50 protein-coding genes, 2 tRNA genes and 1 other RNA gene (1 of these 53 running past the window's edge) are annotated in these 56,607 nt (G+C 69.9%); 23 read left to right on the plus strand and 30 right to left on the minus strand.

Annotated elements, in window-relative coordinates:
* The 6 genes from LQ757_RS09775 to LQ757_RS09800 form a co-directional block, all read left to right on the plus strand.
* A protein-coding gene (locus LQ757_RS09775) for a hypothetical protein (RefSeq protein WP_231047018.1) crosses the window boundary here: on the plus strand, positions 1-252 show its 3' portion. Its footprint begins 198 nt before the window's first position; the window shows 252 of its 450 coding nt (coding positions 199-450); its start codon lies beyond the left edge, outside the window; its stop codon occupies positions 250-252.
* Between the two features lie 119 nt (positions 253-371).
* The gene (locus LQ757_RS09780; RefSeq protein ID WP_231047019.1) at positions 372-1,037 is read left to right on the plus strand and encodes a biotin transporter BioY; all 666 of its coding nucleotides are present in this window, start codon (positions 372-374) and stop codon (positions 1,035-1,037) included.
* Positions 1,038-1,047: 10 nt separating this feature from the next.
* Positions 1,048-2,283, plus strand: a complete 1,236-nt coding sequence (locus LQ757_RS09785) for an AMP-binding enzyme (protein WP_231047020.1) — start codon at positions 1,048-1,050, stop codon at positions 2,281-2,283.
* Positions 2,280-3,437: a thiolase family protein gene (locus LQ757_RS09790; RefSeq protein ID WP_231047021.1), complete on the plus strand. Its 1,158-nt coding sequence runs from the start codon at positions 2,280-2,282 to the stop codon at positions 3,435-3,437. The genes LQ757_RS09785 and LQ757_RS09790 overlap by 4 nt, the downstream gene beginning before the upstream one ends.
* A gap of 2 nt (positions 3,438-3,439) precedes the next feature.
* Entirely contained in the window at positions 3,440-4,114 is a 675-nt protein-coding gene (locus tag LQ757_RS09795; protein WP_231047339.1) for an energy-coupling factor ABC transporter ATP-binding protein, read from the plus strand.
* Entirely contained in the window at positions 4,111-4,704 is a 594-nt protein-coding gene (locus tag LQ757_RS09800; protein ID WP_231047022.1) for an energy-coupling factor transporter transmembrane component T family protein, read from the plus strand. The genes LQ757_RS09795 and LQ757_RS09800 overlap by 4 nt, the downstream gene beginning before the upstream one ends.
* Positions 4,705-4,779: 75 nt before the next feature.
* On the opposite strand, the gene LQ757_RS09805 is transcribed toward LQ757_RS09800, so the two are convergent.
* Positions 4,780-10,599 carry a peroxidase family protein gene (locus tag LQ757_RS09805; protein WP_231047023.1) on the minus strand — a complete coding sequence of 1,940 codons (5,820 nt, stop codon included), beginning with the start codon at positions 10,597-10,599 and terminating at the stop codon, positions 4,780-4,782.
* Between the two features lie 331 nt (positions 10,600-10,930).
* Between LQ757_RS09805 and LQ757_RS09810 the strand changes: the two genes are divergently transcribed.
* Together LQ757_RS09810 and LQ757_RS09815 are read left to right on the plus strand one after the other, a co-directional pair.
* Positions 10,931-11,329 (plus strand): META domain-containing protein, encoded by a 399-nt coding sequence (locus LQ757_RS09810; protein ID WP_231047024.1) that lies wholly within the window; start codon positions 10,931-10,933, stop codon positions 11,327-11,329.
* Between the two features lie 156 nt (positions 11,330-11,485).
* A complete protein-coding gene (locus LQ757_RS09815; protein WP_231047025.1) occupies positions 11,486-12,271 on the plus strand; it encodes a metal-dependent hydrolase in 786 nt (261 codons plus the stop codon).
* 58 nt (positions 12,272-12,329) lie between these two features.
* On the opposite strand, the gene LQ757_RS09820 is transcribed toward LQ757_RS09815, so the two are convergent.
* The 3 genes from LQ757_RS09820 to LQ757_RS09830 all read right to left on the minus strand — a co-directional run bounded on the left by LQ757_RS09820 (position 12,330) and on the right by LQ757_RS09830 (position 20,449).
* Positions 12,330-12,402, minus strand: a tRNA-Lys gene (locus LQ757_RS09820).
* Between the two features lie 169 nt (positions 12,403-12,571).
* Positions 12,572-18,049, minus strand: coding sequence for a cell wall-binding repeat-containing protein (locus tag LQ757_RS09825; RefSeq protein ID WP_231047026.1), 5,478 nt, complete (start codon positions 18,047-18,049; stop codon positions 12,572-12,574).
* Between the two features lie 201 nt (positions 18,050-18,250).
* Positions 18,251-20,449: an MMPL family transporter gene (locus LQ757_RS09830; RefSeq protein ID WP_231047027.1), complete on the minus strand. Its 2,199-nt coding sequence runs from the start codon at positions 20,447-20,449 to the stop codon at positions 18,251-18,253.
* A 79-nt stretch (positions 20,450-20,528) separates the two neighbouring features.
* Here LQ757_RS09830 and LQ757_RS09835 point away from each other — a divergent pair, with 79 nt between their 5' ends.
* A complete protein-coding gene (locus LQ757_RS09835) occupies positions 20,529-21,380 on the plus strand; it encodes an inositol monophosphatase family protein (RefSeq protein WP_231047028.1) in 852 nt (283 codons plus the stop codon).
* Between the two features lie 88 nt (positions 21,381-21,468).
* Here the strand turns inward: LQ757_RS09835 and ssrA are convergent.
* Positions 21,469-21,838: a transfer-messenger RNA gene (gene ssrA / locus LQ757_RS09840) on the minus strand.
* 205 nt (positions 21,839-22,043) lie between these two features.
* On the opposite strand from ssrA, the gene LQ757_RS09845 reads away from it, so the two are divergent.
* Positions 22,044-22,715 (plus strand): SIMPL domain-containing protein, encoded by a 672-nt coding sequence (locus LQ757_RS09845; protein WP_231047029.1) that lies wholly within the window; start codon positions 22,044-22,046, stop codon positions 22,713-22,715.
* A gap of 22 nt (positions 22,716-22,737) precedes the next feature.
* On the opposite strand, the gene LQ757_RS09850 is transcribed toward LQ757_RS09845, so the two are convergent.
* The 4 genes from LQ757_RS09850 to ftsE all read right to left on the minus strand — a co-directional run bounded on the left by LQ757_RS09850 (position 22,738) and on the right by ftsE (position 26,133).
* Positions 22,738-23,475 (minus strand): tyrosine-protein phosphatase, encoded by a 738-nt coding sequence (locus tag LQ757_RS09850; protein ID WP_231047030.1) that lies wholly within the window; start codon positions 23,473-23,475, stop codon positions 22,738-22,740.
* A 64-nt stretch (positions 23,476-23,539) separates the two neighbouring features.
* Positions 23,540-24,016 (minus strand): SsrA-binding protein SmpB, encoded by a 477-nt coding sequence (gene smpB, locus LQ757_RS09855; RefSeq protein ID WP_231047031.1) that lies wholly within the window; start codon positions 24,014-24,016, stop codon positions 23,540-23,542.
* Positions 24,017-24,085: 69 nt separating this feature from the next.
* Positions 24,086-24,997, minus strand: coding sequence for a permease-like cell division protein FtsX (gene ftsX, locus LQ757_RS09860; protein WP_231047032.1), 912 nt, complete (start codon positions 24,995-24,997; stop codon positions 24,086-24,088).
* Complete coding sequence (ftsE, locus tag LQ757_RS09865) at positions 24,994-26,133, minus strand: cell division ATP-binding protein FtsE (RefSeq protein WP_231047033.1); 1,140 nt, start codon at positions 26,131-26,133, stop codon at positions 24,994-24,996. Before ftsE ends, ftsX begins: the two co-directional genes overlap by 4 nt.
* 191 nt (positions 26,134-26,324) lie before the next feature.
* Between ftsE and LQ757_RS09870 the strand changes: the two genes are divergently transcribed.
* Positions 26,325-27,074 carry a gamma-glutamyl-gamma-aminobutyrate hydrolase family protein gene (locus LQ757_RS09870; protein WP_231047034.1) on the plus strand — a complete coding sequence of 250 codons (750 nt, stop codon included), beginning with the start codon at positions 26,325-26,327 and terminating at the stop codon, positions 27,072-27,074.
* An 84-nt stretch (positions 27,075-27,158) separates the two neighbouring features.
* Here LQ757_RS09870 and LQ757_RS09875 read toward each other — a convergent pair whose 3' ends face one another.
* Positions 27,159-27,647, minus strand: coding sequence for an iron chaperone (locus LQ757_RS09875; protein WP_308195600.1), 489 nt, complete (start codon positions 27,645-27,647; stop codon positions 27,159-27,161).
* 97 nt (positions 27,648-27,744) lie between these two features.
* Between LQ757_RS09875 and LQ757_RS09880 the strand changes: the two genes are divergently transcribed.
* Entirely contained in the window at positions 27,745-28,173 is a 429-nt protein-coding gene (locus tag LQ757_RS09880) for a cupin domain-containing protein (RefSeq protein ID WP_231047035.1), read from the plus strand.
* A gap of 21 nt (positions 28,174-28,194) precedes the next feature.
* Here LQ757_RS09880 and LQ757_RS09885 read toward each other — a convergent pair whose 3' ends face one another.
* From LQ757_RS09885 to prfB, 3 genes are read right to left on the minus strand one after another with little or no spacing between them, the layout of a single operon-like run.
* The gene (locus LQ757_RS09885) at positions 28,195-28,551 is read right to left on the minus strand and encodes a DUF202 domain-containing protein (protein WP_231047036.1); all 357 of its coding nucleotides are present in this window, start codon (positions 28,549-28,551) and stop codon (positions 28,195-28,197) included.
* Complete coding sequence (locus LQ757_RS09890; protein ID WP_231047037.1) at positions 28,548-28,904, minus strand: YidH family protein; 357 nt, start codon at positions 28,902-28,904, stop codon at positions 28,548-28,550. The genes LQ757_RS09885 and LQ757_RS09890 overlap by 4 nt, the downstream gene beginning before the upstream one ends.
* Positions 28,905-28,948: 44 nt before the next feature.
* The gene (prfB, locus tag LQ757_RS09895; protein WP_231047038.1) at positions 28,949-30,058 is read right to left on the minus strand and encodes a peptide chain release factor 2; all 1,110 of its coding nucleotides are present in this window, start codon (positions 30,056-30,058) and stop codon (positions 28,949-28,951) included.
* 93 nt (positions 30,059-30,151) lie between these two features.
* On the opposite strand from prfB, the gene LQ757_RS09900 reads away from it, so the two are divergent.
* Together LQ757_RS09900 and LQ757_RS09905 are read left to right on the plus strand one after the other, a co-directional pair.
* On the plus strand, positions 30,152-31,435 hold the full coding sequence (locus LQ757_RS09900) for an MFS transporter (protein ID WP_231047039.1): 1,284 nt from the start codon (positions 30,152-30,154) through the stop codon (positions 31,433-31,435).
* A gap of 114 nt (positions 31,436-31,549) precedes the next feature.
* Positions 31,550-32,146: an NADPH-dependent FMN reductase gene (locus LQ757_RS09905; protein ID WP_231047040.1), complete on the plus strand. Its 597-nt coding sequence runs from the start codon at positions 31,550-31,552 to the stop codon at positions 32,144-32,146.
* Between the two features lie 10 nt (positions 32,147-32,156).
* Here the strand turns inward: LQ757_RS09905 and LQ757_RS09910 are convergent, their stop codons facing one another.
* The 7 genes from LQ757_RS09910 to LQ757_RS09940 are packed head-to-tail and all read right to left on the minus strand — an operon-like array spanning position 32,157 to position 36,746.
* A complete protein-coding gene (locus LQ757_RS09910; RefSeq protein WP_231047041.1) occupies positions 32,157-32,603 on the minus strand; it encodes a pilus assembly protein TadG-related protein in 447 nt (148 codons plus the stop codon).
* The gene (locus tag LQ757_RS09915) at positions 32,603-33,103 is read right to left on the minus strand and encodes a TadE family protein (protein ID WP_231047042.1); all 501 of its coding nucleotides are present in this window, start codon (positions 33,101-33,103) and stop codon (positions 32,603-32,605) included. Before LQ757_RS09915 ends, LQ757_RS09910 begins: the two co-directional genes overlap by 1 nt.
* Complete coding sequence (locus tag LQ757_RS09920) at positions 33,078-33,476, minus strand: TadE/TadG family type IV pilus assembly protein (protein WP_231047043.1); 399 nt, start codon at positions 33,474-33,476, stop codon at positions 33,078-33,080. Before LQ757_RS09920 ends, LQ757_RS09915 begins: the two co-directional genes overlap by 26 nt.
* Before the next feature lie 17 nt (positions 33,477-33,493).
* Positions 33,494-33,661: a hypothetical protein gene (locus LQ757_RS09925; RefSeq protein ID WP_231047044.1), complete on the minus strand. Its 168-nt coding sequence runs from the start codon at positions 33,659-33,661 to the stop codon at positions 33,494-33,496.
* 60 nt (positions 33,662-33,721) lie between these two features.
* Positions 33,722-34,669: a type II secretion system F family protein gene (locus LQ757_RS09930; protein ID WP_231047045.1), complete on the minus strand. Its 948-nt coding sequence runs from the start codon at positions 34,667-34,669 to the stop codon at positions 33,722-33,724.
* The gene (locus LQ757_RS09935; protein WP_231047046.1) at positions 34,657-35,517 is read right to left on the minus strand and encodes a type II secretion system F family protein; all 861 of its coding nucleotides are present in this window, start codon (positions 35,515-35,517) and stop codon (positions 34,657-34,659) included. Before LQ757_RS09935 ends, LQ757_RS09930 begins: the two co-directional genes overlap by 13 nt.
* Complete coding sequence (locus LQ757_RS09940; RefSeq protein WP_231047047.1) at positions 35,514-36,746, minus strand: TadA family conjugal transfer-associated ATPase; 1,233 nt, start codon at positions 36,744-36,746, stop codon at positions 35,514-35,516. The genes LQ757_RS09935 and LQ757_RS09940 overlap by 4 nt, the downstream gene beginning before the upstream one ends.
* 187 nt (positions 36,747-36,933) lie before the next feature.
* Between LQ757_RS09940 and LQ757_RS09945 the strand changes: the two genes are divergently transcribed.
* Positions 36,934-37,557, plus strand: a complete 624-nt coding sequence (locus LQ757_RS09945) for a hypothetical protein (protein WP_231047048.1) — start codon at positions 36,934-36,936, stop codon at positions 37,555-37,557.
* Positions 37,558-37,568: 11 nt separating this feature from the next.
* On the opposite strand, the gene zwf is transcribed toward LQ757_RS09945, so the two are convergent.
* Together zwf and LQ757_RS09955 are read right to left on the minus strand one after the other, a co-directional pair.
* Positions 37,569-38,966, minus strand: a complete 1,398-nt coding sequence (zwf, locus tag LQ757_RS09950; RefSeq protein WP_231047049.1) for a glucose-6-phosphate dehydrogenase — start codon at positions 38,964-38,966, stop codon at positions 37,569-37,571.
* Entirely contained in the window at positions 38,963-40,846 is a 1,884-nt protein-coding gene (locus LQ757_RS09955) for a glycoside hydrolase family 15 protein (protein WP_231047050.1), read from the minus strand. The genes zwf and LQ757_RS09955 overlap by 4 nt, the downstream gene beginning before the upstream one ends.
* A 122-nt stretch (positions 40,847-40,968) precedes the next feature.
* On the opposite strand from LQ757_RS09955, the gene LQ757_RS09960 reads away from it, so the two are divergent.
* A tRNA-Leu gene (locus tag LQ757_RS09960) sits at positions 40,969-41,050 on the plus strand.
* A gap of 133 nt (positions 41,051-41,183) precedes the next feature.
* Here the strand turns inward: LQ757_RS09960 and LQ757_RS09965 are convergent.
* The gene (locus LQ757_RS09965) at positions 41,184-42,611 is read right to left on the minus strand and encodes a cation:dicarboxylate symporter family transporter (protein ID WP_231047051.1); all 1,428 of its coding nucleotides are present in this window, start codon (positions 42,609-42,611) and stop codon (positions 41,184-41,186) included.
* A gap of 163 nt (positions 42,612-42,774) precedes the next feature.
* On the opposite strand from LQ757_RS09965, the gene LQ757_RS09970 reads away from it, so the two are divergent.
* Complete coding sequence (locus tag LQ757_RS09970) at positions 42,775-44,412, plus strand: ATP-binding protein (RefSeq protein ID WP_231047052.1); 1,638 nt, start codon at positions 42,775-42,777, stop codon at positions 44,410-44,412.
* On the plus strand, positions 44,405-45,115 hold the full coding sequence (locus LQ757_RS09975; RefSeq protein ID WP_231047053.1) for a response regulator: 711 nt from the start codon (positions 44,405-44,407) through the stop codon (positions 45,113-45,115). The genes LQ757_RS09970 and LQ757_RS09975 overlap by 8 nt, the downstream gene beginning before the upstream one ends.
* Here LQ757_RS09975 and LQ757_RS09980 read toward each other — a convergent pair.
* Both LQ757_RS09980 and LQ757_RS09985 read right to left on the minus strand, forming a co-directional pair.
* Positions 45,070-45,705, minus strand: coding sequence for a TMEM175 family protein (locus LQ757_RS09980; RefSeq protein WP_231047054.1), 636 nt, complete (start codon positions 45,703-45,705; stop codon positions 45,070-45,072). The genes LQ757_RS09975 and LQ757_RS09980 overlap by 46 nt on opposite strands.
* 19 nt (positions 45,706-45,724) lie before the next feature.
* A complete protein-coding gene (locus LQ757_RS09985; protein WP_231047055.1) occupies positions 45,725-46,597 on the minus strand; it encodes an LLM class flavin-dependent oxidoreductase in 873 nt (290 codons plus the stop codon).
* A gap of 124 nt (positions 46,598-46,721) precedes the next feature.
* On the opposite strand from LQ757_RS09985, the gene LQ757_RS09990 reads away from it, so the two are divergent.
* The 3 genes from LQ757_RS09990 to LQ757_RS10000 all read left to right on the plus strand — a co-directional run bounded on the left by LQ757_RS09990 (position 46,722) and on the right by LQ757_RS10000 (position 49,543).
* A complete protein-coding gene (locus LQ757_RS09990) occupies positions 46,722-47,378 on the plus strand; it encodes a biliverdin-producing heme oxygenase (RefSeq protein WP_231047056.1) in 657 nt (218 codons plus the stop codon).
* Positions 47,379-47,537: 159 nt separating this feature from the next.
* Complete coding sequence (locus LQ757_RS09995; RefSeq protein ID WP_231047057.1) at positions 47,538-48,296, plus strand: DedA family protein; 759 nt, start codon at positions 47,538-47,540, stop codon at positions 48,294-48,296.
* A gap of 95 nt (positions 48,297-48,391) precedes the next feature.
* Positions 48,392-49,543, plus strand: coding sequence for an epoxide hydrolase family protein (locus LQ757_RS10000; protein WP_231047058.1), 1,152 nt, complete (start codon positions 48,392-48,394; stop codon positions 49,541-49,543).
* Between the two features lie 24 nt (positions 49,544-49,567).
* Here the strand turns inward: LQ757_RS10000 and LQ757_RS10005 are convergent, their stop codons facing one another.
* Positions 49,568-50,497, minus strand: a complete 930-nt coding sequence (locus LQ757_RS10005) for a cation diffusion facilitator family transporter (protein ID WP_231047059.1) — start codon at positions 50,495-50,497, stop codon at positions 49,568-49,570.
* A 90-nt stretch (positions 50,498-50,587) separates the two neighbouring features.
* Complete coding sequence (locus tag LQ757_RS10010) at positions 50,588-51,523, minus strand: NAD-dependent epimerase/dehydratase family protein (protein WP_231047060.1); 936 nt, start codon at positions 51,521-51,523, stop codon at positions 50,588-50,590.
* Between the two features lie 107 nt (positions 51,524-51,630).
* Here LQ757_RS10010 and LQ757_RS10015 point away from each other — a divergent pair, with 107 nt between their 5' ends.
* Positions 51,631-52,584 carry an RNA polymerase sigma-70 factor gene (locus LQ757_RS10015; protein ID WP_231047061.1) on the plus strand — a complete coding sequence of 318 codons (954 nt, stop codon included), beginning with the start codon at positions 51,631-51,633 and terminating at the stop codon, positions 52,582-52,584.
* Here LQ757_RS10015 and LQ757_RS10020 read toward each other — a convergent pair.
* The 3 genes from LQ757_RS10020 to murI are packed head-to-tail and all read right to left on the minus strand — an operon-like array spanning position 52,581 to position 54,846.
* The gene (locus LQ757_RS10020) at positions 52,581-53,210 is read right to left on the minus strand and encodes a non-canonical purine NTP pyrophosphatase (protein ID WP_231047062.1); all 630 of its coding nucleotides are present in this window, start codon (positions 53,208-53,210) and stop codon (positions 52,581-52,583) included. The two genes, LQ757_RS10015 and LQ757_RS10020, sit on opposite strands and share 4 nt — an antisense overlap.
* A complete protein-coding gene (gene rph / locus LQ757_RS10025; protein ID WP_231047063.1) occupies positions 53,207-53,998 on the minus strand; it encodes a ribonuclease PH in 792 nt (263 codons plus the stop codon). The genes LQ757_RS10020 and rph overlap by 4 nt, the downstream gene beginning before the upstream one ends.
* Positions 53,995-54,846 (minus strand): glutamate racemase, encoded by an 852-nt coding sequence (gene murI / locus LQ757_RS10030; RefSeq protein ID WP_231047064.1) that lies wholly within the window; start codon positions 54,844-54,846, stop codon positions 53,995-53,997. The genes rph and murI overlap by 4 nt, the downstream gene beginning before the upstream one ends.
* A 110-nt stretch (positions 54,847-54,956) precedes the next feature.
* Between murI and LQ757_RS10035 the strand changes: the two genes are divergently transcribed.
* On the plus strand, positions 54,957-56,231 hold the full coding sequence (locus tag LQ757_RS10035) for a nicotinate phosphoribosyltransferase (protein WP_372459653.1): 1,275 nt from the start codon (positions 54,957-54,959) through the stop codon (positions 56,229-56,231).
* Positions 56,232-56,607: the final 376 nt, after the last annotated feature.

Raw genomic sequence — 56,607 nt, forward strand, 5'->3', positions numbered from 1 at the left:
TTCCACGCGATGCTGACCCATCAGATCGCCGCAGACCTCACCCGCAGCGTCCTCGACGAGCGCGACGCCGTGGCCGTGGTCGTGCCCGCCGAGGACGAACCGCTCGCCCTGAGCTGGCAACCGGCACCGCTCATCGTCTGGGCCGAGCCGGTGCCGTCGGTCGACGCGTCGACCGACGAGACCCCCGACGAGGTCGAGGTCCCGCTTCCCACCATCGGTGCGGCCCCGACCCTCGACGCGCGCGCCGCCTGAGCCTCGTCCAAAATCCGGGCTCCATTCTTGTAACGCTGCGGCGACGCGGCACTCCCCCACCCTCATAGCGTGAAACGCGAGGCACATCCGCCCGCCACCCACCACCGAGGGGATCGAACATGACCGCCCAGACCTCCGAACGCGGAATCGCACGCTCGTCGGCGCGCGACCTCGCGCAGATCGCCGTCTTCGCCGCACTCATCGCCGCCCTCGGCCTGCCCGGCGCCCTGCAGATCGGAACGACGGGGGTGCCGATCACCTTCCAGACCCTCGGGGTCATGCTCGCCGGCGCCATCCTCGGTGCACGCAAGGGCTTCCTCGCCGTGCTCCTGCTCGAGGCGCTCGTGGCCGCAGGCCTTCCGCTGCTCTCGGGCGGGCGCGGCGGACTCGGGGTGTTCGTCGGTCCGTCCGCCGGCTACCTGCTCGGGTGGCTGCTCGGCGTGGTCGTGATCGGCTGGTTCACGGCACGCCTCCTCCCCCGCTATCGCGTGCTGCCCGCGCTCGGGGCCACCGCGCTCGGCGGCATCGTCGCCGTGTATGCGATCGGCGTGCCCTGGGTCGCGGTCGCGACCGGCATCCCGTTCTGGGCGTCGCTCACCGGATCGCTCGTGTTCCTTCCCGGGGACATCCTGAAGGTCGTCGTCACCGTGCTCGTCGCCAAGCAGGTGCACCGCGCCTGGCCGGGTCTCATCGCACCGCAGCCCTGGCCGTGGGCGCGCGACACGGCGCACACCGCCGCCGAGCCGACGACGGTCGAGGCGTCCACCACGGCGCGCGCCGAGTAGGGACATCCGCATGCTCGACTGGCTCGACGGCGACGGCGACGGCGACGGCGAGGCGATTCGGCTCGCCGGACGTCGGCTCAGCCGCGCCGAGCTGCGCGAGTCGGTCGACGTCGCGGCCGGCGCGCTCTCGTCGGCCGCCGGTCCCGTGCTCGCCCGCGACGACGACACGCTCGCGGTGCTCGTCACAACCCTGGCGGCCCGCGTTGCAGGCCGCCAGGTCATCGTGGCCGACCCTTCCGCGCCCGCCCCGGCGGTCGACGGTCTTCCGGCCGGCGCCGACCTCGTGCTCATGACGAGCGGATCTTCGGGAACCAGTCGCCCGGTCGCCAGGACGCTCGCGTCGTGGACCTCCTCCTTCGAGCCGTTCGCCGAACTGATCGGATCCGATCGGCTCGGGCGCCGTTCCGACCTGACCGTGGCGCTCACCGGGCCGCTGCACGTGTCGATGCAACTCTTCGCCGCCCTGCACGCGATCTGGCTCGGTGCCGTGCTCACCGATGATCGCGCGCAGGCCGACATCGTGCACGCGACACCGACGTCGCTCGGGCGGCTCGTGTCGCGCGGACTGCGCCCGCGCCGGGCGGTCGTGGCCGGCGCCGCCCTGCCCGCCTCGGTCCTCGCCGCGGCATCATCCGCCGGCATCGCAGTCACCGAGTACTACGGCGCGGCCGAGCTCTCGTTCGTCGCCGCGGCCGACCGCACGCGCGACGACGAGAGCACGCTGCGGCCGTTCCCCGGAGTCGAAGTGGAACTCCGCGACGGCGAGGTCTGGTCGCGCTCCCCGTACCTCGCGCTCGGCTACGCCGGGGCCGTCGACGGCCCCCTGCGCCGGGACGAGCGCGGCTTCGCGACGGTCGGCGACCGTGCGGAGGCCGGCCGGGATGGCGGCCTCATCGTGCGCGGCCGCGGTGATGCGGCCGTCATGGTGTCGGGCACGACCGTGCTCGCCGAAGACGTCGAAGCCGCGATCGCCGCCATCCCCGGCGTCGTCGCGGTCGCCGTCGTCGCCGTCGCCGATGCGCACCACGGCCAGGTGCCCGCGGCGATCCTCGAGCTCGCCGCTCATGCCGACCGCGACCGGATCACCGCCACCGCGCGAGCGGTCCTCGCGCCGCCTCAGCGCCCCCGCGCGTGGTACGCGGTCGATGCGCTGCCCCGCACCACCGCGGGCAAGCTCGCACGCGGCGCGCTCTCGGCGGCGCTCGCCTCAGGCAGCCTCGACGCCGATCGGTTCGATCGCGCATGACCGGCACTTCGCTCGAGGCGCCGGTCATCGTCGCCGCACTCCGCACCCCGATCGGCAGCATCGGTCGTGGGTTCGCGCGCCACACCGTCGATGCCCTCGCCGCGCCCGTGCTCACGGCGGTCGCCGATGCCGTCGCGCCCGCGGGCGTCACGATCGACGACGTCGTGCTGGGCAACTGCATGGGGCCCGGCGGGAATCTCGCGCGCGTCGCCGCACTGCGCGCCGGCCTCGGTCATGAGGTGGCGGGCGTCACCGTCGACCGGCAGTGCGGCTCGGGGCTCGATGCCGTGCTGCAGGCGGCGTCGCGCGTGCGCGCCCGCGACGCACGGATCGTGCTCGCCGGGGGCGCGGAGTCGGCATCGACCGCGTCGTGGCGCTATTGGCCGCCCGCCGCGGGCGAGACGAACCCGACCCGCCGCTACGAACGTGCCCCATTCGCCCCCGAGGGCATGCCCGACCCCGACATGGGGCCCGCCGCCGACGATCTCGCGGTCAGGTTCGGGGTCAGCCGCGAGCGACAGGACGCGTGGGCGGCGCGATCGCATCGTCGCGCCTCGACGGCTCGATCGGCCGGCCGGTTCGACGCCGAGCTCGTCGGGGTCGACGGCCTCGCCGCCGACGAACGTCCCCGCGCCACGCTCGACGCGGCGAGACTCGCCCGATTCCGGCCCGTGTTCAGCGCGCACGGCACCGTCACCGCGGGCAACTCGTGCGGCAACGCCGACGGCGCCGCCGCGATGGCCGTGACGAGCGAGGCCGTGCGCACCGAACTCGGCCTTCCCGGCCTGCGGATCGTGGCGACCGCGGTCGCCGGAGGCGACCCCGCACTGCCCGGCATCGGTGCCGCGCCCGCGATCGATCGGGTGCTCGATCGCGCCGGGGCGACGGTCGGCGACATCGGATTCGTCGAGATCACCGAAGCGTTCGCCGCCCAGCTGCTCGCGGTGAGCGACGCCGTCGGGCTCGACGAGGAGACGATCTGCACCGACGGCGGCGCCATCGCCCTGGGACATCCGTGGGGCGCGTCGGGGGCGCTGCTGCTCGTGCGCCTCGCCGCCCGCATGCACGCGTCCGACGACGCACGGCTCGGGCTCGCCGCTTGCTCGATCGGCGGAGGACAGGGCATCGCGATGCTCGTGGAGGCCGTGGCGTGAGCGTGATCGAGTTCAGCGGAGTGGCCCACTCGTACGGCGAGCGCACGGTGCTGCGCGGCATCGACCTGGTGCTCACCGAGCACCGCATCGGCATCGTCGGCGCGAACGGATCGGGCAAGTCCACGCTGGCCCGCATGGTGAACGGACTCGTGAAACCCGACCGCGGCACCGTCACCGTCGACGGCCTCGACGTCGCCCGCAGCGGGCGCGACGTGCGCCGCCGCGTCGGCTTCGTGTTCACCAATCCCGACAGCCAGATCGTGATGCCCACGGTCGCCGAGGACGTCGCGTTCACCTTGCGACGACGCGGGCTCTCGAAGGCGGATGTCTCGGCGCGCGTCGCGGACGCGCTCGAACGGTTCGGCCTCGCAGCCCACGCCGACCACCCCGCGCACCGTCTCTCGGGCGGGCAGAAGCAATTGCTCGCACTCGCGGCCGTGCTCGTCGCCGAGCCGTCGCTCATCGTCGCCGACGAACCGACGACCCTGCTCGACGCCCGCAACGCTCGCCGCATCGCCGACCTGCTCGCCACGCTCCCCCAGCAGGTCATCGTCGTCACCCACCAACTCGAGCTTCTCGAAGGGTTCGACCGGGTCGTCGTGATCGACGAGGGCGGCGTCGTCGCCGACGGCGTGCCCGACACCGCCTTGGGCGTCTACCGGAGCCTCATCGCATGATCGGCCTCTACGTCCCCGGTCGCTCGCCCGTGCACCGCACTCCCGCGCTCGTGAAGCTCGGGGCGCTCGCCGCCGCGGTCGTGATGATCACCCTGCTACGCGAACCGTGGCAGCTCGCCGTCGCGGCGGCCGCCATCGTGGCGCTCTTCCTGGTTGCGCGCATCCCGCCGCGTGCGGCGGCCCACCAGATCGTTCCCGTGCTCTGGCTTCTCGTGGTCGCGGTGCCCGTGCAGGCGTTCTTCGGCGGGTGGACCGCAGCGGTGATGATGGGTGGTCGTGTCGCGGCATCCGTCGCCCTCGCAGCGTTGTTCACGCTGACGACGCAGGTCTCGGCGGTGCTCGACGCGTGCGTGACGTTGCTCGCGCCGTTCCGCCGCTGGGTCGACGCGGATCGCGTCGGCCTCGTGCTCGCGCTCACCATCCGCTGCGTCCCGCTGACGGCCGATATCGTCCGCGAGGTGCTCGAGGCCCGCCGCGCACGCGGCGCACAGGGCTCGATCATGGCGCTCGCCGTGCCGGTGATCGTGCGGTCGCTGCAATCGGCCGACGAGCTCGGCGAAGCCCTCATCGCGCGCGGATTCGACGACTGACGTCACGCCGCCGCGAGCCGACGGAAGCGGGGGCCGGCCCGTTCGGACCGACCCCCGCTCGCGTGCCGTGCCGACCTACGGTGTCGGTGCCGCCTGCACCGCCGTCGTGGTGTGCGCCGAGACGACCTCAGCCGTTCCGGTCAGGTCGGTGTAACCGATGGTGACCTGCAGCCAGCTCCCCTGATCTTCGGCGACCGGGCTGTAGGTGTTGCCCGTGGCCCCGTCGATCGGGGTCCAGGTGGGTGCAGCCCCTCCGACCGTCGGGTCCTCGGTCGTCCTCGCCCACTGGTAGGTGAAGACCTGGCCGTCCTCGCTGAACCCGTCGCCGTCGGTAGGCGAGCCGGCCGCGAGCGCGACGCCGACCTGCGGCACCGCCGACCCGAGGGTCAGCGCACCCGGCTGGTTCACGTTGACGACGGTCGCGGGAGACGTCGCGGACGTGGCCGTTCGGAAGAAGCCGTCGGCGTCGACATAACTCACCGTCACCCGGATGAACATGCCGACCGTCTCGTTCGTCAGGACGAACTCGTTCGATCCGGATCCCGCGGGGTTGACGACCTCCTCCCACTCGTTCACCGTCTCGGGGGTGTCGCCCTCGCCGGCCCACCAGCTGTACCGCAGTGCGGTGACGGCGGAGGTGTCGAACGGAGTGACGCCGTCGGTCTCGAAGAGGTTGGCGGTCGCCGTCGTCCCCTCGTTGAACGGGTCGGCCGTGTCGAGGGTCACGACCGCGCTCACCTCGCACGAATCCCACGTGTTCGTCTCGGCGTTCAGGGTGGCGCAACCGTCGGCGAACTGCAGTCGCTCGAACCCGCGGATCACGTCGACGCCATCGCTCTCCTCGGCCTCGCCCACCTGGGTGTGCTCGACCCGCCAGTAGCCCGAACCGGCCGGACCGACCTGGGTGATCGTGTACGACGCGAACGGGTTGCGGTAGAACGCCGTGTCGACCGCGTCGGGGCTCTCGTCGTAGACGATCTCGCGGACAATCTCGATGTCACCCGGGTTCAGGGTTCCGTTGAACACCGCCGCCTGCAGCTGCGCGGCGCTGTCGAAGCGCTGACCCGTGACGGTGTTCTCGAGCTGCACCCGCAACATCGCGTCCCCGTCGAGGTAGTCGTTGCCACCACGACCCTCGATGGTGTCGCTGCCGGGCCCGCCGATCATCAACTTGTGCACGCCGTCGGCATCGAGGTCGGGAGTGCTGCGCAGGATCGGCAGCGAGAAGTCGCCGAGCGCGACCTGCACCCCGTTGACCTCGACCGTCGGGCGCAGCATCTCGGTGAGGCCGTCGACCATCGCGAGCGTCTCCTCGGTCGCCTTGTGCAGCGGGATCTCGCTCGGCGCGATGTCGTCGGCCTCGACGAGCGGGCCGCGGAGGGTGTCGTTGCCGGCACCGCCCGAGAGCGCCTCGAGCTGGTCGAACCGCGACGGCAGCGGGTTGTTCGGGTCGGTCGTGCGCGTGAACGACCAGTCCGAGGTCACCGGCTGGGTCTGGCCGTAGTAGGTCAGCCAGTCGAAGCCGATGTTGCCCAGGTGCCGGTCGGTGCCGACCGCGGCGCCGATGAGGACGTCGTCGCCGCCCTCGCCCTCGATGTCGTCGTTGCCGAGTCGACCCATCACGACGTCGTTGCCTCCGATCACGTCGTTCTGGAACTGGTCGGCGTTGTCGCCCTGCAGGAGGTCGGCGTGCGAACTGCCTTCCACCCAGTCCTCGTGCTCGCCGCCGATGACGGTCGTGCGACCGGACGTGCCGAGCACGATGTCGTTGCCCATGCCCGCGAAGAACGTCGAGCCGTCACCGCCGCCGTTCACGATGAAGTCGTCACCGAGGCCGCCGAGGCCGAGATCCACGCCCGGACCGATGTGGATCGCATCGTTGCCCTGCATGCCCTTGATGTTGTCGTCGCCGAACGAGTCGGTGATGATGTCGTGGCCCGGGCCGCCGACGAGTGCGTCGTTGCCGGCGCCCCCTTCGATGCGGTCGTCGCCCTGGTAGCCCCAGATGGCGTCATCACCCTCGTCGCCGCGCAGGCGGTCGTCTCCGGTGCCGCCATGGAGCTCGACGTGCTCGTCACCACTCCAGCGCCACGTCCCGTCGCCGTCCCTGATGAGTCCGGCGGGCACCGGGTTCGGGAGGTCGTCGATGTCGAGGTCGACGCCGGGTTCGTGCCAGGCGAAGATGTCGGCCGGCAGGTTCGACGCATCGGTGTTCCGCTGGATCATGTCCGAGAACGTGTTGCCCTCGAGCGCGGCGAACAACTGCTCGCCCTGGTTGCGGAACAGGTAGTAGAAGCGGTCGCCGAACTGCAACGCCTCGAGCTGGGACTCGAACACGTAGTTGAACGTCGAACCGAGCATGCCGCCGAAGGGGTTGAGCCGCTCGGCGAGGCCGCCGATCCAGAACTCGACGTCCTCGAGGCCGGTGACGGTCTGACCCGCGACATTCGCCCACCTGCCCGTGCCGTTCATGAAGGCGAGCCGGTCGGCGGGCGCCTTGAGCGGCACCGGAGCGAAGCGGGCGAGCGCGAGCTCGACGCCCTGGCTCACCGCGCTCGTGCCGCCGAGGATGTGGATCTGCGCCGGCGCGAGGCGAGTGAGTTCCGCGCGCAGCGCGGGCGTGAGCCCAGTCGGCGGCACGAGGAGGATCGGAGCGTGGTTGATGCCCGCTGCCGCGGCCGCCGCGAGGGCGTCGGGGAAGTTGGCGCCGGTCGCGAGATAGACGCGGTCGGCTCCGGTCGGGAAGAAGTGCTTGCTGATCGCGATCGCGGTCTCGTACCTGCTCGCCCCGCCGAGGCGCACCACATCGCCGGACGCGTAGGCGTCCAGCTGGCGTTGCACCGACGTGCTCACGGCACTGGATGAGCCGAGCACGACGATCTCCTCCGGGTTGAGCCGGTCGAGCTCCGCGCGCACGACCCCGGGGATCGCGTTCGGTCGCACGAGCAGGATCGGCGATCCGTCACGTGCTGCCACCGCGGCACCCGCCAACGCGTCGGGGAAGTTCAGGCCGTTGGCGATGAACACGCGATCGACCGGTGCGTCGAAGGTCTCGGCGGAGATGTCGACGGCCGTCGCGAATCGGTCTGCGCCCGAGAGGCGCGTGACCGGCGCGTCGGACGCCGAGAGTGCGTTCAGCGCCGCCACGGTCCTCGGACCCACCGCACTCGGACCGCCGAGCACCACGATGCGGTCGGGGTTCAGCCGCAGGAGCTCGTTGCGCGTCGGGAGCGGAAGCTCACCCGTGTCGCCATTGGCCGTGAGGAGGATCGGTCCGTTGAGCGCGCCGCCCGCGAGCGCGTCGGGGAAGTTCATCCCGTTCGCCACGTACGCCACCTGCACCGAGTCCGCGGCGAAGTGCCGCTCGGAGATCAGCTGGGCCGTGTGGAAGCGGTCGGAGCCCGGGTACCGGGAGATGAACTCCTCACCGGGAATCGCGCCGTTCACGAGCAGGGCCGCGGCGTCTCGCTTCGCCTCGATCGTCGTGGCCGCCGTGACCGTCGGGTGCGAACCGTACGCCGCCACGAAGTTCACGAGCGACGCGTTGGTGCCGCCGCGTCCGAAGTTGTTGCCGTTCTTGATGTTGAGGCCGAAGTCCGTCCAGTTGGCGTACGGCTTCAGGTCGGCATCACCCGTCGCTTCGAAGAACGTCGTGCGCGCCGCTTGCAGCCCCGGGATTCCGAGGTCGCGACCGCGCAGGAGGTTGATGGTCGCGAGGTCGAGCGGCAGGCCGAGCAGGCTGTTGCGCAGCGTGTCGACGATGTGCTCGTCGATCTGGCTGCCCACGCGCGCGGTGGTGCCGTTCACGATGGATCCGGCCGCCTCTTCTGGTGAGAGCGTGCCGCCGAGGTCGAACGCCTCAGGGTTGAGGAAGCCGTCGAGCAGCGGCACATCCTCGAGACCGGGTGTTCCCCCGACGACACTCTCGCGGCCGATCTCCTCGGTCATCATCGAGTGGCCGAAACGGTAGACGACCTGCGAGAACTCCGCGGTGATCGCCGCGTCGACACCGGCGTTGTAGCTGTTCTCGTTGAACACCACCGCGTCGATCGTCGGGGCCACCTTGCGCGCGAACTCCTCGAAGACGAGGTGCTGGTACTGCATCTCGGTCGCGAACTTCGCGGCCTGGAAGAGCCGCTGCTGGTAGGTCCAGTCGTCGGCCTCGGCACCGGGCAGCGTCTCCTCGGCCTTGGCCGAGCGGTACGCGTGGTCCTCTCCGCGGAAGGCCTTGCCGAACTCCTCGAGCTGTGCGGGGTCGGCGACGGTCTGGTCGTTCAGGAGTTCGGGCATCTCGCCGGCGAGGAGCCGCTCGATCTGGCCGGCCATGCGGTTGTGCTCGGCGTGGAACACCGAGTGCACCGCCGTGAGGCCGATGTTCTCGTTGACGCGGCCGTCGCCCGCGATGAAGTGCTCGCCGAGCGCGACGTTGTCGTACCCGGTGAGGGTCGAGTCGTTGACCGGAGCGCCACCCGCGTCGAACAGCGGAATGCCCGGGTCGATGACGTTGCCGTCTTCGCCGAACTGCAGCGGAACGAGGTTGCCCTGGGCGTCGAACAGCGGCGTCGCTCCGTGCGCGATGTCATCGAGGAAGGCGTGACCCGTCGAGAGCGCGTTCGCGGTCGAGATCGGCGCCGCGGTGTCGCCCTCGACGAAGTCGATGCCGTCGACGGTCTCGTCGGTCGCGACGATCAGCTGCGGAAGCCCACGCTCGGGACCCGGGACGAAGTTGCCGTAGGGGTCGGTGAGGATCTGCGGGACCGCGAGCACGTCGTCGTCGGTGAGGTTGATGCCGAGGACGTTCCGGGCCTGGGCCTTCACGTCGTTCCACGTCGCCATGCCGCCGCGCTCGCCGCCACCGAGGTCGCCCTCGATGAGGCGCCCGGTGTCGGTCCCGTCGGGGCCGTACGCACGGAGGAAGACCTGGTGCGAAGGATGCGACGAGTAGGTCTGGTTCTGGTCGATGAACGGGGTCGTGAGGTTCGTGTACTCGTTCGTGGCGTTGCCGGCCGCGTCCTCGGCGCGGTCTGCACGGGTGAGCATCAGGAAGTTGGAGTTCGAATCCGGGTCGTACAGGGGGTCGTCCTCCTCCAGCGGAACCACGAGGGTTCCGTGACCGCCCTTCGCGATGAGGTCGAGACCATGGTCGAAGAACTGGCCGAAGAAGCCCATGAACGTGTTGAACGGGGCCGAGAGCTCTTCGTCGGCGGTCGTGTTCGGCGTGACCACGCGGTCGGTGCCCGGGATGATCGTCGCCGTGCCGGCATCGAGTTGGTTCAGGATCGCCGGGTTGTTCGTCGTCTGGTCGACGATGAGGTTGCTGACCGTGCGGGGCTCGGAGTCGTAGACGAAGCCCTCGGTCTGCGAGTAGCACGTCCGCGCGGCGGGCGAGGGGGGTCCGGGATTCGCGCAGACCGCGGTGTTCGCGGGGTTGTTCGCGGGAGCGCCCGCCGGAACGGTCTCACCCTGGCGCCACTCGGGTTCGAGCAGGCGCGGGAACGTGCTGTCCGAGGCGCCGAACTCGCTCTGGCCGACGACCAGGTTGTTGTAGGTGCCGTCGACCGTGCGCACGCCGAACGTGTTCATGACGTTCGGCACGCACTTGCCGCTCGAGTCGTCGGGGTCGGAGCAGAGCAGCTCGTAGTTCGACGGCTCGAGTGCGTCCGCCGCGTGCGCCTCGGAGATCTGGATCTGCCGCAGGATGAATTCGAGGTCGTTCTGGTTGAGGACGAACGCGGGATCCTCATCGGTGACCGCCTGCGCGGGCGGTGCGACGCTCGCGAGTGAGATCGTGCCGATCAGCCCGATCAGTGCGAGCAGCGCGATGAGTGTGCGCTGCAGTCTCGATTCAGGTCGGCGTCGTAGGGAGAACGGGCTGATTCCAGGCGATGCGCTCAATTTCAGTCTCCAGATATGACGGTGGCCGCCGATCCAGGTGGTTGCGCGACAGCAACTGTGCCCCCGCACAACCGGACCGTGACGTCAGGTTTGGACCTGTTTAGCGGCAACCCGAACGAGGCGGCCACCGGCCGGATGGAAATCAACCCCGAACTGGGGTCGAATGAAGGGCGTCTTCACCCGAGTGCTGAGGAAGACTCAGGATATGCCGCTGATCAGCCATTTCTCCCGGTGGTGCGCGAGCGGCCCGCACGACGAAGGCTGTTTCGCGTTCGCAGGGAGGTCGTGGCATCCTTCGTGTGTCCGATCCGATACACCCGAAGGACTCCGCATGAACTTGACCGATCGAGTACTCCCGACGGCGATCCTCCGCTCGCTCGTCGCCGGTGCCGCCATCGGCGTCGCGCTCGTGATGACCGGATGCGCCGGCGAGCGCGGCCCCGTCGACGAGGCGACCGTCGTCACGACCTGGGGCTCCGAAGACGAGGGTCAGCCGCACCTCACGTTCACCGATGACGGCAGCGTCTCAGGCAGCGACGGTTGCAACCGACTCGTCGGCAGCTGGACGCTCACGGGCGACACGATCGCCACCGACAGCCTCGCCACGACGCGCAAGGCCTGCGAGGGCGTCGACACCTGGCTGTCGGGATTCGCGACGGCCGTCGTCGACGGCGACCGGCTCATCGTGAGCGGCGTCGACGGCGAGCAGATCGGCGTCCTCCGGAACTGAGGCGCCCGACGGCGCGTGGGGTCGGATGCCTCGCTCCGGGCCCTCGCGGAGCTGTTCACCTCGCGCGGATTCGACGACTGATCCTCGGGTTCGCGCGGTGTCGGTCGGCCCCGGCAGACTGGCCTTCGCCGCCGACCCGAGGAGACCCGCCCGACCATGATGGGGTTCACGCACGCCACGAGCGGCGCAGCCGCCTGGATCGCGGTCACGGGCGCGCTGCCGATCGTGACGTCAGGCGCCTACCCGCTCGACCCCGTGGGCGTGCTCGCGGGTGCCGCCGTGTGCGCCGGCGCCGCCCTGCTGCCCGACGCCGACCACCATAGCGCGACGATCGCGCAGTCGGTGCCGGTCCTGGGTCGCGTGGTGACCGGCGTGGTCGGCGAACTGTCCGGCGGGCATCGGCACGGCGCGCACTCGCCCGTCGCGGTGCTCCTGGTCGCGGTCGGCGCCTGGGGGCTGACGCTGCTGACCGTGCCGTCGGAGCCGGCCGGCACGATCGCGATCGGCGCCGGGATCGGCACCGCGGCCCTCACGGCCTTCGGGCTGAAGGCGCGCGGGTTCGCGCGGAACTGGTTCGCTGCCTGGGTGCTCGGCGCACTGCTCGGGGCGTTCATCGTCGTGTTCGCGCCGGAGCAGGTCGCCTGGTTCCCCCTCGCCGTGACGATCGGGTTCGTCGCGCACCTCGCCGGCGACCTCCTCACCACCGGCGGACTGCCCGGGCTGCTCTGGCCGTGGGTGCCACGGCCGCCCGAGGTGCTGCGCCCGATGCCGGTGCTGAATCGGCTCTGGCTGCCGAACGGCTACGTCGCACTGCCGCTGCTCGGCGACACCGGCTCGTTCCGCGAGACCATGCTCGGCGCTGCCCTCGCGCTGTACTGCTTCGCGGGATTCGCGTACGAGGGTCTTCTGCTCGTGGGCGTCGACGTGTTCGCGGGGTGGTGAGCGCACCGACGACAGAAGCCCGGAACCCACGCGATCTGCGCAGTTCCGGGCTTCTCGGTGCACCCCCAGGGACTTGAACCCTGAACCCACTGATTAAGAGTCAGTTGCTCTGCCGATTGAGCTAGAGGTGCGTGATTCCGGTGATTTTGCGGAACCGGAACCGAGGAACCACGTTATCAGGAGAACGGTCGGCGCGCGAATCGTGGTCGGCGATCCCCGAACCATCCGGAAACGGCGGGCCCGCACGCCGGTGGGACCGGCTCCGAGGAGCCGATCCCACCGGCGCTGGGTGCGTCACCCCTACGGGAGTACGACCGCATCCGGCAACGGCGCGCCCACGATCGTTCGACCCTCGAGCACCCCATCGACCAGGACCTGGTACTGGACGACCACTCGCAGGAACATCCCTACATCGGTGTCCGGCGGAACCGTGATGGTGTCCTCATTCGGTGTGTAGGTCGACACGAGGCCGCCCGCGACATCCGGACCGACCGGGAGGGGGGCGTCGACCGCGGTACCCCACGGTCCGTCGAGCGAGGCGGAGGTCTGCCAGCTGAACTGGAGGTCCCCGACCGGGGTCACTCCGTCGGGCAGCGTGACCGTCGCGGTGACGGGCTCGCCCTCGGTCGGCACCGTGATCGGGTCGGTGAGCGTGAGCGCGACCTGGCCGGCCGGCTCGCACGACACCGGCTCGGCACCCGTGATGTCGAGGCATCCTCCGTTGGCGAACCGCAGCTGCTCGACGTTGACGAGCACATCGAAGCCGTCTTCGGGGAATACCGTCTCGGGGTCGAGCGGGCTGACGATCAGCGGCGGGTTGGCGGGGTCGAGCGGTTCGACCCGCCAGTACCCGCCACCGAGGTTCGTGACCGAGTAGTCGAGCACGTCGCCGACGTACTGCGCAGTATCGACGTCGGTCGCACCGGCCGCATTCACGATCGAGCGGAAGATGTCGACCGCACCTGGGTTGATCTCACCGGAGAGCATCCGGGCCGAGATCTGGTCGGCGCTGTCGAACCGCTCGGCCTGGTACCCGAGCTGCACTTGCAGCACCGAGTCGCCGTCGATGAAGTCGGATCCGCCGCGACCGTTGATCACGTCGCTGCCCGCACCACCGAGCATGACCTGGTTCGTCAACTGCGGGTTCAGCGGGTCGAACGGGTCTGCCGGCAGGAACGGCGTCGAGTAGTCGGCACCGCCCGGTCGGAGCAGCGCTTCGAAGCCGTCGACCAGATCGAGCGCACGCTGCGACAGCTTGTGGAAGATCGCATCCTCAGGAAGCAGGATGTCACCGTCCACGAGGTTGCCCAGGATCGTGTCGTTGCCGGCACCACCCGAGACCGCCTCGAGCTGGTCGTAGCGGTCGCGCTGCGGGTCCTCACCGGTCTGCTCGAGGAAGATCGACAGGTCGATGTCCATGTTCACGGTTTCGCCGTAGAACGAGACCCAGTCGTAGCCGAGGTTGCCGAGGAACCGGGTGGTGCCCGACTCGCGACCGACGATGATGTCATCGCCGCCCTCGCCTTCGACATCGTCGATGTTGCCGCCGGCGATCACGACGTCGTCACCGCCGATGGTGTCGTTCTGCTGCTGGTCGGCGTTGTCGCCCTGCAGCAGGTCGCCGTGGATGCCGCTCTCCAGCCAGTCGTTGCCCTCATTGCCCTGGACCACGAGCCGGCCGTCGGTACCGAGAACGATGTCGTCGCCCAGGCTGCCGAACACGGTCTTCTCGTCGGAGCCGTTGGTGACGAAGTCGTCACCGAGGCCGCCCTGCGCGAGGTCGAATCCGTTGCCCGTGCTGATGACGTCGTTGCCCTGCTTGCCCTTCATGTTCTCATCGCCCTGGATGTCGGTGATGATGTCGTCGCCGGTGCCGCCGACGAGGGAGTCGGCGCCGGAGCCGCCCTCGATCCGGTCGTTGCCGCCGTAACCCCAGATCGCGTCGTCGCCCTCGTCACCGCGCAGGTTGTTGGCTGCGTCGTTGCCGTGGAACTCGACGTGCTCGGGACCGAACCACCGCATCGAGGTCGCCGTCGCCTCGAGCGCCTCAGGCACCGGGTTCGGCAGCGCATCGATGTCGAAGACCTCGTCGGCGACCGAGAAGATGTCGGCCGGGAGGTTCGACGCGTCGGTGTTGCGTTGGATCATGTCGGAGAACGTGTTCCCCTCGAGTGCCGAGAACAGCTGCTGGCCCGGGTTGCGGAACAGGTAGTAGAACCGGTCTGCGAACTGCAGGTTCTCGAGCTGCGTCGTGAACACGTACTCGAATGTCGACCCGAGCATCGACTGGAAGGGCTGCAGCCGCTCCGCCAGTCCGCCGATCCAGAACTCGACGTCCTCGAGGCCCGTGACCGTCTCGCCCGCGACGTTCGCCCACGCACCGGTGCCGTCCATGAAGGCGAACCGGTCGGCCGGGATCACCGGGGCCGGCGGACCGAAGGCGTTGACCAACTGCGCCTCGATCGCCGTCGAGACCGCGGCCGGGCCACCGAGCACGCGGATCTGCGTGGCCCCGAGGCGAGCGATCTCGTTCATGACCGAGGCCGGGATGGCACCCTGCGGAACGAGCAGCAGCGGTGCGTTGTTCAGCCCGGCCGCCACGCCGCCCGCGAGGGCGTCTGGGAAGTTGGTGCCGGTCGCGATGTAGACGCGCTCTGCCGACGTGAAGAACCGCTGGCTGATCGCGACCGCGGTCGCGTAGCGGTCGGCACCCGCGACCCGCGTGACGGGTCCGTAGGCCGTGAGCGCGTTCGCGACACTCGTGCCGACGGCGCCGGTGCCACCCACGATCACGATCTGTGCGGGATCGAGCGCCGCGAGCGCGTTCCTCGTGGCCTGCGGAAGCGACGTCGGTGTGGCGAGCAGGATCGGTGACCCGTCCCGTGCCCCGACGGCGGATGCCGCGAGCGCGTCCGCGTAGTTCAGGCCGTTGGCGATGAACACGCGCGAAACTCCGGGCGCCGCGAACTCCTGCGCGATCTGCGCCGCGGTCGCGTAGCGGTCGGCGCCGCCGATCCGGACGACCGGTCCGTCGGTGTAGGCGGCGAGCGCGGCGAACGACGCCGTCGAGACCGCCGCCGTACCGCCGAGCACGACGATGCGCTGCGGGCGCAGGCGGATGAGCTCACCAGCTGTGGCCGCCCCGATCTCACCCGGCGTCGCCGCGTTGGTGAGCAGGATGGGGCCGCCCTCGGCCGCCGCCGCCACGCCGCCCGCGAGAGCGTCGGGGAAGTTGAGGCCGTTGGTGATGTACGCGACTGGGATCCCCGGTCCGTCGGCGGGCGGGGTCGGGAAGGTGTCGAAGCTGATCCTCGCCGCCGTCTCGAACCGGCTCGCGCCGGCCAGGCGAGCGAAGAACTCCTCGCCTTGCAGCTGACCGTCGACGATCAACGACGCCGCATCGCGCTTCGCTTCGATCGTGTCGGCCGCGAGGATCGTCGGGTGCTTGCCGTACGCCGCCACGAAGTTGATGAGCGACGCCGTGCTGGTCGAACGACCGAAGTTGTCGCCGTTCTTGATGTTCGCCCCGAAGTCCCGCCAGTTCGCGTACGGCTCGAGCACCGCGTTGCCGGTGCGCTCGAAGAGCGTCTGGCGCACCTCCTGCAGCGGCGGCACGCCGGTGTCGCGGCCGCGCATCAGGTTGAGCGACGGCAGGTCGAGCGGCAGGCCCAGCAGGTTGTTGCGCAGCGTGTCGACCACGTGCTGGTCGATCTGGCTGCCCCGAGCCGAGGTCATGCCGTTGATGAGCGAGCCTGCCGCCTCCTCGGCGGGAATGGTTCCGCCTTCGTCGTACAGGACGGGGTTCAGGAAGCCCTCGAGCAATGGGACATCCTGGAACTGCGTCGGCGCAGCACCGCTCGTCGTCTGGTCGACCGCGCTGCGACCGATCGTGTCGGTCATCATCGAGTGGCCGAACCGGTACACCGTGTGCGCGAACTCGGCGAAGATCGCCGGGTCGAGCGAATTGTTGTAGCCGTTCTCGTTTCCGACGATCTCACCCACGGGGGCGAGCTTGCGCGCGAACTCCTCGAACACGAGGTGCTGGTACTGCATCTCGGTCGCGAACTTCGCCGCCTGGAAGAGACGCTGCTCGTAGGTCCAGTCGTCGGCCTCGGGCTGGGGAAGCTCCCAGCCTGCCTTCGCGTCGACGGTGTACGTGTGAGCTTCGCCGCGGAAGGCGTTGGCGAACTGCTGGCGTACGTTGTCGTCGGCGGCCGACTCCGGGTTGAGCAGCTCGGGACGCAGGCCGTTGAGCACGTCTTCGACCTGGCCGACCATGCGGTTGTGCTCGGCGTGGAACACCGCGTGCACCGCCGTCAGGCCGATGTTCTCGTTGACTCGGCCGTCACCGGCCATGAAGTGCTCGTCGAGGGTCGCGTTGTCGTAGCCCGTGAGCACCGGCTGGCCGTTGGCGTCCAGCACCGGGCTGCCGTCGGGGTTGAAACGCGGCAGGAGGTTGCCGTTCGCGTCGACCACGGGCGTCGAGCCGTGCGCGATGTCGTCGAGGAAGGCGTGGCCCGTGCCGACCGCGTTGTCGGGAACCGGAACACCGCCGGGGCCTGCGGGCACCAGGGAGGTGACGCCGGCTGCGTCGGCGACCACGAACTGCGGGTAGCCGTTCGCGCCGGGGATGAAGTTGCCGTACGGGTCCGTGGCCAGCAGCGGGATGTCGAGCAGGTCGGCGTCGGTGAGCTGGATGCCCAGGATGTCGTTGGCCTGGGCCTTGACGTCACGCCACTTGGACATGCCGCCGGCGACGCCCTCGATCAGGTGACCGGTCGCCTGCGGCGCGCCGCCGACGAGTGCGTACGCGCGCAGGAACACCTGGTGCGACGGGTGCGATGCGTAGGTCTGGTTCTGATCGATGAACGGGCTCGTGATGTTCTTGTGCTCGGTCGTCGGGTTGCCGGCCTCATCGAGGACCCGCGTCGCACGCGAGAGCGTGATGAAGTTCGTCGGCGAACCCGCGACGAAGAGCGGGTCGTCGGGCTGCAGCGGCACCACGATCGTGCCGTTGCCACCCTTGCCGACGAGGTCGAGGCCGTGGTCGAAGAACTGGCCGAAGAAGCCCATGAACGTGTTGAACGGAGCCGAGAGCCCCTCATCGGGAGCGGTGTTCGGCGTCGTCACGCGGCCGTCGATTCCGGGAACCTCGGACGCGAACCCCTCGGCGACCGCATCCTGGATCGCGGGGTTGGTCATGTTCTGGTCGACGATCAGGTTGCTGACCGTGCGCGGGTCCGAGTCGTAGACGATGCCGTCGGTCTGCTGATAGCAGGTCGTGCCGGCCGCGCACATCGCGGTCTGCGCCGGAGTGTTGGCCGGGAATCCCAGGGATGCGACGGCTGGATCGGCCTGGCGCCAGTACGCCGGGACGAGCCGCGGGAATGCGACGTCCGAAGCGCCGAACTGGCTGCCGTTCAGGTTCGGGTTGATGTTGTTCTCTTCGCCCGAGACGGTGCGCAGGCCGGTCGGCTTCGAGTCGGTCGCGGCGCACTTGCGCGGTTCTGCGGGGGTCGGCGTGCAGAGGATCGCGTTGCCCGCCGCGTGGGCCTCGGAGACCTGGATCTGCCGCAGGATGAACTCGAGGTCGTTCTGCGTGAGCACGAACGAGGGATCGCCGTCGGTGGCCGCGTACGCGGGAGGTGCGCTCGAGGGCGACGCCAGGTTGCCGATCAGGAGGGTTGCGATCGCGGTGATCATGGCGATCGCCACGAGCCACAGTCGCCGCGGGTCACGCAGACCGTCAGCGGCTGGTAGGGCAGTTCGAGTACTCACGGGGCGCTCCTTGAGACGTGGCGGCCCTGACGGATCCGCCGTGAATGAACCCACCCGGTGCCCCGGCATCGCTGCCGGGATCCCGCAGCGGTCGGCGCCTGGACCGGCCACTGCGCCTGTTCTAACCCCGTTGTCGAGACATACTCAAGACGCTGGAACCAAATTCCCCCCGTACTGGGGGACGATATGAGCTTCGCTCAATTACCGGACGATGCTCTCCGTTTCGGGTTCCCGAAACCCCGTGCGAGAGCGCGCACCCGGCCACCAGATCGTCGGCCCGAGGTCGTACGCCGCCGCCGGCACGAGCAACGTGCGAACCACGAATGTGTCGAGGAGCACGCCGAACGCCACGATGAACGCGATCTGAGCCAGGAAGAGCAGCGGCAGGACGCCCAGCGCCGCAAAGGTCGCCGCGAGGATGACCCCCGCCGACGTGATGACGCCGCCGGTGAGCACGAGGCCGCGCAGCACCCCGTCGCGCACCCCGTGACGGGCGCCCTCCTCGCGAGCGCGCGTCATCAGGAAGATGTTGTAGTCGACGCCGAGTGCGATCAGGAACACGAAGGCGAAGAGCGGAACCGTGGGATCGGCGCCCGAGAACCCGAACAGCGTGTTGAAGATGATCGCCGAGAACCCGAGTGCAGCGGCATACGAGAGTGCGACGCTCGCGATGAGCAGCAGCGGGGCGACGAGCGCGCGCAGGAGCACCATGAGCACCAGCAGCACGGCCAGGAGCACGAGCGGGATGATGAGCGTGCGATCGCTCGTCGCGGCGGCGTTGCCGTCGACGTCGATCGCGGTCTGACCGCCCACGAGGATGCCGGCGTCGACGTCGTCGAGCGCCGTTCGAAGCTCGCGCACGGTCGATTCCGCCTGCGGCGTGTCGGCCGCCGACGTCAGGGTGACCTCGAGCAACACGGTGTCGTCGACGACGATCGGGGCGGGGGCGATGCCGGCACCCACGGCGAACGGCTGGACGCCGTCGGGCGTGATCGGCGCTGGGCCGGCGAGCGTCGCGATGCGCACCGAGTCGACGCCCGGCACATCCAGGGCCCGCTCGGTCGCGGGGAGGATCGCGTCGACGCCGACGACGAGGACCGCGGGCGTCCCTGCGCCCGCCGGGAAGTGCTCGGCGATCACGTCGAGTCCCTCGCGCGCGGGCGAGGCGCCGAGCACGTACTCGCTCGAGGGCGATCCGTCGGCGCGCAGCTGCGTGAGGCCGAGCGCCATGACCGCCAGCACGAGCGTCGAGACGACCCAGACCGCGCGCGGTCGGCGGGCGATGCGGCGCGCGAGTCGAGCCCAGACGCCCGCTCCGCCGAGCACGTCGGCATGCGTCGGGTCGGTGGCGACGGACTTCAGGCGTCGGGGCCAGAATGCGGCGCGACCCGCCCACAGCAGCAGCACCGGAAGCAGGGTGAAGGCCGCGAGCAGCGCGAACACGATGCCGATCGCGGCGACCGGGCCGAGGGTGCGGTTCGAGTCGAGCTGACTGAGCAGCAGCACCGTGAGCGAGACGATCACCGTCGCTCCCGAGGCGAGGATCGGCTGCCAAGACCCCTTGAGGGCCTCGAGCGTCGCGTCCCACCGCGCGCCGCGTCGCGCGAGCGCCTCGGTGTAGCGCGAGATGTAGAGCAGGGCGTAGTTCGTCGTCGCCCCGATGACGAGGATCAGCAGGATGCCCTGCGTCTGTCCGGCGAGCAGGATGACCCCGCTGCGAGCCAGGGCCGAGACGACGAGCACCGCGCCGCACAGCGCCGAGAGACTGGTCACGAGCACGATGAGCGGCAGGAGGACCGACCGGTACACGATGACGAGCACGAGCAGCACCGCGGCGAGTGCGACGAGCAGCAGCAGCCCGTCGATGCCCTGGAACGCGGTGATGATGTCGCTCGTGAACCCCGCCGGCCCGGTCACGTGGACCTGCAGCCCATCGGGCGCGACGTCGGCAAGCCGGGATCGCAGGGCGGTGACGGCCTCGTCGATCTCACCCACGGACGCGACGGGGATCACGAGCTCGGCCGCAAGCCGGTCGTCGGAGACGATGACCGGCGTCGCGTCGAAGACCCGCACGCCCTCGATCGGCTCGATGCGGCGCACGCCCCGATCGATCTCGGACTCCACGAAGGCGTCGATCGGCGCGTCGGCTTCGAAGACCACGACGGCGTACGTCACGCCCTCGAGGGCGAACTGCTGCTGCAGGTCGCGCACCTGCGTGGACTCGGCCGTGGCCGGCAGGAATTGCACGCGATCGTTGGTCGACAGTTCGCTGAGCTGGCTGAACATGCGCCCGCCCACGAGGAACAGCACAGTCCAGATCAGGATGAGCGCGACGGGGCCGGCGATGCGCAGCCATCGCGGGGCACCTGCGAGCCCAGAACCACGTGCGTCGGGATTCATGCGTCACAATCTAGGGCGTCGACCGTCTCGCACGCGTGATTGCGGGCCCGCACGATTGCGTGCCGGATAGCCTGAGACGGTGACCGCACCTCTCGGCGACGACCTCGCCCTCGCCCTCGAACTCGCCGACCTCGCCGACGCCGTCTCGCTGTCGAAGTTCCGCGCGGTCGACCTCGACATCCGCACCAAGCCCGATCGCTCCTTCGTCACCGAGGCCGACCTCGCCGTCGAGCGGGTCATCCGCGACCGGCTCGCCGCAGCGCGTCCAGCCGACGGCATCCTCGGTGAGGAATTCGGTACCGCAGGCGATTCCACGCGGCAGTGGATCATCGACCCGATCGACGGCACCGCCAACTTCCTTCGGGGCGTACCCGTGTGGGGCAGCCTCATCGCCCTCGCGATCGACGGCGTGCCGGTCGTCGGCGTCGCCTCGGCACCCGCGATGGCACGTCGCTGGTGGGCGGCGACCGGCATGGGTGCGTGGACGACGGCCTCGTCGGCCGAGCTCGGCGAGAGCGTCGGGAGTCCTGAGGGGTCGGATGTCCCGCCGGCCGCGATCCCGGGCGCACGGCGCTTGCGCGTCTCGGGCGTGTCCGACCTGGCCGACGCCGCGCTGAGCTTCCAGAGCATCGCGCAGTGGCGCGATGCCGGATACCTCGATCGGCTGTTGGCACTTTCCGAGCACGTCTGGCGCGATCGCGCCTACGGCGACCTCTGGTCGTACATGCTGCTCGCAGAGGGCCTCATCGACATCACCGGCGAGTTCGACGTGAAGCCCTACGACCTCGCGGCTCTCGTGCCGATCGTCGAAGAGGCGGGTGGCAAGTTCACCTCGATCACCGGCGAGCCCGGCCCATGGCACGGCAGCGCCCTCGCGACGAACGGGCTGCTGCACGACGCGGTGCTCGACCTGCTCGCCGGACCGAGCTGACCTGGCAACGACGCCGTATGTCGATTACGGAATGAGTCAGGACGACGAGGTTCCGTAAGCGGTATCCACAGTGTGCGACAACGGCCGATGGTGGAGATGGGGGGAATTGAACCCCCGTCCATCGCTGTGATTCCACGCCTTCTCCGGGCGCAGCCTGTGCAAGCGTTCTGCTCGGCTCCGACCTTTGCCACAGGCACCCAAGTCGACGAGCCCAGCCTGAAAAGAGTCCCACGTGTCGCTCAGGCGACGACACGCAGCGAGTTCCCTAGATGACGCCAGCGACCGGGGCGGGAACAGACCCGGGCTGACGGACTATCGGGCTCGCTTAAGCAGCGAGGGCGAAGTCAGACTGCGTCTTATTGGCAGTTATTGTTTTTCAGAGATCGTTTACGAGATAACCCTGAATCCTCGGCCCGCTTCTCGTGGGTTCGCAGACGATGTCGAAACCGATCATCCCCATGTGTCGCCGAGCCTCGTGATGAGCCTCTGGCGGGCCGTTGTCGCACCTGTGGAGTTATCAAGCTTGGCAGAGCCAAGTCGGGCAGAACCCAGACCCGAGCGGCACTCGTTGAGTCGAGAACCACCCGGCCTTACAGTCTAGAACAGGCGCGCCCGCTCCGCCATTCCCGACACGATTCCGAGCGGATGACCAGGGAGGTACATGTGGCAACCGTCATCGCCGTTCGCGGCACCGCAGAGGAGCGCATCGACCCCGAACTGGGCGCGGTTTCCCTGTCGATCGGCGTCTCGGAACCCGAGCGCGAGGTGGCCCTCGCGCGCACCAACGAGGCGCACGATCACCTCGTCGCCGCGATCCGCGACCTCGAGGCGTCGGGCGCACTCGACGAGTGGTCGGCCGGCCAGCTCAGGGTCTGGTCGCACCGACCATGGAACAACGAGGGCAGGCAGCTGCCCTTGGTGCACCAGACGAACGCCGAGGTCGAGGTCGTCTTCACCGACCTCGAGCGGCTCGGCGAGTGGGTGGGCCAGGTGACGCTCGGCGACGCCGTCGCCCTGGGCGGCATCGAGTGGCGGCTGACCGAGAGCACTCGGCGCCGCGTGCAGGAACTCGCCCAGCGGGGTGCGGTCGCGGACGCCGAGGCGAAGGCACGGGTCTACGCTGCTGCCCTCGGCCTGGCAGCGCCGGCTCCCGTCGAGCTCGCCGACACCGGGCTCCTCACGGCACAACCGGTTCCGCCCGGCGGTGGCGAGCGGATGTTCGCGATGCGAGCCTCCGCCGACATGGGCGGCGGCGGCTCGGTCACGCAGTTCGCACCGGCGAAACTCGTGATCGAGGCATCGGTCGAGGCGCGATTCGCGGCCGAACCGCACTAGCGCGATCTGCCCCGCGGGCCGCTCAGGCCTCGTCGATCAGCAACGCCTCGAGGGCGCCCAGCTCGGCGAGCGACAGCCCCGCCGCGAGCAGGTACTCGCGGGTGCTGCCGTGGGCGCGCTCGACCGTGTCGAGCATGCCCTCGATGGCCTCTCGAGGGCTGCCGCCCATGAGCACCCGCAGCTCGGGTGTGTCGGGGACGCCGTAGCGCCCGACGAGCGCCACCATCTCTTCGAGCCACTCGCCGGCGAGGTTGGCCTCGGTGCGGGCGTAATCGTCGACGACGGCATCGCGCTCGACGCCGACCGCCATGAGCGCGAGCGCGACGACCACGCCGGTGCGGTCCTTGCCGGCCGTGCAGTGCACGACGACGGAGCGCTGCCCCGCGCTCGCGATCTCGCGGAGGGCACTCACCACGACCGCCGTGTGCTGCGTCACGATGCGCTCGTAGAGCGCGTCGAGCGAGATGCCGCCGGCACCCTGCGACGCACCCGAGCCCTCGAACACCGGCAGGTGCAGCACCTCGACGTCGAGCCCGTCGAGGTCGTCGGGCATGTACCGCGCCTCGTTCTCGTCGCGCAGGTCGATGATGATGCCGACACCCCGCTCTCGCAGCTCGGCGCGGCCGGCGTCGCCGAGGCGGTGGAGGCCGTCGGATCGGTACAGGACGCCGTCGCGAACCCGGCCGTTGCGTGCCGGCATGCCGCCGACGTCGCGGAAGTTGTACGTGCCCGGGATGGGGATGCGGGTCGAGAGCTTCATCGCGTCGAGCCTACCCGCGGCATCCGACACGGCGGCTGGGAGGCAGCCCGGAACCCCACGGGTGTCAGTCGCCCAGGTTGCGCCGGCTCGCCATGGCGCGATCGGCCTCGCGCTTGTCTTGACGCTCACGCAGCGCTTGGCGCTTGTCGTACTCGCGCTTGCCCTTGGCGACGGCGATCTCGACCTTGGCGCGGCCGTCGGCGAAGTAGATCTGCAACGGGACGAGGGTGTAGCCGCCCTCTTTCGTCTTGTGGCTGATCTTCACGATCTCGTGCTTGTGCAACAGGAGCTTGCGCTTGCGCCGAGGCGAATGGTTGTTCCACGTGCCCTCGGTGTACTCGGGGATGTGGACCGCGTCGAGCCACATCTCGCCGCCGTCGATGAAGGCGTAGCCGTCGACGAGCGACGCGCGCCCCTCGCGCAGCGACTTGACCTCGGTGCCGGTGAGCACGATGCCCGCCTCGTACGTGTCCTCGATCGTGTAGTCGTGGCGCGCCTTGCGGTTGGTCGCGACGACCTTCTGACCGCGTTCCCTGGGCACGACGGACTCCTCGTCTCGGTGAATGATCGCCCCCGGGGCATCCGGGAACGGCCTTTCACTCTAGCCCACTCAGACGCGCAGGTACCTCGTGATCGCGATGCCCGCCGATACGGCCGCGAGCAGCACGCCCACGACGACGAGCAACGGCACCACGAGCAGTGCATCGTTCAGCCCGACGAAGGTGAACGAGAGGTTGTCGGCGAGGTAGCCCTGCACGAAGAAGGTCACGATCGCCACGACCGCACCGCCCGCGAGCAACGAACCGATGAGTCCCGCGAAGATGCCCTCGAGCACGAACGGCGTCTGGATGAAACGGTTCGATGCCCCGACGAGGCGCATGATGCCGAGCTCGCGCCGCCGCGAGAACGCCGAGAGACGGATGGTCGTGGCGATGAGCAGCGCCGCCGCGACGAGCATGATCGCCGCGATCGCGATGGCCGTGTAACTCGCGGCGTTGAGCACATCGAAGATCTGGTCGAGGTAGTTGCGCTGGTCGAACACCTGCTCGACCCCGGCGAGCCCGGCGAGGCTCTCGACGAGCACCGCCGACTCCGACGGGTCGACGAGGTTGACCCAGAACGTCTCGTTGAGCACTTCGGGCGTCACGTAGTCGGCCGCGGGCGTGCCCTCGAACTGCTCCTGGAAGTTCGCGAACGCCTGCTCATGGTCTTCGAAGTAGAACTCGTCGATGAACGGCTTCAGGGTCGGAGAGTTCAGCTGCTCTTCGACCGCCGCCTTCTGCGCTTCGGTGGCCTCGCCGTCGGTGCACCCGGCGGCAGTCGAGACCGTGGTGCAGAGGTACACGGCGACCTGTGCACGGTCGTACCAGAAGTTCTTCATCTGCGCGATCTGCAGCTGCAGCAGCGCGGCGGTGCCCACGAACGTGAGCGAGATGAACGTGACGAGCACGACCGAGACCACCATCGACGCATTGCGGCGGAGTCCGTTCGCCGCCTCGCCGAGCACGAGACCGATCCTCATTTCGTCGGCCCCACTTCCTGGTTGTCGTCGCCCTCGCGCGGTCCGCCGGGCGCCCTGAGTCCCAGCCGCTCGGCGAGGGTCAGGTGAGCGGATGCCGCGGGCGCGGCCTTCTTCGAAGCGCCGGGCTTCGACTCCCCGGCTGCGGCCTCTTCGCCGCCGGCACCGGCCCCGGCCGCGACGGGCACCGCAGCGGTCGCCGCGGCGGTGATCTCGGCGGCCGCATCGGTGACCTCGTCGCGCGCCTCGGGTTCGACGTAGAGCGGTTGCGCCTCGCGCATGACCTCGGTGGTGACCTTGGGGGCCGCGGCCTTCGGGCGCTTCTTCTTGACGGCCGCAGCGGCAGCGGCCACCTCGACACCCGCGTGATCGCCGGCATCGGCATCGGACTCGGACGCTGTCTCTGCCGAGGGTTCGTCGGTGGAGGCCGGCTCGGTGTCGGCATCCTCGGCCGGCGAGGCCCCGTAACCCGCGCTGCGCTCGTCGCGCACGATGTCGCCCGCGGAGAGCTCGATCACGCGTCGGCGCATCTGGTCGACGATGCCGGCCTCGTGCGTGGCCATCACGACCGTGGTGCCGCCCGCGTTGATGCGTTCGAGCAGGGTCATGATGCCGGCACTCGTCACCGGGTCGAGGTTGCCCGTCGGCTCGTCGGCGAGCAGGATCTGCGGCTTGTTCACGATCGCCCTGGCGATCGCGACACGTTGCTGTTCGCCACCGGACAGCTCATGGGGCATCCGCTTGCCCTTGCCGTCGAGCCCGACGAGTTTCAGCGTCTCGGGAACCGCCGACTGGATGAAGCCGCGCGACTTGCCGATGACGCGCAGGGTGAACGCGACGTTCTCGAAGACCGACTTGTTCGGCAGCAGCCGGAAGTCCTGGAAGACGACGCCGAGGTCGCGACGGAAGTAGGGCACCTTGCGGCTCGAGATCGATCCGAGGTCTTTGCCGAGCACGTGGATCTTGCCCCTCGTCGGCTTCTCCTCCTTCAGGATGAGCCGGAGGAAGCTCGACTTGCCGGAGCCCGATGCACCGACGAGGAACACGAACTCGCCGCGGAGGATCTCCACACGGATATCGCTGAGTGCGGGACGGGACTGACCCGGATAGGCCTTGGTGACGGAGTCGAATCGGATCATTTCGGATCGAGCCTAAGCAGCCCCGGCGCCGTTCGCGCCTGCGACTCGCCTGATTCTCAGGTTGCGGGCGAAAACGGGCGCCGGTCGTCCGGCCGAACCGCGCGTCAGGCCGTGCGTTCCCGGCTCGAGATCCGTATGTTGGAAGTGGTGTCCGACGGAGCACCTCCGACGGAGAACGTGGGGAGGAACGCATGACGGTTCCGCTCATCGGCGTCGTCGCCGATCGCAAGTCCGCGAGCTACGGAGCGTGGGTCGACATCCCCACCGACGCGATCTCGCATACGTACGTGTCCGCCATCCAGGAAGCAGGCGGTGCACCGATCCTGTTCCCGAGCATCGACGTCCACGTCGACGATCCCGAACGCCTGATCGATCTCATCGACGGACTGTTCCTGCCCGGCGGGCGCGACCTCGACGCCGAGCTCTACGGCAGCGTCGCGCACCCGTCGAACGACCAGCCGCTGCGGGTGCGCGACGAGCTCGAGATCGCGCTCACGCGCCTCGCCCGCGAGCGGGATGTCCCGGTGCTCGGCGCCTGCCGTGGGATGCAGGTGCTCAACGTCGCGCTGGGCGGCACGCTCGAGCAGCACCTCGGCGACCGAGTCGACCTCACCCCGCACCGGCACATCTACGGCGAGCACACGTCGCACCCGGTGTCGATCCACTCCGACACGCTGCTGCGCAGCATCACGCACGAGGCCGAGTTCGAGATCTCGTCGCATCACCATCAGGGCGTCGACCGGCTGGGCGAGGGGCTCGCGGTCTCGGCGAGTGCGCCCGACGGAGTGATCGAGGCGATCGAGGCCACCGACGGCGCGTTCTGCCTCGGAGTGCAATGGCATCCCGAGGAGCGGCTCGATCCCGAGGGCATCGCACTCATCCGGGCGTTCGTCGTGGCGGCGGGCACACGGTCGGAGGCGACATACGCGGTGGCCTCGTAGACCGCCTTCGACGCAGCGACGGTGGAGACGCCCGGCGGCTCCCCCAGCGTCAGGTCAGCGCGTGCCGCACCCGAACGCCAGGCGTCAGCCGGCGGCCTTGCCGACGAGCTCGGTGACCTTCTGCTCGACCTCAGGCGTCCAGTCGCGGATCGCGAAGCCCACAGCCCACAGGTCGCCGTCGTCGAGGCTCGCACGGTCTTCGAACCCGATGGTCGCGTAGCGGGTCTTGAACTTCTTGGCCGGCTGGATGAACACGACGATCTTTCCGTCGCCGTTCGCGTAGCCCGGCATGCCGTAGTACGTCTTGGGGACGAGATGGGGCGCGACCGCGCTGACGACCTTGTGCAGCCCCTCGGCGAGCACCTTGTCCTCGGGCTCGAGCGCGGCGATCGCGTCGAGCACCGCCTTCTCGCCGGCGGCACGGCTCTTGCCGGCCTTCTCCTGCTCGCGGAGCTCCTTCGCGCGCTGCTTGACCGCATCGCGCTCGTCCTTGCTCAGTCCACCGGATGTGTCGGTCGCCATCGTCGCTCCTCGCGGGATTCCCATCAGTGACGCCGCCTTCGTGCGGCTCATGGATCTCAGACTAGGGGTGGGTCCCCGCCGTGCGCTTCTCGGATCCTGCTCGGTCCGGGCCATCCACCACACGCCGCCGACGGTCTACAGTGACGACGTGACTGACTATCAGGTACTGGAAATGGGCGGGCTCGACGAGTGGCGCGAGCACTACGGCGGGTTCCGTCCCGAGAGCTCGCGCGACGGTCGACGCGTCGTCGACCACGACCTCACCATGCAGTTCATCGGCATGACCGCGAACGCGTTCGAGCCGGGCGAGGAGGCGGGTTACTGGCATTCGCACGCGCGCATCGAAGAGGCGTACCTGTTCCTCGCCGGGCGTGGCCAGATGGCGTTGGACCACGAGGTCGTCGACGTCGGCCCGGGCACCGTCGTGCGCGTCGGTCAGGGCGTCTGGCGCACCTGGCATTGCCTGCCCGACAGCCCCGAGCAGCTGCGATGGTTGTGCATCCGCGCGGGCGGTTCCGAGCTGCCGCATCTTCCCGACGACAGCGAGCGCGACAACGAACGCCCGTCGCCGTGGTGATCGGCGCGTGGACTCGTCACCTCACAGCAGCAGGCGATCGACGCCGCTGCCGACCACATACGCGAGGGCGCCGACTCCGATCAGCACGAGGGTGACCGAGACGAGCGCGAGGGCCAGCCCGTCGATGGGCAGCTCGCCCGACCCGGTCAGCCCTTCATGACCGCGGCGGTAACGCACGGCCGCCCGTGCGTATCCCGCTGCGGCGGCGCCCAGTCCGAGGATGCCGAGCACCACCGCGGCCGCACCGAGCGCCTCGGCCGCGAAGCGCACCATGACCGCGCTCGCGAGCCCGAGCGCCAAGCAGGTTCGCCGCCACGCCAGCAGCGTGCGCTCGAGCTGCAGACCGGGATCGAACGGACGGCCGGGCGGTTGCGTCACCAGATGAACCCGAGCGTCATGAGCACGACGGCGAGGACGACTCCGACGACGATGACCAACCCCACGCTCGGACCGCGGAGCGGCTCACTCTCGCGCAGCGCCTGCTCGGTACGCATCCAGCCGACCCAGGCCTGAACGGCCGCGGTCACTCCCAGGAGGACGAACACGATCGCCGCCGCCAGGCGGAACCCCGGCGAGATCGGCACGACGAGCGCCTCGAGCGCCACCCCCGCCGCGAGGAGCGCGAGCGACGTGCGCACCCATGCGAGGAACGTCCGCTCGTTGGCGAGGCTGAATCGGGGGTCGGGCTCGGAGCCGCGACGGTACAGGGCGCTCGGGAATCGATTCGTCATTGGCAAGGTCGAGCCTCACGGCCGGGCCGCGACGTCGCGCCGGCTCAGTCCTCGGTCTTCTGCTTGCGCCACTTGATGCCCGCGGCGATGAAGCCGTCGAGATCGCCATCGAAGACGTGGCTCGGGTTGCCGACCTCGAAGTCGGTGCGCAGGTCTTTCACCATCTGGTACGGCGCGAGCACGTACGAGCGCATCTGATCGCCCCAGCTTGCGGTGATGTTGCCCGCGAGCTCCTTCTTCTGGGCGGCTTCCTGCTCCTTCTGGATGAGGAGCAGTCGCGACTGGAGCACGCGCATGGCGGCGGCACGGTTCTGGATCTGCGACTTCTCGTTCTGCATCGACACGACCGTGCCGGTCGGCAGGTGGGTGATGCGAACGGCGGAGTCGGTGGTGTTGACCGACTGGCCGCCGGGCCCGCTCGAGCGGAACACGTCGACGCGGATGTCGTTCTCGGGGATGTCGACCTCCTGCGCCTCCTCCATGAGCGGGATGACTTCGACCGCCGCGAAGCTCGTCTGCCGCTTGCCGGCCGCGCCGAAGGGGCTCATGCGCACGAGGCGGTGGGTGCCGGCCTCGACGCTCAACGTGCCGAAGGCGTAGGGGGCGTCGATCTCGAACGTCGCCGACTTGATGCCCGCCTCCTCGGCGTAGCTCGTGTCCATGACGGTCGCCGAGTAGTCGTGCTTCTCGGCCCAGCGCAGGTACATGCGCATGAGCATCTCGGCGAAGTCGGCGGCGTCGACGCCGCCCGCCCCCGCACGGATCGTGATGACCGCGGGGCGGTCGTCCCACTCGCCGTCGAGCAGGGTCTGCACCTCGAGGTCGCCGATCGCCTGCTGCAGGGACTCGAGCTCGGAGCGCGCCTCGGCGGCGCTGTCTTCGTCGCCCATCTCGTTGGCGAGCTCGATGAGCACCTCGAGGTCGTCGAGTCGCGAATCGATGCTCTTCACGCGCGCGAGCTCGGACTGGCGATGGCTGAGCGCGCTCGTCACCTTCTGGGCGTTCTCGGTGTCGTCCCACAGGTCGGGGGCGCCGGCCTGCTCTGAGAGTCGCGCGATCTCGGCTTCGAGGGCGTCGACGTCGACGACGGCACGGATGTCGCGGAAGGTGGCGCGCAGCGCGGTGATCTCGGGCGAAAGGTCAAGTTCCAACATGGCGTCCCCAGCTTAGTCGGGCACGCCGAGAGCCGGGTGCGAGTGCGGCGGCGCAGGCCCGCCGTCGCTGACCCGCGGTGTAGCGTCGAATCGATGACCGACGCCGCGCCCCCGTTCTCGTTGCGCTCGATCATCCTCCCGGCATTCCTGCCGACCCTGCTGTTCGCGCTCGGCGAAGGCGCCCTCATCCCCGTCATCCCCGTCGTCGCGACCGACCGCGGCGCCTCCCTCGCGCTCGCGGGACTCATCGCCGCGATGCTCATGGTCGGCCAGTTGGCCGGCGACCTTCCGGCCGGATGGCTCGTGGCCCGCATCGGGGAACGCAACGCCATGATCGGGGCGGCGATGCTCGCGGTCATCGGTGTGCTCATCGCGCTGGCCTCCCCCACGCCGGCCGCGCTCGGCATCGGCGTGTTCCTGCTGGGACTCGCGACGGCCGTGTTCGGCCTCGCTCGCCACGCGTTCCTGACGAGCTACGTGCCGGCACGCATCCGCGCCCGCGCGCTCTCGACGCTCGCGGGAGTGTTCCGCGCGGGGTGGGCAGTCGGGCCGTTCGTCGCTGCGACGATCATCGCGTGGTCCGGCTCGTCCGAGGCCGTGTTCTGGGTGCTCGTCGCGAGCTGTCTCGCCGTCGTCGTGGTGCTCCTGCTGCTGCCCGACCCCGAACGGGTGTTCGGCGCGGCACGGCTCGCGCGCGAGACATCCGCTCACGGCACTGAAGCGAACGAACGAGGGCTGACGGCCGGTGAGGCCCAGGCGGATGCCTCGTCGCACGGCGTGTTCCGTGCGATCGTGACCCATCGCGGGGTGCTGGCCCGCGTCGGCTCGGGCGTGGGGGTGCTTTCGGCGATCCGAGCGAGCCGTATCGTCATCCTGCCGCTGTGGGCGGTCTCGATCGGCATGCCCGCCGACCTCGCGGCGATCGTGATCGGGGTCTCGGCGGCGATCGACTTCGCGCTCTTCTACGTGAGCGGTCAGATCATGGACCGGTTCGGGCGGTTGTGGGGCGCGATCCCCGGACTCATCGGGCTCGCGACCGGCCACCTGTTGCTCGCGCTCACCCATGATGGACCGGCCGCCGCGACGTGGTTCACGGTGGCCGCGGTCCTCTTCGGCGTCGCCAACGGCATCACGAGCGGGGTCATCCTCACGCTCGGCGCCGACCTCGCACCCAAGGCGAACCCGGCACCCTTCCTCGGTGCGTATCGCACTATCGCCGACGCCGGCGCGGCGGCCGCGCCCCTCGTCGTCGCGGCAGTCACGAGCATCGTGTCGATCGCTGCCGCGAGCGCCACCATGGGCGTGCTCGGACTCGTCGGCGCCGGCCTGCTCGCGCGCTACGTGCCGCGCTACGTGCCTCGGCGGCCGCACAGGTAGGGGTGACTCCGGTCCAGGTCGGGTGAACACTGGAACTGCGCGCCCCATTCACCGGGATCGCGCGTCGTACCGCTCGACGAAGAGCGTCGCGCCTCAACCGAGAAAGGCAGTGACATGGCCCAGATCATCGAACACGAGCCTCCCTACCACGTCGGCTACTTCGTCGGCAGTCTCGCCAAGGCATCGATCAACCGAACCCTGTCGAAGGCCCTGATCCGCCTGGCGCCGGCCGGGCTCGAGTTCACCGAGATCGCGATCCGCGACCTCCCGCTGTACAGCTACGACTACGACGGTGACTACCCGCCGGTCGCGCGCGAGTTCAAGCAGGCCGTGAAGTCGTCCGACGCCATCCTGTTCGTGACGCCCGAGTACAACCGGTCGATCCCCGGCGGCCTGAAGAACGCCATCGACTGGGCGAGCCGCCCGTGGGGGCAGAACTCGCTCAGCCGCAAGCCGTCTGCGGTCATCGGTGCGTCGCCAGGACACCTCGGCACTGCGGTGGCCCAGCAGAACCTGAAGAGCGTGCTGTCGTTCTGCGACTCGCCGCAGATGAACGCGCCCGAGGCGTACATCCACATGACGCCCGGACTCATCACCGACGACGGTGAGGTGACGAACGACGGCACCGCGGCGTTCCTGCGCAACTTCATGGACGAGTTCTACATGTTCATCGAGCGGGTGCTGACGGTGGTGCCGCGGCCGGAGCACTGAGCGGGACGCGTCAGTGGAACACCGACCGCGCTGTCGCGGTCACTTCGATCGGCACCGCGACGGGCAGCAACTCGGTGTGGATCGGCGCACGCCACACCGCGCGCAGCGTGACCGTGGCGCTGCGGCCGTCGACCGATGAGGCCTCGACGAGCTCGACCTGCTCGAGTTCGTGTGCCGCGTCGCGCAGGTAGTCGGCCGCGACCCGCTGCACGTCGGCATCGGCGAGTTCGAACGCCAGCTCATCGCCGTCGACGCGGATGGAGTCGAGGCTCCACGCCTCGGCCGCGGCGAGCGCCGCGCCGTCGGCGACGGTGAAGAGCCGCTTGCGGTCGAGGTAGAGCGAGGTCGCCGCAGCGACGACGAGCACGAGCGAGAGTCCGAGGAACGAGAAGAAGATCGTCAGGAGCAACGTCGATCCCTGGTCTTCGCCGCGCATGCGGCGGCGCAATCGCAGCATCACGAGCCGCCTCGCGCGAACCGCGAGACCGTCTGCGTCGCACTCGCCTCGACCGGCACGGTGCCCGCCAAGCCGAGTTCGAGCACGTCGGGCACCAGCGGCAGCCGCACGTGCGCCTCGACCGTGACTCGCACGCGCGTGCCCGGTGCGTCGCATCGTGCGCTCTGGCAATCGATGACGACCGATGCCGCGCCGGCGTCGACCCCGTAGTCGGCGAGTGTCACTCGCACCGCCCGGTCGACGGCGGCTGCTGCGCCCGAGCGATCTCCCGTTTGCACCGCGATGCGCGCCGCCTGGCGGGCCGCACCCTCGACCGCGAGCGCACCGCCCTGGACCGAGGCCAGTGCGAGCACGAGGTAGACGATCGGCACGAGCAGCAGCACCCCGACGGTCAGGAACTCGAGCGACGCGGACCCCCGCTCGCCATGCTCTGCGGCATCGCCCGCATCGCGGTTCACGGTCGAAGGGCCGGGATCAGTCGAGCGTCTCGACGGCCGCATGCCCGGTCACCTCCAGCCCGTGCGCGAACCCGAGGAGACCGATCACCGGCATCGTCGTTCGAACCGTGATCGCCACGACCGGAACCCCGCCGATCGCGGTGCGACTCGCGGTGACATCCCCGGCGTACTCGGTCGAGATCGCAGCCGCGATGAGGTCGCGGGTGCGCACGATGCCGGCCTGCTCGCCCGCGCCGGCGAGCGAGGCGTAGCGCGCTCCTTCGGCTGCGGCATCGAGCACCGTGTTGCGCACGTGCAGGGAGAGGGCGAGTTGCACGACGGCGAGCGCGAGCACGGTGAGCAGGACGCCGACGAGCGTGAACTCGGCGACGGCCGAGCCGCGTTCATCGACGACGAGCCTTCGCAGGCGCGACACCGCGCCCACGCGAGCGCTCAGAATCCGAGTACGCGACTGATGGCTTGGTCGAACACGCCGCTCAGCGCCGGGCCGGCGAGCCCCCAGATCACGATGACGAGTCCGGCGGTCATGAGCGTGATGAGCACCCAGCCGGGGACGTCGCCCCGCTCGTCGCGCAGGCGCTCCTGGATCTTCGTTCGCATGTGCATTCCTTTCGTCGGGGACCGGCCGCTCCAGGCCCGTGTTCTTCGGGTGCTCCGCCATCAGAACCCCGCCTGCAGCACCAGGTATCCCGGGAACAGCGCGAACGCGATGGTCACGGGAAGGATCAGGAAGATGAGGGGGACGAGCATGGCGATCTCTTTTCGACCGGCCAGCTCGATGATCGTGCGCTTCGCCGCCTCGCGTGCGTCGCCCGCCTGGGATCGCAGAACCGCGGCGAGCGGAGCGCCTCGTTCGAGCGCGCCGAGCACCTGGTCGAGCGCCCGCGAGAGTGCGGCGTGGTCGAGCGCGTCGCGGAGTTCGGCGAGCGCCTGACCGAGCGGTACGCCGGTTCCGACGGCCGCGACCACTCCGGCGAACTCCCGAGGGAGTTCACCTGCCCCGGCTTCGGCGACTCGTCGGATGGCCCCGAGCATGCCTTCGCCCGCAGTGAGGCTCAGGGTCAGGAACTCGAGCACGGTCGGCAGCTCGGATGAGATCCGAGCGAGTCGGCGCTTCGCTAGCCGGCTGAGCAGCCAGTCGCGCGCCGCCGCACCGAGCGCCGCCGCGAGGAATGGCAGCGCAATGCGCACGACCACTGGCATGCTCGTAAACGACGGTGCCAGCACCGCGAGCGCCGCCGCGATCGCGAAGCCCGCCGCCGCCCACGCCAGTTGCTCGCCCCGGAAGCGCTCGACGCTCGCAGCCGATCCGGCCTGGCGAAGGCGCTTCGCGATGATCTCGTTGCCGCCGATCCAGTCGGCCAGCACGCTGCGCAGCGAATGCGTGAGCGGCGCCACGATGAGGCCGAGCACGGGCGACGGATCCGCGGAGCGGCGCACGACCATCAGTCGAGCCTCGGCCGAGATGTCGGTCAGGAACGGAGCGACCCGCTCGGCGAGTCGCGGCCTCCCGATGCGCGGAACGGTCGACAGCACGAGCCAGAGCCCCAACCCCAGCACGACGCCGCAGAGCACGCCGAGCGCTGCGGTCGCGTTCAGCGGAACCATCGGCGCTCCTCGGGAAGTCGGCCGAGCGCGATCATCGAGCGGTAGGCGACGAGGGTGACGGCGAGCCCGATGACGATGAGGGCGGTACCGGCGGGAGAGTCGTACGCGATGATGGTCTCGCGGCGGCTCGCGAGCACGACGAGCAGCAACCACGGCGCAGCCACACCGAGTCGCGCGGCGTTCCTGATCCAGGATTGCCGGGCCACGACCTCGGCGCGCAGGGACGCGTCTTCGCGAAGATATCCGGCGAGGCCGCGGAGCACCGCCGTGACGTCGCTACCGCCGACCTCCCGCGCCATGCGCAGCGTCTCGAGGATTCGATCGGCGACCGGATCGGCCAGGTCGGCCTTCAGCCGGTCGAGGCAGGCCGAGAAGTTGCCGGTTCGGCGGTATTCGCGATCGAACGAGGCGAACGCGCTTCGTGTCGCGGCCGGCCCGAGTTCGGCGAGCGCACCCACGCTCTCGGGGAGCGACATGCCCGCCCGCACGGACGCGACGAGGTGGTCGACGACATCGGGCCATACCGCCCGGTTCGCGGCCCGCCGCCGGGTGGCGCGTGCACGCACGAGCGCGGGGATGAACGCGAATCCGAGCCCGGCGGCGACGATCGTGAGGATGGGAACCGCGAACACCGCCTGCGCGACCGCCGCGGCGACGACGGCGAGCGCGAGCGACACCGCGACCGCTACCGCGATCGGCACACTTCCGAGTCCGGCGAGCGCAAGCTCGCCGTGGATGACGGTGACGACGTTCGACGCCCTTCGGGTCTGTCGCCGCGCCGGCCACATGAACGGCGCCGCGACGAGCAGCATGCCGAGCCCGAACAGGGCTCCGAATACGAGGCTCATCGGGTGATCCCGCCGAGCACCGCATCGGGGTCGAAGCCGCTCGCGTGGTACTTCTCGAGTCGAGCGGGTCGGGTTCCGGTCGGAACGAGCACGCCGCCTCGCGTCTCGAAGACCGTGTCGGCGTCGACCGATGCGCCGGTGCACGCTCCGGTCGGTGCCGAGATCTCGGCGATGCGTCGCGCACCGGAGCGATCGATCGTGAGGTGCACGACGAGGTCGATGCACGTCGCGACGGTCGGGACGACGAACGACGAGTCGATATTGCGCCCAGCGAGCAGCGGGAGGGTGCAGAGCTTTGCGAGCGCATCGCGTGCCGAGTTCGCGTGGATGGTGCACATTCCCGGAAGGCCCGAATTCAGCGCGATGAGCAGATCGAGGCTCTCGGCCTCGCGGACCTCGCCGACGATGAGCCGGTCGGGGCGCATACGGAGCGCCTCTTTGATGAGTCGACGCAGCGTGATCTCGCCCGACCCCTCGAGGTTGGGCTGCCGGCATTGCAGCGCGACGATGTCGCGCACGTCGAGGTCGAGTTCGAAGGTCTCCTCAACGGTGACCACGCGATCGGCGTCGCGGGCGCTCGACATGAGGGCGTTCAGCAGGGTGGTCTTGCCGGTGTGCGTTGCACCCGAGACGAGGATGTTCGCGCCGGCGAGCACGCTCATGCGCAGGAATTCGGACGCGGTCGGGGTGAGCGACCCCAGTTCGACGAGCCGGTCGAGCGTGCGGATGCGCTGCTGGAACTTGCGGATGTTGACCGCCCAGTGCGCCCGAGCCACATCGGGGATCGCGACGTGCAGTCGTGACCCGTCGGGCAACGAGGCGTCGACGAAGGGCGACGACAGGTCGACGCGCCTGCCGGAGTGCTGCAGCATGCGCTCGACGAGCTCGCGCACCTCACGATCGGAGAGCACGACCGTCGTCAGCTCGGAGACGCCGCCCCTCGCGATGAAGACCCGCGTGGGCCCGTTGATCCAGATCTCCTCGACCTCGGGGTCGTCGAAGAACGGCTGCAGCGGCCCGTACCCGGTGAGCGACGCGACGACGTCGCGTGCGGTGCCGTGCTCGTCGCCGAGACCCGCGTGCGCGCCCGTGAGGGCGCGCTCGCTGTACCGCCGCACCTCTTCGCGGGCGTAGCGCGAGGTCACCGCGTCGTTGCCGGCCAGATCGATTCCCTCGCGGAGCACGCGCGTGCGCACCCGTTCGGCGATGGTGCGCACGGGATCCGACATGCCTCCATCTTGCGGTGAAGCGGATGACCCGCCCCGAAGTTATCCACAGCACGGGATGCAGGCGCGCCCACGAGCTCCGCGACGGCCGCTCCGCGTGTCGTCATGACCTTGCGACCCGAAGGGTGCGCGCGGTCGATACATTCGGCTCATCGGCACCGATGCCGCAGGGCGGAATGGAGACTGGCGTATGGGTCCACTCGAGTTGGATGCGCTGATCGACCGGGTCGTGGCCGAAGAGACCGCGGCCCTGCGCGAGTCGTTCCTCGGCGGTGCGGAGTTCGCGGTGACCGGCATGGAGTCGCCGCGGCAACGGTTGCTGCATCGCCTCGAGTGCACCGTGGTGGAGCCCCACCTCGACCGGAGGGCGCAGTGGACGGACGCCCGTCGCGCCCGTCTCGGGGCCGACCTGCGGTACCGACCCGCGCTCCCGACGCTCATGACGCGCGAGGCCGCGCGTCGACTCCCCTCAGTGCGGAGTTGCAAGGTGTGCTGGCCCAACATCCACGGGCGCGATCCGGTGCCGCTTCGAACACTGCGCGCCAGCGGCCTGCGCGACACCCATGCTGGCCGCATCCTGTCGACGGAGGCCGGCGAGTCCCTCGGTGCCATCGCCCGGGTGTCGGCCCGCACCGGTCCAGACCTCTTCGGACGGCCGGCCGACGCGATCGAGGTCGTGACCTCGTCGCGCGTGTTCGCCTACGCGCCGACGGAGCACGTGTACCTCTGGAACCTTCCGACCGATGCGGCGGTGATCGAACGCAAGACGAGGCTGTTCCAGCGGCTGGGCTCAGACCTCGCGCCGGCGGGGTAGCGCTCCCGCTTTCAGAGCCAGGGATCGCGCCATCCGCCGTGGTCGGCCACGAGCGCGTCGGCTTCACCAGGTCCCCACGTTCCGGGCGCGTACGGATGCACCGTCCCCGGCGTCTCGATGAGCGGCTGCATCACGCGCCACGCGGCCTCGACGGTGTCCTGCCGAGTGAAGCGGGGGCGGATGCCGCGGATCGCGGCGAGCAGCAGCACCTCGTACGGGGTCGGCCCCTCGCCGCCCTTGGTCGCGAATTCCATATCGAGCTCGATCGAACGCGGCTTCGGGGCATCCGCTCGCTGGGCGTTCAGCACGATCCGAACCCCCGTCGACGGATCGAGGCGGATCACGAGCTCGTCGGGCCGACTGCTCGCATCGCGCAACCCGAATCCGAGCGTCGGAGGCCCCTTGAACACGAGTCGCACCTCGGTGGCGGTCACCGGCAGCAGTTTGCCGGTGCGGATGAAGAACGGAACGCCCGACCAGCGCCAGTTCTCGATCTCGAGTCGCAGTGCGCAGAAGGTCTCGGTCGTCGAGTCGGATGCCACCCCATCGACGTCGTGGAAGCCGTCGAACTGCCCTCGAACGTAGTACTGCGGGTCGGCATCGGCGATCGCGCGGAAGAGCAGCGTCTGCATCTCGGTGATCGTGCCGACGTCGCCGTGGGCCGGCGCCTCCATGGCGACGGCCGCGACGACCTGCATCAGGTGATTGACGACGACATCGCGAAGCGCACCGACCGGATCGTAGAAGTGACCGCGGCCCGCGATCCCGAACTCCTCGGCCATCGTGATCTGCACGCTGTCGACGAAGTTGCGGTTCCACACCGGCTCGAGCATCGTGTTCGCGAAGCGCAGGTACACGATCTCTTCGAGGCCCATCTTGCCGAGGTAGTGGTCGATGCGGAACAGCTGCGATTCGTCGAGATACTGGTGCAGCTCCGCGGCGAGCTCCTGAGCCGACGCGAGGTCGTGCCCGAACGGCTTCTCGACCACGACACGGCCGCGCTCGGTGAGGCCCGCACCGGCGAGGCCCTTCACGACGGTCGCGAAGAGGCTCGGCGGGATCTCGAGGTAGAAGACGGGCGAGCTCGCCCCGCGGATCGCCGCCGCCACTCGCGTGTACGTCTCGTCGTCGGCGAAGTCGCCCTGCACGTAGTCGAGCCGGGCCGCGAGGCGACCGAACACCTCCTCGTCGAGCGGTTCGCCCGTGCCCACGATCGACGAGCGCGCCCGCGCGACGAGCTGCTCGATCGTCCAGTCGTCGACGGCGACGCCGACGATCGGGCACTCGAGCAGGCCGCGCGCCTCCAACCGGTACAGCGACCGGAACGTCATCACCCGCGCCAGGTCGCCCGTGATCCCGAAGATCACGAGCACGTCGGCGCTCGCGCCAGGCGCGACATCCGCGTTCATGCCGTTCGTCGCCCCTTCGTCAGCACCGGATCCACGAACCCCGACCCGTGATCGAGCTGGTAGTCGAGGTTCACGGCCGCGTTGATGAGCGAGAGGTGGCTGAACGCCTGAGGGAAGTTGCCGAGCTGCTCCCCCGTCAACCCGATCTCCTCGGCGTAGAGGCCGAGGTGGTTCGCGTAGGTCAGCATCTTCTCGAACACGAGCTGCGCCTCGTCGAGGCGACCCGAGCGTGCGAGCGCGTCGACGTACCAGAACGAGCACAGCGTGAAGGTGCCCTCGGACCCGCGGAGCCCGTCGGGCGAGGCGCTCGGGTTGTAGCGGTAGACCAGGCTGTCCGAGACGAGCTCCTCGTCCATCGCGTCGAGCGTCGAGAGCCACATCGGATCGCGCGGGGCGACGAACCCCATGAGCGGCATCACGAGCAGCGAGGCATCCAGCACATCAGTGCCGTCGTGCTGCACGAAGGCGCCGCGATCAGCGTGCCAGCCCTTCGTCATGATCTGCTCGTAGATGGCGTCGCGCTCCGTCGTCCAACGCTCGATCGCGGCCGGGCGGCCTCGAAGCGTGGCGATGCGGATGCCTCGATCGAGCGCCACCCAGCACATGAAGCGCCCGTACGTGAAGTTCTGCCTACCGCCGCGGGTCTCCCAGATGCCCTCCTCGGGCGAGTCCCAGTTGTCGCAGACCCAGTCGAGCATCTCGGCGATCTGGGTCCAGCCGACGTGCGGCAACTGCAGCCCGTGCGTATCGGCGAGGTGGATCGAGTCCATCGCCTCGCCGTAGATATCGAGCTGCAACTGGTCGGCGGCGCCGTTGCCGATGCGCACCGGCGCCGAGGCACGATACCCGGTGAGATGGTCGAGCGTCTCCTCGACGAGGTCGGATGACCCGTCGACCCGGTACATGATCTTGAGCGGTCCGGATGCCTCACCGACGCTCTCGTGAATGCGGTCCATCAGCCATTGCACGAACGCCTCGGCCTCCTCGGTGTAGCCGAGGCCGAGCAGTGCGTAGACCGAGAACGACGCGTCGCGGATCCACGTGTAGCGGTAGTCCCAGTTGCGCTCACCGCCCACCTGCTCGGGGAGGCCCGCCGTCGGTGCCGCCACGAGGGCGCCAGAGGGCGCGTAGGTCATGAGCTTGAGCGTCATCGCCGAGCGGGCGACCATCTCGCGCCATCGCCCGCGGTACGTCGAGCGAGCGTTCCAGTCGCGCCAGAAGCGGCGGGTCTCCTGGAACCGCTCGAACAGCTCGTCCTCGCTGACCTTCGCCGGCGGCACGCCACCAGACTCGAGCATCACGCCGGTCATCTCACCGGCGTTCAGGGTGCCGGTGATCCGCAGGCCCTGGCCCGAGAGCTCGATGTGCCCGGCCCGCAGCGAGCCGTGGATCACGGGGTCGCCGACGCGGTGCACGGTGAGCGAGTGGTCGCCGGCGGAGAACATCACGCCCGCGCCCGGCACCGGCTCGATGGTGTGCGGCGTCCGCCCGTAGTCGAAGCGTGGTTGGATCTCGGCCTCGAACTCCATCGTCCCCCGCACGACGCGCACCATCCGCACGAGGCAGTGCCGGTCGGTCGCCTCCCCGTCGGCGACCGGCATGAAGTCGATGACCTCGCCGACGCCGGCCTCGGTCATGAATCGCGTGACGAGGATCGCGGTGTCGGGCAGGTACAGCTGCCGCGTCACGTACTCGGCATCCGTGGGCCGGATGCTGCAGTACCCGCCCCGCTCGGCGTCGAGCAGCGACGCGAAGATGCTCGGCGAGTCGAAGCGCGGCGCGCAGAACCAGTCGATGGTGCCGTTCGTATCGACGAGCGCAGCGGTCTGCAGGTCGCCGATCAACCCATGGTCGGCGATGTTCGGGTAGTCCTCGGCCATGCCAGCCCCCAATCCCCCGCCCATCGTCTCACGCCGGTCAAGGGCTGGTCAGGAAGGAGTTCACAGGCGGATGTCGCGGCGGAGCGCTGCCCGTGGCGACCGCCTAGACTGATCGGGCACTCGCGGGAGTGGTGAAATCGGCAGACACGCAGGATTTAGGTTCCTGTGCCTTCGGGCGTGTGGGTTCAAGTCCCACCTTCCGCACCGAGATCCAGCACATCGAGAACGATCCGTCGCGGATCCATGTCCGGCGGCCCTCACCGACGGCGATCACCGCCGCCCTGCGTGAGCAGGGCGGCGGTGGATGCGGGCACGACAGCGACGGTCCTCGGAGGACTCAGCGGCTCCGCTCACCCCGGGTCATCCGTTCGTCGAGGTCGCCGACGATCGCCGCGATGGCGGCCGTCGACGGTCGCTCCTCGCGCTCGACCTCCGCCTGCTCGTCGGGCGAGAGGTGATCGTCGACGCTCATGGTCGTCTCGTCGAACGGGCGCTCGCCCGTGAGCACGCCGCGCAGCTGGTCACGGTCGAGTTGCTTCGTCCAGGTGCCCACGAGCAACGTCGCAACGGCATTGCCGGTGAAGTTCGTGAGCGCCCGCGCCTCGGACATGAACCGGTCGATCCCGACGATGACGCCGACGCCGTCGACGAGGTCGGGTCGGTGCGCCTGCAGGCCGCCGGCCAGGGTTGCGAGGCCGGCGCCCGTGACGCCGGCGGCGCCCTTCGATGCGACCATCATGAACAGCAGCAGTCCGACCTGCTCACCGAGCGAGAGCGGTGTGCCCATGGCGCTCGCGATGAACAGGGAGGCCATCGTGAGGTAGATCGCCGTGCCGTCGAGGTTGAACGAGTAGCCCGTGGGGATCGTGATGCCCGCCACCGGCTTCGAGACGCCCGCGTGCTCCATCTTGGCGATGAGTCGCGGCAGCACGACCTCGCTCGACGACGTCGAGACGATGAGCAGGTACTCCCGGCCGAGGTACTTCATCATGCGGAAGATGCTGACGCGCGCCACGGCCCAGAGCAGTGATCCGAGCACCGCCACGATGAAGAGCGCGCAAGTGATGTAGAACGCGACCATGAGCGTGCCGAGCGCGACGATCGCACCGATGCCCGTGTTGCCGACGACCGCGGCGATGGCGCCGAACGCGCCGATCGGCGCGACCCACATGATCATCGCGAGGATGCGGAACACGAGCGCCTGGATCTGGCGGATCGCGCCGAGGATCGGCGTGCCCTTCGTGCCCATCTTCTGCAGCGCGAAGCCCACGAGCAGCGCCACGAAGAGCACCTGCAGGATATTGCCGTCGACGAGCGACGAGAGCAGCGAGGTCGGGATGATGCCGAGGATGAACTCCTGGGTCGTCTTCGCCTCGGTCGCGCCGGCGTCGTACGTCGCGTTCGCGATGTTGAGGCCCTCGCCAGGGTGGATGAGGTTGCCGACCACGAGCCCGATCCCGAGCGCGAAGGTCGACATGACGATGAAGTACAGCAGCGCGAGGCCACCGACCTTGCCGACCGTCGCGGCCTTCGCGATCGAGCCGACGCCCAGCACGATCGTGCAGAAGATGATCGGCGCGATCATCATCTTGATGAGCAGCACGAACGCGTCGCCGATGGGCTTGAGCCCCACCGCGAACTCGGGGGCCGCGAGCCCCACCGTGATGCCCGCGAGCACCGCGCCGATCACCGCGATGTAGAGGTAGTGCGAGGAGTCGATCCTGCGCCGGGGCTTCGTGCCCGGGGTTCGAGACTGGAGCGCCATTGCCGTCTGCCTTCCGTGTCGGGTCATCGCCGGTCGACGATGAGGTCGGTATCGGGCAAGGATGCGACGACGGATGCCGCGCGCTCGCGTTGTGTTCATACTGTTCGCGGCACGCGGTCGAACACGCGCCTAGGCTGAAACCGAGCAGCGTTGCGAGGTGGTCATGAAGGCGTGGATCAGCGGCTGGAGCATCGCCGCGAAGCTGTTCGCCCTGCAGCTGGTCATGATCGTGGCGCTCGCGGTGATCGCCGTCGCCTGGATCTGGGCCGATGCGCGCGCCGACGTGGAGCGCGATGCCGCGGCCAAGAGTATGGCGGTCGCCGAGACCCTCGCCTCCGACCCGTTCGTGCACACCGCACTCGGCACGGGCGACCCGTCGGCACGGTTGCAGCCCTACGCCGAGGACGTCATGACCGAGGCCGGCGTCGACTTCGTCACGATCATGGCCCCGGACCGCACCCGGTACACGCACCGCGATCCCGCCCAGATCGGGCAGCAGTTCCTCGGCAACATCGACCGGGCGCTCGCGGGCGAGCCGTTCACCGAGACGTACACGGGCACGCTCGGCCCGTCGGTGCGCGCGGTCGTCCCGATCGAGGACGACGTCGGCGAGGTCGTCGCCCTGGTCGCCGCCGGCGTGACCGTGTCGAACACGCAGGTGGCGCTCGGCGGACGCATCGCAACGGTCATCCTCGCTGCGCTCGGCATGATCGCGATCGGCGCCGTCGGCGCGTGGCTGCTGAGCCGGTACCTGCGTCGCGTGACGTGGGGCCGAGGCGCCGAGGAGATGAGCCGCATGTTCGCCTACTACGAGGGCGTGCTGCACTCCATCGGCGAAGGCCTCGTGCTGCAGGACCGCTCGGGCGCGGTGGTGCTCTACAACGACCGGGCCGCCGAGCTGCTCGGGCTTCCCCGCCGCGATCGCGGACGCGATGAGTCGATCCCGCTCGACCGGCTCGACCTGCCCCCGGCGGTCGCCGACGTGCTCGGCCGCGACGGCGCTGTGGTCGACGAGATCGCCATCACGCCGACGCACGTGCTCGTGATCGACCGCGACGTCATCGTGTCTCGGGACCGCGACCGCGATCGTGGCGCGGCCGGCGCCGGCCGCATCGGTTCGGTCACGACCCTGCGCGACCACACGCAACTCCAGGAGCTCACGGGCGAGCTCGCGACCATGACGACGCTCTCCGACGCGCTCCGCTCGCAGGCGCACGAGTTCGCGAACCGACTCCACACGATCATCGCGCTCATCGAGCTCGATCGGGCCGAGGATGCCGCGGCCCTCGCGAGCTCCGAGCTCGCCCTCAGTCAGGCGCTGGCCGACCGCTTGGTGTCGGCGGTCGAGGAGCCGGTGCTGCTGGCGCTCCTCCTCGGCAAGGCCGCCCAGGCGAGCGAACGGGGGATCGCGTTCGAGATCGATCTCCCCGACCACCTCGAGGCGACGGGCGTGCCGGCCCGCGACCTCATCACGATCGTCGGCAATCTCATCGACAACGCGCTCGACGCGGCATCCGCCACCCCGTCGCCGCGGGTCGACGTGTCAGTCCGGGCGACGGCCGGCGAGCTGCGAGTCGCGGTCGGCGACAGCGGGCCGGGTCCGCGCGACGGCGACCGCGTGTTCGACCTCGGCGTCACGACCAAGCAGGCGCTCGGGCACGGCATCGGGCTGGCGCTCGTGCGCCAGGCCGTGACTCGCCTCGGCGGCCGGATCCGCATCGCGGGCTCGCGGTTCGACGTCACCCTGCCCGCCGCAGCGGCGTCGACGTCGGCCCGGGCCGAGGTGGCCGCCGATGGCTGAGTCGAACGCCGCCGCGCTGCGCGTGCTCGTCGTGGAGGACGATCCCGTCACCGCCGAGGCCCATGCCGCCTACGTCGAACGGGTCGACGGGTTCCACACAGCGGGCGTCGCCCACACCGGGCACGAGGCGATCCGGATGCTTCGCGACACCCGCGAGGGTCGTGCCGAGTCGTTCGACCTCATTCTGCTCGACGTCAACCTCCCCGACACCACCGGAATCGAGCTGTGCCGATCGCTCCGCGCGGTGGGCATCGAGATCGACGTCATCGCCGTCACGGCAGTGCGCGACGCGGCCGTCGTGCGATCCGCCGTGTCGCTCGGCATCGTGCAGTACCTCATCAAGCCGTTCGGCTTCGCCGCCTTCGCGGAGAAGCTCACCGCCTACCGCGACTACCACGCGCGTGTCGCCACGGCGGTCGTCACCGACCAGCAGGAGGTGGATGCCTCGTTCGCGGCCCTGCGCACCACTTCGACCGCCGACCTCCCGAAGGGTCTCACGCGAGAGACCCTCGACCGCGTCCGCGCCGCAGTGCGCGCCGCACCGGCGGGTGCGACCTCGGCGACGGAACTGGCCGCGGCGCTCGACCTCTCGCGGGTCACCGCCCGCCGCTACCTCGAGCATCTGGCCGACACCGGAGTGGTCGAGCGGGCGAGCCGCTACGGCGCCCCGGGTCGCCCCGAGGTGGAATACCGCCCGCGCTGAACCATGCCCGCGATGACGTTCGCCGGCACCAGCAGGAGCAGCCAGAACATGCCGACCGCCGGGAAGAGCGCGGCGAGCAGGAGCGCAAGTGCGATCGTGCCGGTAGTGATCAGGGAGTCGACGACGCGAAGGTGCACGCGACCCTCGCGCACGGTGAGCTCGGGGTGGCGGCGCAGGTGCACGACGAGCCACGAGAGGGTGAGGTTCGAGAGCAGCACCGTGCCGATGTACAGCGAGTTGACGCCCGGGTCGACGGTGTCGGAGTGCGCGAGCACGTTCGCCGTGAACGGCATGACGACGATGCTCGCCAGCCAGACGAAGTTGATGAGGATGACCGCGTCGTCGTAGTCGACCGCAGCCTCGAAGATGCGGTGGTGCGAGAACCAGAGCCGGGCGATCACCGCGAACGTGAACCCGAAGGCGATGAGCGTGCCGAGGTTCGACGCGAGCAGGTCGCCGAGCGACTCGTGCTCGATCTCGACCGCCACGTCGACGAGCGGGAGCAGGAGCAGCGTGATCGCGATCGCGACGGCCGCGTCTGAGAAGTTGACCAGCCGGTCGAAGCCTCGCTCGGTTCGGAAGCGCGCCATGCGCACAGCCTAGAGTGCGTCAGTCGACGCGCGGCGGACCCGCCCGAAGCCGGTCGCGCGCGTACTCGGCGACCCGGTCGGCGGGCACCTGCCAGTCGGATTCGAGCCACCACGTCGCCCCGACCTCGGCCCAGGGGCGGACGACGGCGGCATCGGCCACCGGGTCGACGCCACCCGTCGTTCCCTCGTGCACGATGTCGAAGGGCCGGTCGGCGAGGCCGAGGCGCTCGCGCTCCGCGGTGATCCACGCGATCGCCTCGGCCGCGACGTCGGGCGTGTAGGTGCGCTGCTGCTCGAGCGGGTCGATGCCGGAGGCGTTCGGCGGAGCGTAGTTCGGAATCCACCCGTCGTACCGGGCGACGCGACGCATCGACTTCATGCGCGGCCAGACGCCGACGACCCAGGTGGGGATGCGCGGCTGCTGCACGATCGCCGGCGGCAGCATCGTGCCGGTGCGCTTCGCCCGGTAGTGGTCGCCTTCGTACTCGAACGGATGACCCTGCCAGAGGTGCTGCATGAGCTCGAGCCCCTCGTCGAGCAGCTGGGCACGCACCTTGCGACCGGGATCGTCTTCGAAGATCCAGAACCGATCTTCGACGTCTTGCGGCACGCCGAGCCCGGCCGACAGGATGACGCGACCCTGCGACAGGCGGTCGACCGTCATCGTCTGGCCCGCGAGCTCCCAGGCGCGACGGCGTGGCACCGGCGTGAGCATCGTGCCGAGGCGAATGCGCTCGGTCACCATCGCGGCCGCCGCGAGCGTCGCCCACGGATCGGTGGCCCAGATGCCCTCCCACACGAAGAAGGCGTCCCACCCGGACGCCTCGGCGAGCGGGGCGAGCTCGACGGCGAGTTCGGGGTCGGTGCCGGTGAAGATGAAGCCGTTCCGCATGCGGGCGACGCTATCGCGGGCCGCCGACATCGGCCGCTTCCGAGCTGGCTCAACGACCCGATAAGCTGCACAAGTGAGGTTATCCTTACCTAACTTCGCTTCGCCGCCAACCGAAAGGTCCGCAATGACGATCGCTCCCCCGCACGCAGCGCCGACCCCGGCCACCGAGCCCCTCGACGTCGCCGCGTTGGTGCGCGCGGCCTCCGCCGACGACCACCGCGCCGCCGAGACCCGCGGTTTCATCACGGCGCTCATGGGCGGCTCGCTCTCGCTCGACGCATACACGCGCTACCTCGCGCAGCTCGCGTGGGTCTACGAGGCGCTCGAGGAGCGCGGGAGCCGCCCCGACGACCCGTCGGTGTTCGATCCCGAACTCGCTCGAATGGACGCGATCGACGCGGACCTGGCCGCGCTCGGGGCATCCGACTGGCGCGAGGCGCACCCTCCGCTCCCCGAGACGGCGACCTACGCGGCGCACCTGCGCACGATCGCCGACGACGACGTGCGCTACCTCGCACATCACTACACCCGCTACCTCGGCGACCTGTCGGGTGGCCAGGCGATCGCCGCGCTCGTCGCGCGCCACTACGGCGCGACGCCCGACCAACTGGGGTTCTACCGGTTCGACGTCGCCGACGACGGCGTCGTGCGCTACAAGCGCGGCTATCGCGATGCGATGAACGCGCTCGCGCTCGAACCCGGCGAGGTCGACGTGCTCATCGCCGAGGTGCGCGCCTCGTTCCACATGAACAGCGCGATCTTCGAAGCCCTCGCCGCCTGAGGCCGAAGCTTGCCGCGCCCGGCGACGCACGGGTCATCCGCTCGGATGATTTCATCGGCGGATCCCGGTCGGCACGGGCATCTGCTCGGTAGACTGCAACGACACCACGCCGCTTGTTGACCCGGCGTTCCGCCGCGTCCGACGACTGGAGCCCGCTGCATGATCCACACCGCACTGATCCCGTTCCTCGATCCCGAGTCGATCATCGCCGCGGCCGGGCCGTGGGCGCTGCTGGTGGTGTGCTTCATCGTGTTCGCCGAGACCGGCCTGCTCATCGGCTTCCTGCTCCCCGGCGACACCCTGCTCGTCATCTCGGGCCTGCTCGCCCACCCCGGCACCGGCGGGCCCGACGGCGTCTTCGGCATCTCGGTCTGGTGGGTCGCGCTCCTCATCGGGCTCGCGGCATTCCTCGGCGGCGAAGTGGGCTACTACATCGGCCACAAGGCGGGACCCGCGGTGTTCGAGCGCAAGGAATCGGGGCTGTTCAGCGTCAAGAACGTCGAACGCACGAACGCGTTCTTCGAGCGGTTCGGCGGGCTCACGATCATCCTCGCCCGCTTCGTGCCGATCGTGCGCACGTTCGCTCCGGTCGCCGCCGGCGTCGGCCACATGAACAAGGGCAAGTACACGCTGTACAACTTCATCGGCGCCGTGCTCTGGGGCTTCGGACTCACGATGTTCGGCTACGGCATCGGCTTCATCCCCGTCGTGGGCGACCTGGTCAAGGAGTACATCGACGTCATCCTGCTCATCGCGGTGGGCGGCACGGCGCTCGTGACCCTCTGGCACTACCTGCGCGAGCGCTCGAAGGCGAAGAAGGCCGCTGCTGCCGGCGAAGACGTGGTCACCGACCATGAAGAGGCCGAGCACCTCGTGCTCGATCCCGAGGTGTTCGAGCGCGGTCCCGAAGACCGCTGATCATCGCCGCCCGCACCTGCGGGCAGCGGAGGGTGCGACTACACTCGGCGGCATCCGCGTCACTCGAACCGCACCCTCGAGAGGACGGAACCGACATGGACGTCACCCCGTACACGATCGCGATCTCCGACGCTGACCTCGCCGACCTCCAGGCGCGCCTCGAACGCACGCGATGGCCCGCGGCGCTCGCCGACGGATGGGAGCGAGGCACGCCCGTGCCCTACGCCCAGCGACTCGTGGAGTACTGGCGCTCGAGCTACGACTGGCGCTCCGAGGAGGCGAGGCTCAACCGGCTGCCGCAGTTCCTCGTGGAGATCGACGGCCAGCCGATCCACGGGTTGCACGTGCGCTCGGCCGATGACGCGGCCGTGCCCCTGCTGCTCGTGCACGGCTACCCGTCGTCGTTCGTCGAGTTCGCCGGGATCGCGACCGCGCTCGCCACGCAACCCGGGGTGACGTCGGGAGTCGGACCCGCACCCGCATTCCACGTCGTCGCGCCGTCGATCCCGGGGTTCGGGTTCTCGACACCGCTCACGAGCCATGGCTGGGACATCGCACGCACGGCTCGCGCGTTCGACGAGCTCATGCAGGGTCTCGGCTACGACCGCTACGCCGTGTTCGGCGAGGACGTCGGCGCCGGCATCATCGAACAGCTGTGCCTCGACGCCGGCGACCGCGTGCTCGGATCCATCGCCGCGACCGACCCCGGATCGATCGCGACCCGGTACACGCCGCCGACCGACCACCTCACCGACGACGAGCGCGAGCACCACGAACGCCTCAAGGACGCGCGCACCGAGGACTTCGGCTACCTCGCCCTGCAGACGACGCGCCCCCTCAGCGTCGCCTACGGTCTCACCGACTCCCCCGTCGCCCAGGCGACCTGGATCGTCGAGAAGTTCAGGGAGTGGACCGACCCCGACCGCGCCCTGCCCGAGGACGCCGTCGAGCTCGACGCCCTGCTCACCCTGATCACCGTGTCGTGGTTCGGCCGGGCCGGCGACGGCGCCGCGAACATGCTCTACGAGGCCGCCCACGCGCAGGCCGCATGGGGCCGGAGCCACGATCGCCCGCAGGGCATCGCCGCATTCGGCGAGGAGCCGCTCATGCGCCGCATCCTCGATCCCGACGGTCGCCTCGCGTTCTGGAGCGAACACCGCCACGGCGGGCACTTCCCGGCGATGGAGGCGCCCGACGCCCTCGTCGGCGACATCCGGGCCTATTTCGCCCGGCTGCTCACCGTATGACGCCGGTCACGGATGTGACGCCGGTCACGGATGCTGCGGCTGCTCGCGCCCGGCACGGCCCGCCGGCTCGAGTTGGAAGGTCGAGTGCGCGACGTCGAAGTGCTCGGCGAGGCATCCGCCGAGCTCATCGAGCAGGGCGCCCGTGGAGCCGGACTCGAAGACCGACGGCTCGACCTCCACGTGGGCACTGAACACGGGCGAACCCGAGGTGATCTGCCACACGTGCACGTCGTGCACCGCGACGACGCCCGGCGTGCCGAGGAGGTGCTCGCGGATCTCGGCGACGTCGGTGTCGGCGGGCGCCGACTCGAAGAGCACGTGCATCACGTCGCGGAGGAGCGTCAGCGCCCGCGGCACGATGAGCACCGCGATCGCGATCGACGCGATCGGGTCGGCGGCGTCGAATCCGGTGGCGACGATGACGATCGCGGCCACGATCACGAACGCCGAGCCGATGAGGTCGCCCAGCACCTCGAGGTAGGCGCCGCGCAGGTTGATCGAGTCCTTCGCGCCGCCGCGCAGCACGAGCATCGCGGCGATGTTGGCGAGCAGCCCGAGCACGGCGACCACGAGCATCGGGACGCCCTGAACCTCGTGCGCCTCGCCCTCGGCGCCCGTGAGGAGGCGCCCGACCGCCGAGACCGCCACCGACACCGCGACGACGACGAGGATCACGCCGTTCACGAGCGCGCCGAGCACCTCGGCCCGCCGGTATCCGTAGGTCTGCCGGTCGGTCGCGGGTCGCGCGGCGACCACCGCCGCGACGAGTGCGACCACGAGGCCGATCAGGTCGCTCGCCATGTGACCCGCGTCGGCGAGCAGCGCGAGCGATCCGCTCAGGATGCCGCCGACGACCTGCACCAGCAGGAACGCGCCGATGATCGCGATCGCGATCCAGAGGCGGGCGCGGTTCGCGGCTCCGTGGGCGTGCGAGTGATCGTGCGAGTGTGCCATGTCCCCTCCAGCGTAGGCGCGGATGTCGCGTGCACGCCGTGATGGGAATGAGTCGCGTTCTCAGGGGACGGGCAGGGACGGGCAGCGCGGTCAACCGAGCCCGGTGCGGAACCCCTCACGCCAGCTCGGGTACACGGGCTCCCAGCCCAGCTCGCGCTTCGCCTTCGCATTCGACGAGCCGCGGATCTGCGTCATCATCGAGACACCGTGCTCGCCGATGAGCGGGCGGGCCATCCACGCGGGAATCCGCATGGGCGGCTTGGCGCCGATCGCGCGAGCGAACTCCGGCAGCCACACCGACACGGGCGCGGGCTCGTCGTCGACGATGTTGTAGACGCCGGGTGCGCCGCGGGTGACGGCCGCAGCGGCTGCGGATGCCGCGTCGTCGATGTGGCAGAACGACCACACCCCCGTGCCGCCGCCCACGACCGGGAGCTTGCGTGCCTTGACCATCTCGACGATCTCGCCGCCACGCCCGATGTCGTTGCCCGGCCCGTACAGACTGCCATAGCGGAGCGCCAGCCCCCCGACACCTGTCGTCCGCTGCTCGACGTACCGGATCCCGGCGAGCGTCTCGCGCGACGCCTTCGTCGGGTTCGAGTCGAGCGGGTCATCCTCGGTCTTCACCGGGCCGCCAGTGCGCTGGTTCGGCCAGCCCGTGTAGCTCTGCGCGATGAAGCGCCCGACACCCGCCTCGTCGGCGGCGGCGAGCAGGTGGTCGGTTCCGCGCGTGCGCAGCGCGTTCGTCGCCGCGAAGCCGTGATCGAAGTGCTTCGTGTCGCCGACCTGCCCACGGAGACCCGTGAGCTGGTGGATGATCACGTCGGGATGCGCGTCGAGCACGGCACGGCGCACGGATGCCGCGTCAAGACCGTCCATGACGACACCGCTCGCGCCCGCCCGCTCGAGCTCGCCCAAGCGCGCCTCGCTCCGTGACGAGCCGATCACCTCATGCCCGGCCGCCACGAGCAGCGGCACGAGCCTCGATCCGACGGCGCCGGTCGCGCCTGCGATGAATACCCGCATGATGTTCCCTTCTTCCGTTCTCACCCCCTTCGACGGACGAGCACCCTGATCTGTGACAGCCAGCATCGGGTCTCCGGTATCCGGGGGCCGTGTGCCATGCTCGACGCATGGCCGGAACCGCCGTCGCGCCCGAAGAGCTCCGCCCGCTCATGTTCTCGATCGCGTATCGCATGCTCGGCAGCGTGGTCGATGCCGAAGACGTCGTGCAAGACGCCTACGTGCGCATCGAGGAGCGACGGGCCGCCGGCCTGCACATCGAGAATCCCGAGGCGTTCGCCTCGACCGTGGCCACGAGGCTGGCGATCGACGCGCTGCGGTCGGCGCGTCGGCAGCGCGAGGTCTACGTCGGACCGTGGATGCCCGAGCCGCTCCCCGATGACGACGACGACCCCGCGCACCGGGTCGAACGCGACGAGACGCTCTCGTTCGCGTTCCTCGCGGTGCTCGAGCGCCTCGGCCCGGTGGAGCGGGCAGTGTTCCTGCTTCGCGAGGTGTTCGCCTACGACTACCCGGCCATCGCCGAGATCGTCGAGCGCGACGAGGCCGCCTGCCGGCAGATCCTGCATCGGGCGAAGGCTCGCATCGCAGACGGTCGACCCCGGTTCGACGCGGACGCCACACGGGATGCAGCACTGCTCGATTCATTCTTCGCCGCCCTCGACGTCGGCGACGTCGACGGGCTCGCGGATGCGTTGGCCGACGACGTGGTGTTCTACGGCGACGGCGGCGGGCGTGCGCCGGCCATCCAGCAACCGATCCACGGCGCCGTCGCCGTCGCCAGGTTCCTCGCGGGCCTCGTACGACGCGGCGCGGGCATGCACGTGCGGACGGAGCGCACGGCCGCGAACGGCGAGGCGGCGCTGCGGGTCTCCGCATCCGACGGGTCGATCGTGAGCCTGCTCATGCTGCACGTCGAAGACGGCCGCATCGCGGTGCTCGGCAACCAGCTCAACCCCGCGAAGCTCGCACACCTCGGGCCGGTCGGCGACCTGAACGCGCTCGTCGCGCGCGGGGTCGACCGCCAAGCGAGCGGCGCCGGCGAAGCCGACAGCGCCGTCTAGCGCGCCGCCTCGCCGAGGCGCTCCGCCAGCCGCTCGAGCTCGGGCAGCAGCTCTACGAACGCGCGCGCCCGGTGGCTCTGCTCGTCCTTCTGCTCGGGCCGCAGCTCGGCCGCAGTGACCTCGAGCCCCTCGGGCTCGAAGATCGGGTCGTACCCGAACCCGTGCGATCCGCGCGGCTCGTAGGCGAGGGCGCCGCGCCAGCGGCCCTCGGCGACGAACTCGTGCCCGCCGGGCAGCACCGTGTCGGGCACGACGAGGGCGATCGTGCAACGGAACTCGGCACCGCGATGCGGGCGGCGGATGTCGGCGACCTGGGCGAGCAGCAGTCGCAGGTTCGCCTCGTCGCCGGCGCCCGAGCCTGCCCATCGGGCCGAGAAGATGCCGGGCGCACCGCCCATGACGTCGACCACGATGCCCGAGTCGTCGGCGAGCGCGATGCGACCGGTGTGGGCTGCCGCCGTGCGCGCCTTGATGAACGCGTTCTCGGCGAACGTCAGCCCCTCCTCGACCGGCTCGGGCCCGTCGTACGGGAGGACCTCGGCCTGGGGCATCCGCTCGCCGATGATGCGCCCGAATTCGGCGACCTTGTGCGCGTTGTGGCTCGCGAGCACGAACTCGAGGCTCATGCGCCGGCCGCCGCGTCGGCGTCGGCCTCGCTGCTCGCGGCGAGCGCCGCGACCTGCAGGCGCGTGAGCTCGGTGGTGCCGGCCAGCGCGAGGTCGAGCAGCGCGTCGAGCTCGCGACGGTCGAACGGCGCGGCCTCGGCCGTGCCCTGCACCTCGACGAAGAGCCCGCGGCCGGTGGCGACGACGTTCATGTCGGTCTCGGCGCGCACGTCTTCGGTGTAGGCGAGGTCGAGCATCGGGGTGCCGTCGATGATGCCCACCGAGACCGCCGAGACCGTGTCGATGAGCGGCTTGGCCTTCTGCCCGATGAACTTCTGCGCACGCGCCCACTCGATCGCGTCGGCGAGCGCGATGTAGGCGCCCGTGATCGCCGCCGTGCGGGTGCCGCCGTCGGCCTGCAGCACGTCGCAGTCGATCTGGATCGTGTTCTCGCCGAGCCCCTTCATGTCGACCACCGCGCGAAGGCTGCGGCCGATGAGGCGGCTGATCTCGTGCGTGCGGCCGCCGATGCGCCCCTTCACTGATTCGCGGTCGTTGCGCGTGTTCGTCGAGCGCGGCAGCATCGCGTATTCGGCGGTGACCCACCCCTTGCCCTTGCCGGTCATCCAGCGCGGCACGCCGTTCGTGAACGACGCGGTGCAGAGCACCTTGGTACTGCCGAACGAGATGAGCGCGCTGCCCTCGGCGTGCGCGCTCCAGCCGCGTTCGATCGTGACCTCGCGCAGCTGGTCGGGCGTGCGGCCGTCGGCGCGCACGATGGTCGTGGGGGTTTCGGATGCCTCGGTCATGCGGTTTCGCTCTCCTGTCGAAGCTGTTCGCGGTCGGGGATGGTGACGGCGCCGGTGTGCACGAGTTCGACGCTCGGGATCTCGGGGGCGATGAGCCGGTGCGCGAGGTCGAGGAACGCGCTCGTCGAGTCGCCCGTCGCCTCGTAGCGGTAGGTGGGCGGCGTCGATGCGCGGCGCTCGAGCCCCGTCGAGACGAGCACGCGGTACACGTCGTTCGCGGTCTCGACATCGCTCGAGACGAGGGTGACCCCGTCGCCCATGACGTACGAGATCGCGCCCTTCAGGAACGGGTAGTGCGTGCAGCCGAGCACCAGGGTGTCGACGTCGGCGGCCTTCAGCGGGGCGAGGTACTCCCCGGCGACGGCCAGCAGTTCGTCGCCGGTCGTGATGCCCGCCTCGACGAACTCCACGAACCGCGGGCACGCCTGCGAGAAGAGCTCGAGGTGAGGTGCCGCCGCGAACGCGTCGTCGTACGCACGCGAGCCGATGGTGCCCGCGGTGCCGATGACCCCCACCCGGCCGGTCTTCGTGGCCGCGACGGCCCGGCGCACGGCCGGCTGGATCACCTCGACGACGGGCACGTCGTAGCGTTCGCGCGCGTCGCGCAGCATCGCCGCCGACGCCGTGTTGCACGCGATCACGAGCATCTTCACGCCCTGGGCCACGAGGTCGTCGAGCACCGCGAGCGCGTAGCCGCGCACGTCGGCGATCTTCTTCGGGCCGTACGGCGAGTGCTCGAGGTCGCCGACGTAGAGGATCGACTCGTTCGGCAGTTGGTCTTTCACCGCCCGGGCGACGGTGAGCCCGCCGACCCCGGAGTCGAAGATCCCGATCGGTGCGTCCGTCACGACATCCAAGCTTAGACCGGCGGATGTCCCGCGCCCGCGTCGCCCGCATGACTAGGCTCGTCTGCGTGACCGGCTCAGCTGCGCTCTTCACCGACCGATACGAACTGACCATGGTCGATGCCGCCCTGCTCGACGGCACCGGCAACCGCGAGAGCCTCTTCGAGGCCTTCGCGCGCCGCCTGCCCGACGGTCGCCGCTACGGCGTCGTCGCCGGCACCGGGCGGCTGCTCGAACTCATCTCGCAGTTCCGCTTCGGCGACGCCGAGCTCGAGTGGCTCCGCGAACACGAGGTCGTGCGGCCCGCGACCATCGACTGGCTCGCCGACTACCGCTTCGGTGGCGACATCTGGGGCTACCGCGAGGGCGAGGCGTACTTTCCCGGCTCGCCGCTGCTGACCATCCAGGCCACGTTCGCCGAGGCCGTCATGCTCGAGACCATCGTGCTCTCGACGCTCAACTACGACTCGTCGGTGGCGAGCGCCGCCGCGCGCATGGTGTCGGTCGCGCTCGGCCGCCCCATCGCCGAGATGGGGTCGCGCCGCACCGGTGAGCGCTCGGCGGTCGCCGCGGCCCGCGCGGCCTACATCGCCGGATTCGACGCGACCTCGAACCTCGAGGCTGGTCGGAGCTGGGGCATCCCGACGATGGGCACCGCAGCGCACGCGTTCACGCTGCTGCATGACAGCGAAGAGGCCGCGTTCCACGCCCAGGTCGAAGCCTTCGGGCCGAAGACCACGCTGCTCGTCGACACCTACGACATCGCCAAAGGCGTCGAGACCGCGGTGCGCGTCGCCGGCACCGGACTCGGCGCGGTGCGCATCGACTCGGGCGACCTGCCCACCGTCGTGGCAGCGGTGCGGCACCAGCTCGACTCCCTCGGCGCGGTCGACACGCGCATCACGGTCACGAGCGACCTCGACGAGTTCACCATCGCCGGCCTCTCGGGCGCACCCGTCGACGCCTACGGGGTCGGCACCTCGGTCGTCACCGGTTCGGGCCACCCGGCCGCGGGAATGGTGTACAAGATCGTCGCCCGCCGCGACGACGCCGGTGAGTGGGTCTCGGTTGCGAAGTCCTCGACGTCGAAGGCGAGCGTCGGCGGGCGCAAGAACGCCGCTCGCCGCCTCGACTCCACCCGCACCGCGCGTGAGGAGCTCGTGTTCGTCGGCGACGGGCCCGACGGCGAGGCAGAGTTCGAGGCCGGTGACCGGTTGCGTCCGCTGATGGTGCAGCTCATGTCGAAGGGCGTGCCAGACCCCGCCTTCCTCGGGCACGACGGCACCGAGGCAGCGCGAGCGCACCGAGCCGAGGTCATGCAGGAACTGCCGATCGAGGCGTTCCGCCTCGGCCGCGGCGAACCCGTGATCCCGACGACCTACAGGTGAGCGTCGGGCGGTCGACGCAGCCCAGCCGACAACCAGGGGGTTTCGCCGATGCAGGTGGCGCGTCAGGCGCTGCGCGGTGGTCCGCTCGCCCGAAGGGGATCCGGACGAGGCGGCAGACAGTTCTTTCGCTAAGGACCGGAGTGGCCGCACTGGCCGTCATTCTTGTGGCCGAGCCACGCCGGGCTGGAGAAGTCCGTGAATCCCTTCGTGACGGCGCGCACCGACGCGAGGTCACTGTTCGTGGAGTGGTTCCCGACGCCCGGGGTGACGCCAGGGGGATCAGCCACGTCTCCGAGTGGGTGGTGCTCGTTGGCCGTATCGCTCGCGCAATCGACCGACTCAACGATGGGGTGAATGGTCGCATAGGCCGGTGCCG

This window comes from Agromyces cavernae (genome assembly GCF_021044935.1).
GTDB classification, from domain to species: domain Bacteria; phylum Actinomycetota; class Actinomycetes; order Actinomycetales; family Microbacteriaceae; genus Agromyces; species Agromyces cavernae.

Coding starts and splice junctions, on each gene's coding strand:
- LQ757_RS09780 (WP_231047019.1), top strand. CDS start 372: ATGACCGCCCAGACCTCCGAACGCGGAATCGCACGCTCGTCGGCGCGC.
- LQ757_RS09785 (WP_231047020.1), top strand. CDS start 1,048: ATGCTCGACTGGCTCGACGGCGACGGCGACGGCGACGGCGAGGCGATT.
- LQ757_RS09790 (WP_231047021.1), top strand. CDS start 2,280: ATGACCGGCACTTCGCTCGAGGCGCCGGTCATCGTCGCCGCACTCCGC.
- LQ757_RS09800 (WP_231047022.1), top strand. CDS start 4,111: ATGATCGGCCTCTACGTCCCCGGTCGCTCGCCCGTGCACCGCACTCCC.
- LQ757_RS09810 (WP_231047024.1), top strand. CDS start 10,931: ATGAACTTGACCGATCGAGTACTCCCGACGGCGATCCTCCGCTCGCTC.
- LQ757_RS09815 (WP_231047025.1), top strand. CDS start 11,486: ATGATGGGGTTCACGCACGCCACGAGCGGCGCAGCCGCCTGGATCGCG.
- LQ757_RS09830 (WP_231047027.1), bottom strand. CDS start 20,449: ATGAATCCCGACGCACGTGGTTCTGGGCTCGCAGGTGCCCCGCGATGG.
- LQ757_RS09850 (WP_231047030.1), bottom strand. CDS start 23,475: ATGAAGCTCTCGACCCGCATCCCCATCCCGGGCACGTACAACTTCCGC.
- ftsX (WP_231047032.1), bottom strand. CDS start 24,997: ATGAGGATCGGTCTCGTGCTCGGCGAGGCGGCGAACGGACTCCGCCGC.
- ftsE (WP_231047033.1), bottom strand. CDS start 26,133: ATGATCCGATTCGACTCCGTCACCAAGGCCTATCCGGGTCAGTCCCGT.
- LQ757_RS09870 (WP_231047034.1), top strand. CDS start 26,325: ATGACGGTTCCGCTCATCGGCGTCGTCGCCGATCGCAAGTCCGCGAGC.
- LQ757_RS09875 (WP_308195600.1), bottom strand. CDS start 27,647: ATGAGCCGCACGAAGGCGGCGTCACTGATGGGAATCCCGCGAGGAGCG.
- LQ757_RS09890 (WP_231047037.1), bottom strand. CDS start 28,904: ATGACGAATCGATTCCCGAGCGCCCTGTACCGTCGCGGCTCCGAGCCC.
- prfB (WP_231047038.1), bottom strand. CDS start 30,058: ATGTTGGAACTTGACCTTTCGCCCGAGATCACCGCGCTGCGCGCCACC.
- LQ757_RS09900 (WP_231047039.1), top strand. CDS start 30,152: ATGACCGACGCCGCGCCCCCGTTCTCGTTGCGCTCGATCATCCTCCCG.
- LQ757_RS09905 (WP_231047040.1), top strand. CDS start 31,550: ATGGCCCAGATCATCGAACACGAGCCTCCCTACCACGTCGGCTACTTC.
- LQ757_RS09910 (WP_231047041.1), bottom strand. CDS start 32,603: ATGCTGCGATTGCGCCGCCGCATGCGCGGCGAAGACCAGGGATCGACG.
- LQ757_RS09915 (WP_231047042.1), bottom strand. CDS start 33,103: ATGCGGCCGTCGAGACGCTCGACTGATCCCGGCCCTTCGACCGTGAAC.
- LQ757_RS09925 (WP_231047044.1), bottom strand. CDS start 33,661: ATGCGAACGAAGATCCAGGAGCGCCTGCGCGACGAGCGGGGCGACGTC.
- LQ757_RS09930 (WP_231047045.1), bottom strand. CDS start 34,669: ATGGTTCCGCTGAACGCGACCGCAGCGCTCGGCGTGCTCTGCGGCGTC.
- LQ757_RS09935 (WP_231047046.1), bottom strand. CDS start 35,517: ATGAGCCTCGTATTCGGAGCCCTGTTCGGGCTCGGCATGCTGCTCGTC.
- LQ757_RS09940 (WP_231047047.1), bottom strand. CDS start 36,746: ATGTCGGATCCCGTGCGCACCATCGCCGAACGGGTGCGCACGCGCGTG.
- LQ757_RS09945 (WP_231047048.1), top strand. CDS start 36,934: ATGGGTCCACTCGAGTTGGATGCGCTGATCGACCGGGTCGTGGCCGAA.
- zwf (WP_231047049.1), bottom strand. CDS start 38,966: ATGAACGCGGATGTCGCGCCTGGCGCGAGCGCCGACGTGCTCGTGATC.
- LQ757_RS09955 (WP_231047050.1), bottom strand. CDS start 40,846: ATGGCCGAGGACTACCCGAACATCGCCGACCATGGGTTGATCGGCGAC.
- LQ757_RS09965 (WP_231047051.1), bottom strand. CDS start 42,611: ATGGCGCTCCAGTCTCGAACCCCGGGCACGAAGCCCCGGCGCAGGATC.
- LQ757_RS09970 (WP_231047052.1), top strand. CDS start 42,775: ATGAAGGCGTGGATCAGCGGCTGGAGCATCGCCGCGAAGCTGTTCGCC.
- LQ757_RS09975 (WP_231047053.1), top strand. CDS start 44,405: ATGGCTGAGTCGAACGCCGCCGCGCTGCGCGTGCTCGTCGTGGAGGAC.
- LQ757_RS09980 (WP_231047054.1), bottom strand. CDS start 45,705: ATGGCGCGCTTCCGAACCGAGCGAGGCTTCGACCGGCTGGTCAACTTC.
- LQ757_RS09985 (WP_231047055.1), bottom strand. CDS start 46,597: ATGCGGAACGGCTTCATCTTCACCGGCACCGACCCCGAACTCGCCGTC.
- LQ757_RS09990 (WP_231047056.1), top strand. CDS start 46,722: ATGACGATCGCTCCCCCGCACGCAGCGCCGACCCCGGCCACCGAGCCC.
- LQ757_RS09995 (WP_231047057.1), top strand. CDS start 47,538: ATGATCCACACCGCACTGATCCCGTTCCTCGATCCCGAGTCGATCATC.
- LQ757_RS10000 (WP_231047058.1), top strand. CDS start 48,392: ATGGACGTCACCCCGTACACGATCGCGATCTCCGACGCTGACCTCGCC.
- LQ757_RS10005 (WP_231047059.1), bottom strand. CDS start 50,497: ATGGCACACTCGCACGATCACTCGCACGCCCACGGAGCCGCGAACCGC.
- LQ757_RS10010 (WP_231047060.1), bottom strand. CDS start 51,523: ATGCGGGTATTCATCGCAGGCGCGACCGGCGCCGTCGGATCGAGGCTC.
- LQ757_RS10015 (WP_231047061.1), top strand. CDS start 51,631: ATGGCCGGAACCGCCGTCGCGCCCGAAGAGCTCCGCCCGCTCATGTTC.
- LQ757_RS10020 (WP_231047062.1), bottom strand. CDS start 53,210: ATGAGCCTCGAGTTCGTGCTCGCGAGCCACAACGCGCACAAGGTCGCC.
- rph (WP_231047063.1), bottom strand. CDS start 53,998: ATGACCGAGGCATCCGAAACCCCCACGACCATCGTGCGCGCCGACGGC.
- LQ757_RS10035 (WP_372459653.1), top strand. CDS start 54,957: ATGGTCGATGCCGCCCTGCTCGACGGCACCGGCAACCGCGAGAGCCTC.